Here is a 52,004-nt window from a genome sequence, read left to right on the forward strand (position 1 = left end):
TTCCCCTGGGGCGTGCGCGCTCGCTCCCAGCGCAAGAAGCGTGCTCTTACCCGCTCCGTTCGGGCCCAGAAGGACGGTATTGCCCGGCGAGAAACTCAGATCGAGTCTGTCGATGACAGGACGTGTCCTGCGGCTGTAGCGGAACGTGCAGGACTGGTAGTGCAACGGCATGGGTCAACCTCATCGACGGGACTCGCCCCCGCCCCCGCGGTATACGCGGGGCCGGGGGGCAGCGTGATTAGGCATGCCCGCCCCGACAAGAGCGCCACGCTCCTGTCACATGCCAAACGGTGAGAGCGTAAGTTGATAAACAGAATTGATCAACGGCCACTTTCGGTCATGGCTTGGAGCACAGCAACATCGGCAGGCCCTGGCTCACGTTTTACAGGCACCCTCGCGCCTTCAACGTGGCAAACGAGCCGACACTCAAGCACTCGGCCATCGTCGATAAGGGCGAACCTCAGAATCATCTCATTTAGACGACTCGGTAAAGTGTTGGCCACGGTGGGCATCGTTGAGCGGCTGGTTCCGGACGAGTTGTGGGAGCTGTTCCAGAGGGTGGTGCCGGAGGCGCCCTCAGGGGATCATGCCACCAGAGCCCGTTTCCAGGGGTGTTGGAACACCACGTGACCGAACATCAGGCGCGTGAGGATCCTGCTTCTGTCCGGTACACGTGAATCGCCATCATCGCCGTGAGTTCAAACGCCGCCAGCAACGGCTGCTCCGACCGGGTCGTGCGCCGCCGCGACCCGGTGCGTGCCGGTCGATCCCCGACCGGATCGTTCGCCGCCGCGACCTGGTGAAGCGCGACATCAACTACTCAAAGAAACAAGAGAAAGAACCCCACCCGACCCACCCCGGCGACCACCTGACGCATCCCAGGGGCTCGTCACCCACACGGGTGAGGTTTGCCAACTCGGCTCGCTTTCGGACCCGTTGTCCGGCATATGCTCACGCCAGACCACACCGGACATACGTCGGCCCCCGACCGGGAGTGCAATCCCAACCGAGGGCCTGACCACCAAGGAAGTTAGGGCTTCCCGATGGATACCCAGCAGAATACTGCGCTCACGCGCGCCCTGGCAGAGATTCCCGGGCCGCTCCCGGCCCGTGGCGTGATCCACATCGCGATCCCGCACACCGACCGCTTCACCGTCGTCGGCAACCACCTCGCCCAGCACCCCGACCTCAGCTGCACCGCGATCGGCATCGCCGTACGCATCCAGTCACTGCCCCAGGGCGTGGAGGTGAGCATCAAGGCGCTCGCCGCCCACTGCCGGGAAGGCGAGAAGCGCATCGCGACCGCCCTGCGCGAACTGGAAGCCCTCGGCTACCTGCAACGCGTCCGGGAACGGCTCCCCAGCGGCCGGGTCATCACCCGCACGGTGTTCTGCAACCAACCCACAGCGCTGTTACGCCCCCGTCCGGCGGCGAGCCCCCAACGACCCGCCGTAACAGCCACACCCCAGGCACCGGCACCGGCACCGACCGAAGCGCCCACGTGCGCACCGGCAACGGCGCCCGCGCCCTCGCCCGCCCCGGCACCGGCGCCCGCGCCCGAGCCGGACATGCCCGAGCCCCCGCCCGTACCGACGCCGCCCTCCCCCGCAACGCCCCCAGCCCCGTCCCCGCCGCCCCCACTCTTCGTACCGCTGGTCCCGCCCCCGACCGCGCCCAAGCCCCCACCCCCGCCTCTCCCCCAGCCCGACGACCTGACCCCGGAACTCGACCGCGCCGCCACCGCGCTCCTCAGCGACCTACGCCGTTACACACCGGAGTTGACCCTCTCCGAAGCCGACATCCGTCAGCTGGCCCCCGGCGTCGCAGCCTGGCTCGAACGGGCCGCCCACCCCGACGCCATCCGCCGCACCCTCACCACCGACCTGCCCCACCCCCTCAGGTGTCCCGCCCTGCTCCTCAAACACCGGCTCACCGCCCTCCTGCCCCCGCCCCTCCCCGGCGTCCGCGACCTCGCCGCCCCCATCCGCCCCCGCATCACCGTCACCCCCTTCCAGACCTGCGACGACTGCGACCGAGCCTTCCGCTCCCCCACCCCCGGCCACTGCCGCGACTGCCGCGAACACCGCACGCACCGGAGCGACGACACACGAACTGCCGTCGCCTGATCGGGCGGAGCGCACCGGCCCGGACGGCACGGACGGCACGGACGGCACTGACGCATGGCTTTCGTCACAGCGAAAGGACAGAATCCGAGAGCAACTGTGCGCTTTGGTTACGTCTGTCCGCTCCGGGTGACGCCGTCCCGCCCCCGGGCTCGGAATAATGCCCCGGCTCCCCTCACAGGATCCCCATACGATCGGCACAGGTCGCCCGCGTGATCCTTCCGCAGTGGCAGCCGCCCCTCAGCGTTTTCCGCCGTTCGGACCCGACCCAAGGGATCATGTGAAGATTCGCCGCGCTCTCGCCACCGCCGTCGCCGCCGCCGTGACCGCCCCCGTCGTCCTGCTCTCCGTCACCCCCGCGTTCGCCGACACCAAGCCGGTGACGCAGACGCAGAACAAGCAGAGCAAGCCGACCATCAAGGAACTGGAGGCGGCCGCCGCCGCGGCGCAGAAGGCGTACGAAGAGGCCGTCAAGGCTCGCGACGAGGCCCAGATCACGGTGCGGAAGGCCCTTGAGGAACTCTCCCAGGACAGCCACCCGCTCGTGGCCGCCGCCAACGCCGCCAAGCAGGCCGCGAAGGACGCCGGATCCGCGAAGGACGCCGCCGACCAGGCCGTGACCGACGCCAAGGCCGCCCTCGACGCCCTCCCCGCCGACGCCACCGAGGAGCGGAAGACCGCCGAGACCGCTCTCTCCGAGGCCGAGGCGACCGCCGCGACGGCTGCCACCGCCAAGACCACCGCCGAGACCAAGGCCGCAGAGGCCGAAAAGGCGGTCCAGGACGCACGGGTCGCGGCTGTCCGCGAGGCCGGCGTGGCCGACAAGGCCGTGGACGACGCCCTCGCCGCGAAGATCGCGGCCGACGCGGCGCTGGCCAAGGCCATCAAGGAGGCGGAGGAGGAGGTCGACGAGGGCGAGGACTGCGAGCCCGAGAGCGACCTCACCGCCAAGGTGACCGGCCTGCCGACCAAGCTCATCGCCGGGACGACCACCGCCTTTTCCCTCCGGGTGACCAACGGATCCGACCGGCACATGGACGAGATCATCACGTACGTCGGAGTCCACGCGACCGACAAGAGCGGTCTCAAGGACACGGGCAAGTTCTTCCGCCTCCAGTGGTCCTCCGAGTCGTCCCCGAAGTGGAAGAACGTCAAGGACGACTACATCGACGCCGTCGGCGCGCTGAAGCCCGGCGCCCGGACCGACCTGAAGATGCGCCTCACCCTCGACAAGGCCACCCCGGCCGGCAACGGTGTCGCCTTCATCGCGGCCGACTTCTACAACGAGGACGGCTCCTGCGGCGGGACGCCCGGCGCGGACATGTACGAGTTCGACGTCAAGGCCGCGGGCAGCAAGCCCGGCAAGACCGAGGACGCCAAGCCCAAGCCCGCCGGCACCACGAAGCCCGGTGGCAAGGGCTCCGGCCACCAGCCGCAGGGCTCGACGTCGGGCACCCCGGCGAAGACGGGCACGGACGGCAGCCTCGCCGCCACCGGTTCGTCCTCCGCCACCACCTCGATCGCTCTCGCGGGCGGTGCGGCCGTGGTGCTCGGCGCGGCGGCGGTGTTCGTCGTCCGTCGCCGGAAGGCGGGTTCCGACGCCTGACGGCGAAGCGGAAGTCGCTGAGGCCCTTCAAAGCGCTGAAGCGGTGAAGCGGTGAAACGAGGGAGAGGGCGGAGACCGGTACGGGTCTCCGCCCTCTCCCGTCGTTTCAGGGCATCCTCACACTCAACTCCGCGACAACTTCCCCCGCTTGAGTTGCAGCACCTCGTCCGCCGCGTCGGCCACCTTCGCGGAGTGGGTCACCACGACGACGCACTTGCCGTCGTCGTGGGCCAGCTTGCGCAGCACCTCGACGATGCCGGCCGCGGTGTCCTGGTCGAGGCTCCCCGTGGGTTCGTCGGCGAAGAGGACGTCCACCTCGCAGGCCAGCGCGCGGGCGATCGCCACCCGCTGCTGCTGCCCGCCGGAGAGCTGCCGGATCCTGCGGTGGCGGTCCTCCTCCTCGATGCCGAGAAGGAGGAGGAGCTCGTTCGCCCGGTCCTTGCGGCCACGCCGGGCCGCACCGGTGATCTCCATGGCCGAGGTGACGTTCTGCACGGCGGTCAGGTAGCCGAGAAGGTTGAAGGACTGGAACACCGTGGCCGCGTGCCGTCGGCGATAGGTGTCCAGCCCCAGCCGGTCCAGCTCCCGGCCCCGGAAGCGCACCGTGCCCCCGCTGGGCGCGTCGAGGCCACTGGCCAGCGAGAGGAGGGTGGTCTTGCCGCTCCCGGAGGGGCCGACGACCGCGTACATGCGGCCCTGCTCGAAGTCCTGGCTGACGCCCTTGAGGACCGTACGCTCCCGGGCGCGGTTGCCGACGGGGTAGCTCTTCTGGACGTCGACGAGCTGGAGGACCGGGCTCCGGCCGTCGTCCGTCGGTCCGGGGTGCGGCAGGGTCAGGTGCGGCATGGTCAGTCGCCCTTCGTGAGGATCTGGCGGGGCTTCAGGCGCAGGACGCGGTAGCCGGGTACGAGGGTGGCCGCGGCGGCGATGCCGAGGCCGGCCGCGCCGACCTGCCCGATGTCTCCCGCGGTGAGGCGGACGTCCAGCTCGTCCAGGGGCTCGACCGCCGGCTGTTCCTCCTCGGGTGCCGCGCCCATGGAGTTGGCGTAGTCGTTCCGTTTCCCGGCGTCGGCGTCCTTCGCCGCCTCGGACACCTCACCGGCCAGCAGAACGCTTCCCGCCGTGCCGGCCAGCGCCTGGCTGGCGGGCACGGCAAGGCCGATCGCGATCAGCGCGCAGGCGGCGATCTCCACCAGGTGCTGGCCGAGCAGCCGCGGCTTGCGCTCACCCATGGCCAGCAGGATGCCGAGCTCCTGGCGGCGCTCGCGCAGCGAACCGGCCACGACCAGCGACACGACCGCCAGCCCGGCCAGCGAGACCAGCCACACCGTGAGCGTCGCGAAACCGGCGGTCCGGGCGATGGGTCCGACGAGCTGTTGGTACTGCTTGTCGTTCACCGCGAGCGGATAGATCTCCGGATCGAGGCCGAGCGCCTTCGCCTCCGCACGCAGCTTCGGCAGATCGTCCGGACCGCGCAGGGTGAAGGTGGCCTCCTGGATGTCCGGGCCCGCGCCGGTCGGCGCGACGGCCGACAGCGAACCGGCCGCGTCCGGCGAGGCGTAGACCAGGTTGGCCGGGTCGGCGAGCGCGGGCACGTACTGGCTGCTGGAGGCGGTGGCGGAGGCGTAGACGCCGCCGACGGTGAACTCTTTCGGCGGCTGCGTGCTGCCGTCGCCGAGGAAGGGACGCACGGTGACCTTGTCGCCGACCTTCAGCTTGTTGGCCTCCGCGAGGCGTTTCTCCAGGACGAGGACGTCTCCCCGGGTCTCCGGCCCGATGCCCTGGCCGGCGAGGATCTTCGAGGTGCCGTTGCGGAAGGCGGGCGTCGCGAGGAGGTCCCGTACGCCCTCGACCTTGAAGAAGTCGCCGGACTCCGTGTCGGTGGCGGGCGGCGGCGGTACGGCGCGGTAGAGCTTCAGCCGGTCCGTGGGCTGTCCCGCCGCCTCCACCTTGTAGCTGAACCCGGTGACGACCGGTGACGCGCCGAGGCGGTCGGCCTGCCCGCTGCGCAGCCGGTCGGAATCGTCGATCCGGACGCCGCTCGCGCCGCCGTTCTCCGCCTTCCCCGACGCCATGAGCGCGTTGATGTCCAGGGACAGCGTGGCCACCGCGCCCACCGTGCGCTTCGCCTCCGTCGCGGCTCGGTCGGCCGCCGACCGGATGAGGAAGCCGGAGAGGACCAGGGCGCAGATGACGAAGAACAGGCCGGTCAGCATCAGGGCCTTGCCGGGGGTGGCGGTCAGCCGCCACCAGGCCCGTTTGAACAGGTTCATGGAATCTTTTCTCTTCGCGGTCGACGACGGGCGGACGGACGGCTCACGCTAGGAAGCGGGCGTTATCGGCGGCGTTCGGCGGCGGGCCGGGCCGGGCGGACTCTCATACGTCGTCCACATGCGGGCTCTGATAGTCATGGGGCGCGCCCACCCCGGGACGTATGCACGTATGCACGTATCCACGTATCCACGTATCCAGAGAAGTGGTGCCGTCCGCCCCGGCGGGCGGGCGACCACCCCACGCGAGGAGAGGCGACACCGGCGATGCGCGTGCTGATCGTCGAGGACGAGGAGTTCATGGCCGAGGTCATCGGCCTCGGCCTGCGCCGCGAGGGCATCTCGTCCGACGCCGTCCACGACGGCGGCGCGGCGCTGGAGAAGCTGTCGGTCAACGACTACGACATCGTGGTCCTCGACCGGGATCTGCCGGGCGTCCACGGCGACGAGGTCTGCCGCCGTACGGTCGCGGAGCACCCCGGCTGCCGGATCCTGATGCTGACCGCAGCGGGCCGCCTCGGCGACAAGGTGGCGGGCCTCGGCCTCGGGGCCGACGACTACCTCCCCAAGCCCTTCGACTTCCCCGAGCTGGTGGCTCGCCTCCGCGCCCTCTACCGCCGGGCCGCCCCCGCGCACGCCCCGACGCTGTCCCTCGGGGACCTCACGCTGGACACCCACCGGCGGCGGGCCGAGCGGGCGGGCCGGGAGATCCGGCTGACGCCGAAGGAACTGGCCGTCCTGGAGCTGCTGATGCGGGCGGAGGGCGGGGTGCTCGGCGCGGAGTACCTGCTGGAGAAGGCGTGGGACGAGGCGGCCGACCCGTTCACCAACGCGGTGCGTCTGGTCATCCACACCCTGCGGCGCAAGCTGGGCACGCCGCCGCTGCTGCACACCTCGGTCGGCGCCGGCTACTACCTGGCGGAGCAGCCGTGACCGCACAGCTCCGGGTCAGCATCCACACCCGGCTCTTCCTCGGCTTCGCGGCCGTCCTGGTGGTCTCCGGGGCCCTGATGGTGGCCGCGGTCTACCTCGGTACGCGGTTCCTGCCCTCCTACGACCTGGGCAGCACGCCCGCCCACACCGACTTCGTGCCGGGCGGCCCGGCGGACAGCCTCCCCGCACCGTTCCGCACCGTCGACCCGCCGCCCTCGTACGCCGACACGCAGGTGATCCGGTCCAAGGAAGACGTGTGGGACACCGTGCTCACCGTGTCCGTCGCGGGCGCGTCGCTCGTGGCCGCGCTGGGCCTGGCCGCCGGGTGGCTGCTCTCCCGCCGCCTCCTGGCCCCGCTGCACACGATCAACCGGGCGGCGGCCCGCGCGGGCACGGGCGATCTGTCGTACCGGATCCACGCCGACGGGCCGAACGACGAGCTCCGCCAGCTCGCCGACACCTTCGACGACACCCTGGACCGGCTGGAACGCTCCTTCGAGGCCCATCAGCGCTTCGCCGCCAACGCCTCCCACGAGCTCCTCACGCCGCTGGCCACCACCCGTACCGCGCTGCAACTCGCGCAGACGGACGCGTCGGGCCGCGAACTGAGCCGGCTCGCCCCCAAACTGGCCGCCGTCAACGAGCGCAGCATCGAGATCGTGCACGGCCTGCTGCAACTCGCCGGCGCCGAGCACGCCCGGCCCGACACGGAACCGGTCGACCTGGCGGAGGTCACCGCGGAGGTCTGCGAGGAGCTGGCCCCCCGCGCCCGGGCCGCCGGGATCACCCTGGAGACCGACCTCGGGACCGTTGCCGGGGGCCGTACGCGGACCACTACCGGGGCCGGTACGCGGACCGCTGCCGGGGCCCGTACGCGGACCGCGACCGGAGCCGGTACGGAAGCCGGCCGGACGCTGGCGGGAAACACCGCCCTGCTGCGCCGGCTGGTGCACAACCTGATCGACAACGCGCTCACGCACAACGTCCCGGGCGCGGACGGCTGGGTGCACGTGTCCGTCCGCACCGGCCACACCGGCCACACCGGCCACACCGGCCACACCGGCCACGGCGACCCCGACGGTCCGGGGCCGGGTCCGGTCCATCGGGTCTCCCTGGAAGTCTCCAACTCCGGTCCCGTGCTGGACCCCGAGCACACCGACCGTCTCTTCGAGCCGTTCCACCGCGCCGCCCCCCGCGTGCGCAGCGACCGGACCGGACACGGTCTGGGTCTCGCCATCGCCGACGCGGTGGTCCGCGCCCACCACGGCACGATCACCGCGACGGCCGGACCCGGCGGGGGCCTGACCGTACGGGCGGACTTCCCCGGGGACGCCTGAGCCGGGCGTCGCCCACCGGCCCCGGCCCCCGACACTGCCCGGCCCCGGCCCCGGCCCCGGCCTCCGACGCTCCCGACCCCGGCATCAGCCGGTGCGGGCGGTCCGGAACCTGCGCCGGTACTCCGTCGGCGTCGCGTTCAACCGCCGCCGGAAAGCGCGTACCAGGGTGTCCACCGTGCCGAACCCGCAGACGGACGCGATGCGTTCGAGGGTGGCGTCGGAGGACTCCAGTTCGTTGCGCGCCTTCTCCACCCGGACGGACTCGATGTACGCGTGCGGGGTCGTGTTCAGCTCGGTCCTGAAGATCCGGGTGAGGTGACGGTCGCTGACGTGCGCGTGGGCGGCGAGGTCCACGACGGTGAGCCGGCGGCCGAGGTTGCGCAGGATGTGGTGGCGGAGGTCCTCGATGCGCCTGGTCGGCGAGATCTGCTCCAGCGGAACGCTGAACTGGCTCTGGCCGCTCGGCCGCTTCAGATACATCACGAGCTGGCGGGCGACCCTCAGGGCGACGGCCTCGCCGAGGTCGTCGGCGACGAGGGCGAGGGACAGGTCGAGGCAGGCGCTGATCCCGGCCCCGGTCCAGACGTCGCCCTCGCGGATGAAGATCGGGTCGGCGTCGACCTCGATCTCCGGGTGCGCGGCGGCGAGCTGGGGTGCGGTCGACCAGTGGGTCGTGGCGCGCCTGCCGTCGAGCAGCCCGGCGGCGGCCAGCAGATGCGCGCCGACGCAGACGGAGGCGGTCCGCCGGCTCCGCCCGGCGAGTTCCCTCACCCGCTCCACCAGCGCGGGGTCGACGAGGGCGCGCACCCGGCGCTCGCCGTCGATCTCCACCGAGCCGGGGACGATGAGGGTGTCGATGCTCCGCCCGGCCACCTCGTCGAAGGTGAGATCGGGGAGGACGCGAACCCCGGCCCCGGTGGTGACGGGGTCCATGGACTCGGCGGCCAGGACGACCTCGTAGCCGTCCGCGTCCTCGGCTTCGCGCCGGGCGAGCGAGAACACCTCCGGCGGACCGGTGACGTCGAGCAGGTCGACGCCCTCGAAGAGGACGATGACGACGAGTCGTCCGACGGTGTCCATGCCCGATCTCCCTGTTCAGCCGTACGTCCGGTGGCGGCGGCCACCCGCCTTGAGTGGCAGCAGCCACCAGAAGCACATGTCGGCATCTGCATGTTAGACGTCATTGCGGACATCCGTGCCCGGTCCTAGCGTGGGAAGCGGCTCGAAGACCGAGCCCATCCGTCCCCGATCTCTCCCGATCCCTCTCGATCTCTCCCGATCTCTCCCGACCCCTCCCCGACGTACGACACCCCGAGGCGGTACACCCATGTCCCGAACCACCCTGCGCGAACTCAACGGCTTCGACGCGACCCCGGCCACGCTCGCCGGCTCCACCCTGATCCTCGTCGACTACCAGAACACCTACACGCGCGGCGTGATGGAACTCGACGGCTGGCAGGACTCGCTGGACGCCGCCGCACGCCTGCTGGCCCGGGCCCGCGAGGCGGGGACCAAGGTCGTCCATGTCATCAACGACGGCGGCGAGGGAACTCCGTACGACATCCGGGCCGAGATCGGGCAGATCTGCCCGGCCGTCGCCCCGGCCGACGGCGAGACCGTCGTCGTCAAGAAGGCTCCGGACTCCTTCCACGGCACCGACCTGGGCGAGCACGTCCGGGCGGGCGGGGACGTGATCATCGCGGGCTGGATGACCCATATGTGCGTGGCGTTCACGGCCCAGGGCGCGTTCCTGCGCGGCAACCGCCCCACGGTCGTCGCCGACGCCTGCGCGACCCGGTCCCTGCCGGTCGCCGGGACCGACCTCGACGCCCAGCAGGTGCACCACGCCGCGCTGGCCACCATCGGCGACCTGTACGGGGTGGTCGTCCCGACGCAGGAGTCCCTGAGGTAGCCGGGGAGCGGGCGGCCCCGGGCCGGAAAATCCACGCGCGCCCCCTCCGTACCGCGTGATACACCTCCCTGCCATGACCTCCCTGCTGACGCCGCCATGACCGACCTGGTGACCGAGCGGCTCGTCCTGCACCCGATATCCGTGGCCGAGGCCGAACAGATGGTGGCGGGCCGGCCGGCCGCCGGCACGGCCTGGGAGCCCGGATTCCCGACCGAGGACGACGTGTCCGTGGCCAAGCGCTTCCTGGAACGCTGCTCGGCCACGGGCGATCCCCGGCCGTTCGGCCCGTACGCGATCCGCCGCCGCTCGAACCACCGGGTGATCGGCGGCGTGGACTTCCACAGCCCCCCGGACGAACACGGACACGTCACGATCGGCTACGGCGTCGTACCGTCGGCCCAGGGGAAGGGCTACGCCTCCGAAGCTGTCCGCGCCCTCCTGTCGTTCGCCCGGGCCGGCGGCGTCGTCTCGGTGAAGGGGGACGCCGACCATGACAACGTCGCGTCCCAGCGCGTGATGACGGCGGCGGGAATGCTCCCGGTCGGGGAGGACGAACGCGTCGCCTACTTCGCCGTCACCTGGACCGGTGCGGCGACGTGAACCGGGACGGCCGGACGCTCCGCCGTACCGCCGTACCGCGTCAGTCGGTGGCACCGCTGTTCCGCGCCTGCCGGTGACACCGCCGTACCGCTGTTCCGCTGTTCCGCGTCAGCCGGTGGCGCCCCGTGGCGCCCCGTGGTGCCGCAGCACGGCCACGGCCCGGTCCAAGGCCGAGTCCCTCGTGACGTCAGATCACCGGGTCACCGGGTCACCGGGTCACCGGGTCACCGGGTCACCGGACCCCGCCGTGTCCGGTCACCAGCACCGAGCGCAGATGAGCCCGCAGCGTCCTGCGCACACGTTCGGTGCCGAGTGACCCGTGCGGTGTCACCGCGTCGAGGATCAGACCGCCCAGCAGCGCGACGAGCCGCTCCGCCTCTTCGGCCGGCGCGGGCACGTCGAGCACGTCCAGGGCCCGTGTGATCACCTGCCGCATGTCGGCGGCCATCCGCTCGGTCACGGGGCGGAAGACCGGATTCACCCGTGCCGCGACGATGAACTCCACCAGCACGATCGACTCGACGCGCCGTTCGTCGTCGAGCGGCAGCAACTCCTCGACGAGGGCCTGCAACGCGTCCACGGCGCTCTCGCCGTCGAGTCCGAGCAGGGTGTCGGTCGCACAGCGGGTGAGCCTCTTCCCCATACGGTCGCCGACTTCGGTCACGGCCGCGACGAGAAGATGGCGATGATCGTCGAAATAGTGTCGCACCGACCCGATGTTCAGCCCCGACTCGGCGGCTACCTTCCGCAGCGAAAGACCGGTTATTCCCTCAGCGACCAAGAGGCGGAAAGCCGCCTCGATAACATCCTTGCGACGCTGTTCGAGATCGATCCGAGCTGGCATTTCCCCAAAATATCACAGCCGTGACAACACCGAACGGCCTCGCCGTGCTCGCCCGTTCCGGGTCGGGGGAGGGCAGCGCTCAGCCGCGTCGGCGCACGACGCGCTTCTCGTCCCACACCGGATCGGGCGACTCGCGGACGGTGCCGTCGGAGCCGAAGACCAGGAACCGGTCGAAGTCGCGGGCGAACCACCGGTCGTGCGTCACCGCGAGCACCGTGCCCTCGAAGCCGCGGAGCGCGTGCTGCAACGCCTCGGCGGAGACGAGGTCGAGGTTGTCGGTGGGTTCGTCCAGCAGGAGCAGCGTCGTACCGCCGAGTTCGAGCAGGAGGATCTGGAAGCGGGCCTGTTGCCCGCCGGACAGCGAGTCGAACTCCTGCTCCGCCGCACCCGCCAGCTCGTAGCGCGCCAGTACCCGTGACGCCTCCTCGCGCGGCAGCCCCTCCCGCCGCTCGTCCCCGCGGTGCAGGATGGACACGAGCGTGCGGCCGGCGAGATCGGGCCGCCCGTGGACCTGCGCGAACCAGCCGGGACGCACCCGTGCGCCCAGCCGCGCCACGCCCTGGTGCGACACGGGCTCGACCGGAAGGTCGCCCACCGGCTCGTGCGCGGGCTCGGGGGCGCTGCCGCCGGCGGCGAGCAGGCGCAGGAAGTGCGACTTGCCCGAACCGTTGGAACCGAGCACGGCGACCCGGTCACCGAACCGGACCTCCAGGTCGAACGGCTTCATCAGCCCGGTCAGTCCCAGGCCGGCACAGATCACGGCCCGCTTTCCCGTGCGCCCTCCGCGCAGCCGCATCGCCAGATGCTGCTCGCGCGGGCGTGCGGGCGGCGGACCCGCGCTCTCGAACCGGTCGAGACGAGTCCGCGCGGAACGGTAACGCGAGGCCATGTCCGAGTTGTAGGAGGCCTTCTGCCGGTACATCTGCACGAGCGCCTTCAGCTTGGCGCGTTCCTCGTCCCAGCGGTTGCGCAGCTCGTCGAACCGCTCGAACCGGTCGGTCCGCGCCCGGTGGTAGCTGTCGAAACCGCCCGGGTGGACCCAGGCGGTGTTCCCCGCCGCGCCGAGCTCGACCGTGATGACGCTCTGCGCCGTGCGCGCCAGCAGCTCGCGGTCGTGACTGATGTACAGGACGGTCTTCGGGGTCTCCCGGAGACGGTCCTCCAGCCAGCGCTTGCCGGGAACGTCCAGGTAGTTGTCGGGCTCGTCGAGCATCAGCACCTGGTCGGGGCCGCGCAGCAGCGCCTCCAGGACGAGCCGCTTCTGCTCGCCGCCCGACAGCGAGTCCACCGCGCGCCGCCCGCACCGGTCGAAGGGGACGCCGAGAGCCTCGGTGGTGCACACGTCCCACAGCACTTCGGCCTCGTAGCCGCCGGCGTCGCCCCAGTCGGCCAGCGCGGCCGCGTAGGCCAGCTGCGCCTTGGTGTCCCCACGCGACTCCAGGGCCGCTTCCGCCGCGTCCACGGCGGCGGCGGCCCGGCGGATCCGGGGATCCGCCACCGACAGCAGCAGGTCGCGCACCCGGTCGCCGTCACGGGCGATGAACTGCCGCATGACGCCCAGGCTTCCGCCCCGGTTCACCGCACCGCTGTGCGCTGCGAGGTCCCCGGCGATGATCCGCAGCAACGTGGTCTTGCCGGACCCGTTGGCCCCGATCAGCGCGACCTTGGCTCCCTCCCCGACCCGGAACGCGATCTCGTCCAGCAACACCCTGCCGTCCGGCAGCCCGTAAGAAACAGAGTTGACATCGATATATCCCACAGCGCGACATTATCACGGGCGTGATAAATGAGGCGTTGCAATTTCGGCCGCCGTCGCGAACGCGGTGCGGCACGAAATCCCCGACGCTCTCCCCGCCGCATGGTCGACAGGACGCGAAAAGGGGCGGTGGGCCCGCGGGCCCACCGCCCCTTCGTCCACGGACGCGTTACTGAATGACCGTGATCCGGTCCGTCGCCGGCGGGGCCAGCGGGGCGGTGGCCGTGGAGTGGGCCGCCAGGTAGGCGTTGAACAGGTCCAGGTCGGAGGCGCCGACCAGCTTGTTCGTGCCCTGGCCGAGGGCCGCGAAGCCGTCGCCGCCGCCCGCGAGGAACTCGTTCATCGCGACGCGGTAGGTCCTGGCCGGGTCGATCGCCGCACCGTTCAGCTTGATGGTGCCGGCGACCACGCGGTCCGCGCCGCTCTTCGTCAGGTCGAGGGTGTAGGTGAGCCCCTCGGAGACCTGGAGGATCTTCGGGCTGGCCGCGTTGGAGCCGCTGACCTGCTGCTGGAGCGCGGTGACCAGCTGAGCGCCGGTCAGGTCGACGACGTTCATCATGTTGGTGAACGGCTGCACGGTGAACGCCTCGCCGTAGGTGACGACCCCGTCGCCCTCACCGCCCGACGCCTTGTGCACCAGGTCCGCGCGGATGCCGCCCGGGTTCATGAACGCGACCTCCGCGCCGCCCTTGTCGGCCGGGGCGAGGCCTTCGAGCTGGGCGTCGGCGATGACGTTGCCGAGCGGCTTCTCGGGGGCCGTGGAGCCGCGGCCGTTGATGTCGGCGCTGATCCAGCCCTGCGGCTTGCTCGCGATCGGGGCGGCGAGCTTGTTCCAGCGGTCGATCAGGCGCGTCATGTCGGTGGCCCTGGCCTGGTCGCGGGTCACGACGTGGTTCGCGGACTTCACCGACGTACGGACGATGTCCTTGGTGCGGCGGTCGTAGGTGAGCGTGGTGTCCGTGTACACCTTGCCGAACGACGAGGCCGAGGTGACCATGCGCGGCTGACCCGACGGGTCCGGGACGGTGCACACGTACGCCTGGTGGGTGTGGCCCGTGACCAGGGCGTCCACCTTCGGCGTGATGCCCTTCGCGATGTCGACGATCGGGCCGGAGATGCCGTCGCCCGCGCCGGGGCTGTCGCAGTCGTAGTTGTACGAGGTGGAGGCCGGGGCCCCGCCCTCGTGGATCAGCGCGACGATGGACTTGACGCCCTTGCGGTCCAGCTCACGGGCGTACTTGTTGATCGTCTCGACCTCGTCGTGGAACTCGAGGCCCTTGACGCCGTTCGCGGTGACGATGTCCGGGGTGCCCTCCAGCGTCACACCGATGAAGCCGATCCTGACGCCGTTCTTCTTCCAGACGGTGTACGGCTTCAGCAGCGGCTTGCCGGTCTTCTCCTCGGTCACGTTGGCCGCGAGGTAGGGGAAGTCGGCTCCCTCGAACTTCTTGCCCTTCTCGTAGCAGCCCTCGACCGGGTGGCAGCCGCCGTTCTGGAGGCGGGCCAGCTCGGCCGCGCCCTCGTCGAACTCGTGGTTGCCGACCGCAGTGACGTCCAGGTCCAGGCCGTTCAGCGCCTCGATCGTCGGCTCGTCGTGGAAGAGGCCCGACAGCAGCGGGCTCGCGCCGACCATGTCGCCGCCGGCCGCCGTGACGGAGTACGGGTTGCCCTTGCGCGCGGTGCGCAGCGAGGTCGCCAGGTACTCGACGCCACCGGCCGGGATCGCCTTCACCGTGCCGTCGGGCTGCGTCTCCGAGACGTTGCCCGCCGAACCGGCCGGCGGCTCCAGGTTGCCGTGCAGGTCGTTGAACGACAGCAACTGCACGTCGACGGTACGGGGCTTGTGCCCATGGCCGTGCCCGTGGCCCCGGTCGTGGGCGCCGGCCGGCATCGCGGCGACGAGGGCGCCCACGGTGGCCAGACCGGCCGTGGCGGCGAGCACCCGCCGTGTCGCACGGTTCTTCTGCGGAGTCGCTGACATCGGTCCCCTTGTGTGTCAGTGCTGTCGGTGGTGTCGGTGGTGGCAGTCGTGTCGCTGGTGTCACGTCTGGGATCCTGCGTGCCGCAGCCTAGAGTCAACGCGCGTAGCGCAACAGGTGTTCGGAGTTACGGACTGGTTGCCATCCGGCCAAATGGCTCGTCAGGAACGTCCCCACACGCGCCCGGATCACCCGTATGGCTCACATATCCGGGCAGAAACGTCACGGCACGCATCACCACCGGAAACCTGTACGCCATGGAGAACGAACTCACGACCACGGCGAAGGTGCCGGCCCAGCAGCGGCAACCGTCGGCAGAACACTCCGCCGGACTTCCCGACGGCTTCCTCGACATGGTCGACGACCTCAAGACGATCGTCCGCGGCTCCCATGTCCGTGCACAGCTCACGGTCAACACCGAGATGCTGCGGATGTACTGGGAGATCGGGCGGACCATCCTGGAGCGGCAACGTGGGGAGAAGTGGGGCACGAAGGTCATCGAGCGGATCGCCACGGAGCTGCGGACGGAGTTCCCGCAGCAGCGGGGATTCAGCCGGTCCAACCTTCACTCCATGCAGCAGATGGCCAGGATCTGGCCCGACTCAATTGTCCAACAGCCTGTTGGACAATTGCCCTGGGGCCACGTCGTCCTCATCATGGGCAAGTGCGCGACCCGCTTCGAGCGGGACTTCTACGCCCAGCACGCCGTCCACCACGGCTGGTCCCGTACGCATCTGGAGTCGGTGATCCACCGGCAGCTGCACCTCGCCGAAGGCGCCGCCGCGAACAACTTCGACGTCAGCCTGCCCGGGAAGTCCGACGCCGTACGGCAGATTCTCAAGGACCCCTACCGCCTCGACTTCACCGAACTCACGGGCCGGCCGACGGAGCGCGATCTGGAGGACGCGCTGGTCGACAACCTCGTGCGGTTCCTGACCGAACTGGGCGTCGGGTTCGCCTTCGTCGGGCGTCAGTACCCCATCGTGGTCGGCGACTCCGAGTACCGCATCGATCTTCTCTTCTACCACTGCAAGCTGCACTGCTACGTCGTGCTGGAGCTGAAGACCCGCAAGGCACGGGCCGAGCACTTCGGGCAGTTCGGGTTCTACGTCTCGGTGGTGGACGACCTGGTCAGGGACAAGGAGCGGGACGAGCCCACGCTCGGCATCCTGATCGCCGAGAGCCGGGACCGGGCCATGGTGGAGTACGCCCTGCGCGGGTACAACACGCCGCTGGCCGTCAGCACGTACGCCGGGCTTCCCGAAGGGGTGCGCGAGCTGCTGCCCAGTGCGGAGGACCTCTCCCGCATCGCGGACAACGTCCTCAACGCCACGTCTCCGTCCGAGGACGCCTGACCGCCCTCCGTCCGAGGCCGCACACCGATCCGGTTCCCCACGGTCCGCAGCACCGCCGCCCCGCCGCGCCCCCGCCGGGCGCGCCCGTCGCCGTACGCTCGGAGGCATGACGACTGACGCACCCCTCCCCGCTCCCGGACGCGAGGTCCACACCCTCGACGCACTCGACTCCGCGCAGGCCGACGCCGTCCTCGCCCTGCTCGCCGAGGCCGCCCGGTCGGACGGCCGACAGGCGGTCTCCGAGCAGGGCAGGCTACGGATCCGGGGCGGCCACCGCGACGGCGTACGGCACTTCCTCCTCACCGTCGACGGGGCGCTCGCCGGGTACGCCCAGCTGGAGGACACCGACCCGGTCGAGGCCCCGGCCGCCGAGCTGGTCGTCCACCCCGACCGGCGCGGCAGCGGGCACGGCCGGGCGCTGGGCGCGGCCCTCCTCGCCGCGACCGGCAAGCGGCTGCGGGTCTGGGCGCACGGCGGCAGCTCCGCCGCCCGCCACCTGGCCCAGGTCCTCGGCCTCTCCCTCTTCCGCGAGCTGCGCCAGCTCCGGCGGAGCCTGGTCCCGCTCGACCTCGCGGAGCCGGTGCTGCCCGAGGGCGTCACCGTACGGACCTTCGAGCCGGGCCGTGACGACGCCGCCTGGCTCGCCGTGAACCGGGCCGCGTTCGCCCACCACCCCGAGCAGGGGTCCCTGACCCAGCAGGACCTGGACGACCGCAAGGCGGAGCCCTGGTTCGACCCGAAGGGCTTCTTCCTGGCCGAGCGGGACGGGGAGATCGTCGGCTTCCACTGGACGAAGGTCCACGCCGAGGAGCAGCTCGGCGAGGTGTACGTGGTCGGCGTCCTGCCCGAGGCCCAGGGCGGCGGCCTCGGCAAGGCGCTGACCTCGATCGGGCTGCGCCACCTGGCCGCCGAGACGCTGCCCACCGCGATGCTCTACGTGGACGCGGACAACACGGCGGCCGTGACGGTGTACGAGCGCATGGGCTTCACCACGCACGAGGTGGACCTGATGTACCGCACGGAGTCCTGACACCCAGTCCTGACACCCACGTCCTGATACCACGGCAGACCGGCCAGGGGCGGCGTCACTTGACGCCGCCCCTTCTTTGCACCACCCTTTCACTACTCAATTAGTGAAAGGGTGGTGCAGCGCATGACAGCCGAATCCGCAGCGGTCGAGTTCCGCATCGACCGGCGCAGCGGCGTCGCCACCTACCTCCAGATCGTCCAGCAGACGAAGCAGGCCCTGCGCCTGGGCGTGCTCGAACCGGGCGACCGGCTGCCGACCGCCCGCGAGGTCGTGGAAGCCACCGCGATCAACCCGAACACGGTCCTCAAGGCCTACCGCGAGCTGGAGCGCGAAGGCCTCGTCGAGGCCCGCCGCGGGCTCGGCACCTTCGTCCGCAGGACGCTGGGCACGCTCGGCACGCTGGGCGGCGCGGCCGACACGACTGCCGCCGACGCACCGCTGCGCACCGAACTCGCCGACTGGGCCCGCCGGGCCCGGGCGGCCGGCCTGGAGAAGGACGACGTCGGCGCGCTCTTCACCGCCGTACTGGACAGCACGTACAAGGGGGACGAGGAACGATGACCGGCGTCGCGATCGAGGCACACGGCCTCGGAAGGACCTACGGGCGCGGCGGCGGCCGCCACCGCGCCCTGCACGACTGCTCGTTCCGGCTGCCCGCCGGCCGCGTCTGCGCCCTCGTCGGGCCCAACGGCGCGGGAAAGTCGACCCTGTTGAACCTGGCGGCCGGGCTGGACCGCCCCAGCGCCGGATCCCTCACCGTCCTCGGCTCCACCGTTCCCGGCGACGTACGCGACCGCATCGCCTTCGTCTCCCAGGACAAGCCCCTGTACCCGCAGCTCACCGTCGCCGACACCCTGTGGGCCGGGGCCGAGCTGAATCCGGGGCGCTGGGACCGTGCCACCGCCGACCGGATCGCCGGACCGCTGCCGCGCAAGGCGCGTGTCCGCACCCTTTCCGGCGGGCAGCGCACCCGCCTGGCACTGGCCCTCGCACTCGGCAAGCGGCCCGAACTGATGCTGCTGGACGAGCCGATGGCCGACCTCGACCCGCTCGCCCGGCACGAGCTGATGGGTGTCCTGATGGCGGAGACCGCCGAGCACGGCACCAGCATCGTGATGTCCTCGCACATCCTCACCGAGCTGGAGGGAGCCTGCGACTACCTCCTGTTCGTCGACGGCGGGCGCGTCCGGCTCGGCGGCGAGGCCGAGGACATCGTCTCCGCCCACGCCCTCCTCACCGGCCGGACGCGGGACCTTTCCCCGCACACCGTCGTCGAATCCCGCACGACGGGACGTCAGCTCACCGCGCTCATCAGGAAGGAGGGCCCCGTGGACACCGCCGCCTGGGCCGTCACGGAACCGTCCCTGGAGGAGCTGCTGCTCGCCCACCTCCGCTCCCCGGACGCCCCGCCGCTGCTGACGCCGAGCGCCAGCGTCGTCGCGGGTGCGGCCGATGCGGAGGTGGCAGCAGCATGAGCACGCTCACGCCCCCGAAGCCCGACGCGGCCACCGCCCCGGCGCCCGCCCGCGCCGCCCTGCGGGGGTCCGTGCGGGTGGTGCTGCGGGTGCACCGGCGAAGCCTGTGGAGCACCGGAGCGCTCCTCGCCGCCGTGGCCGCCGCCCTGGTCATCGCGGTTCTACGGGCCGACTACCTCATGGCGGACTTCGCGAACAGCGGCTGTACGACCAGCAGTTCGGTACAAGCCTGCTTCCAGCCGGCCCGCAATTACGCCGACAGCATGCTGAAGGTCAGCCGGATACCCGACTACGCGAGCCTGGTGCTGATCGTCCTGCCCTCTCTCGCCGGCGCTTTCGTGGCGGGCCCGCTGATCGCCCGTGAATGGGAGAACGGCACCCTCAGGCTGTCCTGGACACAGTGCATGTCACCCGCCCACTGGCTGATCGCCCGCCTGGCCGCACCGGCTGTGCTGATGGTCCCGGGGACCGTCGCGCTGACCGCCGTCCTCGCATGGGCCCAGCCCCGGACCGGAGCGGAATACCCGGCCGCGTGGGACGAGTGGTTCACCTTCATGGCGTCCGGTACGGTCCCGGTCGCGAGCGCCCTGCTCGCCCTGGCCCTCGGTGCCCTCATCGGCCTTCGGATGCGCCGCACGGTCCCCGCCATGGCGGTGAGCCTGTTCGTCTCCGGACTGGTGACGGTCGTCCTGGTCATGCTGCGCGACAGCTTGTGGCCGGTCGTGAAGGACATCTTCGTGCCGGGCAGCGGCTACCGCTGGCCCGACCGGGCCGCCGTGGTCGAGTGGGGCTGGGTGACGAAGGGAGGCGACGTGCTGCCCGCCGACATCTGCACCTCCTCCTCCCTCGACCTCGAAGTCTGCCTGGCGGAGCGGGGCGTGGCCCACGGCTACCTCGACCACCACCCCGCCTCCCACTACTGGCCCCTCCAGCTCGTCGAGACCGGCATCCTGCTCGCCCTCGCCGCCCTCGCCGTGTTCGCCGCCTTCCGGGTCCTGCGCCGCCTGCACGGCTGACCGCCCACCCGGCAGAAACCCGCCGTCCGGGCCCCGCGAGGGGTGGGCCCGGGCGGCGGGCGCGTACGGCCGCCCCCGAGGAGGCCCAGCGTGCCGAACACCCGCCCGCCCCGATCGGCAACCCGGCGCGCCGAACACGTACAGTGACGACGAGGCCCACCCGCAGGCACACCGCTTCCTGTACGTCATGTCGCCGTTACCGGCCATTCAGACGCCCTTGCGACGCTCACGGGATGCAGCCAGCTGTGCCCGCCCCCCGCCGCAACGGGAGAGCCCGGGGAAACTCCACTCAGGGCTCCCCCGGCCGTGACCCGGGGTTTCCCGGGCCTTCCGCGATCTTTCCGGGCTCCGACGCGCCTGAGGAGCGCTCAGCGCGGAACAATAGGTCCATGAGCCAGCAGCCCAGCTCCGAGGTCCCGGTCCAGCCCGCCGCCCAGCCGTCCGTCGGCTCACTCGCCGCACACCGGCCGCACGCCACCCCCGCCTCCAACGGGGTCGGCTTCTCCACCGCCGCCGATCTGGATCCCGATCTGGACGCCGACGCGGACGCCTACGAGCCCGACCGGGACGGCGATGAGCTGCCCCAGGGCCGCTTCCTGGACCGCGAACGCAGCTGGCTCGCGTTCAACGAACGGGTCCTGGAGCTGGCCGAGGACCCGAACACGCCCATCCTGGAGCGGGCCAACTTCCTCGCCATCTTCGCGTCGAACCTGGACGAGTTCTTCATGGTCCGGGTGGCCGGCCTCAAGCGCCGCATCGCCACCGGCGTCGCCACCCGCTCCGCCTCCGGCCTCCAGCCCCGCGAGGTCCTGGACCTCATCTGGACCCGCTCGCGCGAACTCATGGCCCGGCACGCCGCCTGCTACCAGCAGGACATCGCCCCCGACCTGTCCGACGAGGGCATCCAGCTGATCCGCTGGCCGGACCTGACCGAGAAGGAGCAGGCCCGCCTGTTCACCTTCTTCCGGCAGCGCGTCTTCCCGGTCCTGACCCCGCTGGCCGTCGACCCCGCGCACCCCTTCCCGTACATCTCCGGGCTCTCCCTCAACCTCGCCGTCGTCGTCCGCAACCCGGTCAGCGGCCACCGCCACTTCGCCCGGGTCAAGGTCCCGCCGCTGCTGACCCGCTTCCTGGAGGCCTCGCCCCAGCGGTACGTCCCCATCGAGGACATCATCGCGGCGCACCTGGAGGAGCTGTTCCCGGGCATGGAGGTGCTGGCGCACCACATGTTCCGGGTCACCAGGAACGAGGACCTGGAGGTCGAGGAGGACGACGCGGAGAACCTCCTCCAGGCCCTGGAGAAGGAGCTCATGCGCCGCCGGTTCGGCCCGCCGGTCCGCCTGGAGGTCGAGGAGTCCATCGACCCGTACGTCCTGGACCTGCTGGTCCGCGAGCTGAAGGTGTCCGACGCGGAGGTCTACCCGCTGCCCGGACCGCTCGACCTGACCGGGCTCTTCGCCATCGCCTCGCTGGACCGGCCGGAGCTGAAGTTCCCCAAGTTCATCGCGGGCACCCACCGGGACCTGGCCGAGGTGGAGTCCGCCTCCGCGCCCGACATATTCGCCGCCCTGCGCGAGCGCGACGTCCTGCTCCACCACCCGTACGACTCGTTCTCCACCTCCGTCCAGGCGTTCCTGGAGCAGGCGGCGGGCGACCCGGACGTGCTGGCCATCAAGCAGACGCTGTACCGCACCTCCGGCGACTCCCCGATAGTGGACGCCCTCATCGACGCCGCCGAGTCCGGCAAGCAGGTCCTCGTCCTCGTCGAGATCAAGGCCCGCTTCGACGAGCAGGCCAACATCAAGTGGGCCCGCAAGCTGGAGGAGTCCGGCTGCCACGTCGTGTACGGCCTCGTCGGGCTGAAGACCCACTGCAAGCTCTCCCTCGTCGTCCGCCAGGAGGGCGACACGCTGCGCCGCTACTCCCACGTCGGCACCGGCAACTACCACCCCAAGACGGCCCGGCTGTACGAGGACCTCGGCCTGCTCACGGCCGACCCGCAGGTCGGGGCGGACCTCTCCGACCTGTTCAACCGGCTCTCCGGCTACTCCCGCCGCGAGACCTACCGCCGCCTCCTGGTCGCCCCGAAGTCCCTGCGCGACGGGCTGATCGCCCGGATCAACAAGGAGATCGCCCACCACCGCGCGGGCCGCCCCGCCTACGTGCGGATCAAGGTCAACTCGATGGTCGACGAAGCGATCATCGACGCCTGCTACCGGGCCGCCCAGGCGGGCGTCCCCGTCGACATCTGGGTACGCGGGATCTGCGCGATCCGCCCCGGCGTCGCCGGGCTCTCCGAGAACATCCGGGTCCGCTCCATACTCGGCCGCTTCCTCGAACACTCCCGGGTCTTCTCCTTCGGCAACGGCGGCGAGCCCGAGGTGTGGTTCGGCAGCGCCGACATGATGCACCGCAACCTCGACCGCCGGATCGAAGCCCTGGTCCGGGTCACCGACCCCGCCCACCGCGCCGCACTCAGCCGACTCCTGGAGACCGGTATGGCCGACACCACCGCCTCCTGGCACCTGGGCCCCGACGGGAACTGGACCCGGCACGCCACGGACGCGGACGGCCAGCCGCTGCGGCACGTCCAGGAAATGCTCATCGACGCCCGGAGGCGCAGGCGTGCGACGCCCTGACCAGCAGACGACGACCCGGCCGACGCAGGACACGGCCCCCGGCACCCCACCGGACGCGCCGCCCGCCGACGCAACGGGACCGGGGGCACACCCCACGGAACCGCGGACACAGCGCCTCGCCGAGACCACGGAACCGGGGACGCAGAGCCTCGCCGACGCAACGGGACCGAGGGCACGGCGACTCTCCGACGCCGCGGGCCCGGGGGCACAGCGCCTCGCCGACGCCACGGAACCGGGGGCGCGGCAGCGCGCCGGCACCACGGGGGCAGCTCGCCCCCCGGACCCCGCCGGCTCCCGCCGTACCGGGGAGCTGACCACGGAGGCGGTCCTCGCGCCCTACCTCCGGGGGCAGGCCGCCGAGTTCCTGCGGAGCCTGCGCCTGCACCACGAGCACAGCGCCCCCGCGGACTCCGGCGGCCACGACGCCGCGGCCGCCACCCGCGCACTGCGCCGCTCGGCCCGCCGGATCAGCGGCGCTCTGCACACCTTCCGGGCCGCGCTCGACCCGCTCTGGGCCGATCAGCTCCGCGCCGAACTGGCCTGGCTCTCCGGCATCCTCGCGCGCGAACACGCCTACGCGGGCCGCCTCACCCGGCTCGTCGAGGCCCTGCACCAGCTCTCCGGCCCCGCTCTCCCCGCCGCCCGGGGCGTCCGGGCCGCCGGGGACGGCGCCGCCTCCGACCTCCAGGGCCGCGCCGCCCTCGGGGTGGGCGCCGCACGGGCGGGGGCGCTGCTGGAACGCCGCCTCACCCTCGCCCGGACCCGGTCCCACTCCGCGGCCCTCCAGGCGCTCGGCTCCTCCCGCTTCCACGCGGTCGCCGACGCCGTGGCGCTCCTGGCCTCCGACGTCCCCCTGGCCCCTGGCCCCGCGGGCCGGACCGCCGAGGCACTCCTGGAGCCCGCCGAACACGCCGAGCAACGCCTCCTCACCGCCGTGGCCGCCCTGCCGCCCGACGACTCGGAGCCGTACAACGAGGCGCAGGACGCGGCGTGGCACCAGACCCGCCTGCTGCTGCGGCTGCACCGGTACGCCCACGAGGTCGTCCTCGGCGCCACCGACCCGGCCCTGACCGGCGCGGGCCACGCCCTCGACCTGCACCGGGACGCCGTGGAGGCGGCCGGGGCGGCGGCAGCTGCGGCCCGCACCCCCCGGATCGCCCCGGCCACGGCGTACGCGCTGGGCGTGCTCCACGCGGACCAGCGCCACGAGGTGGAGGCGGCACGGGCCGTCTTCCGGGAGACCTGGCCGTACGCAGCGGCCCTGAGCACCCCATGAGCGGGGACCCGGGAGCCACCGGGCGGCCCGTGAAGAACCGCGCCGGCACCGTCCGGGCCGCGGGCTGCGTGCTCTGGCGCCGCGCCCCGGGCGGGGGCGGGGTCGAGGTCTGCCTGGTCCACCGGCCCCGCTACGACGACTGGTCCTTCCCCAAAGGGAAACTGAAGCGCGGCGAGGACCCGCTGGCCGCCGCCGTACGGGAAGTGCTGGAGGAGACCGGCCACCAGTGCGCCCCCGGGGACCGGCTGCCGACCTCCCGCTACCCGGTGGACGGCCGGCCCAAGGAGGTCGCCTACTGGGCGGCCGAGGCGACCGGCGGCTCCTTCACCGCCAACGACGAGGTGGACCGCATCCTGTGGCTGGCCCCCGACGCCGCCCGGGTCCGGCTCACCCAGCCCCGCGACGTCCGGCAGCTGACCGCCCTGCTGGACGCCCTCGGCGCGCCCTGAACCGTGCCCTGACCTGCGCTCTGACCTGCGCCCTGAACCGCGCCCTGACCTGCGCTCCGACCCGCCCCGATCCGCGTTCCGAACCGGCCCGGATCCGCGTTCCGCGCCGCGCCCGGGCCACCGTCCCGGACCGGCCCGCACCCACCTGCCCGACACGGTTCACCTGCCGTTCACTCTCCCCCGTCGGCGGCTTCACCTGTTCTGCCTAATTTCGGACGTACACGGTGCGCGGCGGCAAGCCACAGCACCGCTCCTCATCGCACGCCGTCGTAGAACGAACTGACCACGGCGGCTCCTGGAAGGAACACCCGAAAGTGAAGCTTCAGCGCAAGAACCGGCTTCGTGCCACCGCGCTCGGTGCCCTCGCCGTCTCCGGCGCCCTGGTCCTCACGGCGTGCGGTTCGGACGACAACACCGGCGGCGGTACGGCCGGAACGGGCGAGAAGACGACCGCCGCGTCGGACGTCGACTGCGGCAAGGCCAAGGGCCAGCTGCGCGCCTCCGGCTCCAGCGCTCAGAAGAACGCCATGGACCTCTGGGTCAAGAACTACATGGCCGCCTGTTCCGGCGTGGAGATCAACTACAACTCCTCCTCCTCCGGCGAGGGCATCGTCGCCTTCAACCAGGGCACCGTCGGCTTCGCCGGCTCCGACTCGGCGCTGAAGCCCGAGGAGGTCGCCGACTCCAAGAAGATGTGCAAGACCGGCCAGGGCATCAACCTGCCGATGGTCGGCGGCCCGGTCGCGATCGGCTTCAAGCTGGAGGGCGTCGACAGCCTCACGCTGGACGCCCCGACCCTCGCCAAGATCTTCGACAGCAAGATCAAGAAGTGGAACGACCCGGCGATCGCCAAGCTGAACGACGGCGTCGAGCTGCCGGACAAGGCGATCCAGGCCTTCCACCGCTCCGAGGACTCCGGCACCACGCAGAACCTCGGCAAGTACCTCGGCGCCGCGGCCCCGAACGAGTGGAAGTACGAGGCCGAGAAGAAGTGGCCGGCCCCCGGTGGCCAGGCCGCGTCCGGCTCCTCCGGCGTCGCCGCCCAGGTCAAGCAGGTCGACGGTGCGATCGGCTACTTCGAGCTCTCCTACGCCAAGTCCCAGTCCATCCCGACCGTGGACATCAACACCGGTGGCGCCGCCCCGGTGAAGGCCACCTCGGAGAACGCCTCCAAGGCCATCGCCGCCGCCAAGGTCAAGGGCACCGGCAAGGACCTGGCGCTCGACCTCGACTACACCACCAAGGCCGAGGGCGCCTACCCGCTGGTCCTGGTGACGTACGAGGTCGTCTGCGACAGCGGCAACAAGCCCGAGACGCTCGACACCGTCAAGTCCTTCCTCTCCTACGCCGCCTCCGACGACGGCCAGAAGATCCTGACCGACGCCGGCTACGCCCCGATCCCGGCCGAGATCAACGCCAAGGTCCGCGAGACCATCGGCTCCCTCTCGTAACACCCGGGCGGCCGGGCCCCGCCGGGCCCGCCCGCCCACCGGCGTAACCCGTCGACGGCGCCCCGCGCCACCGACGTGACGCGCCACCGGCAGGCCGGCCCGGCGCACCCCTCCGGACCGGCCCGCCTCCCGCCCCACTCTCCATCCGGTGCACCGCCGCCAGGGGAGCACACCGCTCCCCCACACAGACCGGAAAGACCATGGCTTCCACCACACCGATAGACACGCCACCGGCGCCGCCGGTCACGCGGCCCAGCCCCCGGTCCACCGGGCGCATGGGCGACAAGATCTTCCTGGGCCTCTCCCGCGGCTCGGGCATCCTGCTGCTCGTGATCATGGCATCGATCGCCGTGTTCCTCACCTACCGCTCGGTGCTCGCCATCTCGAAGAACGAGGGCAACTTCCTCACCACCTTCGACTGGAACCCGGCCGGGGACCCGCCGGTCTTCGGCATCGCGGTCCTGCTCTTCGGCACCGTCGTCAGCTCGATCATCGCGATGGTCATCGCGGTTCCGATCGCTGTCGGCATCGCCCTGTTCATCTCGCACTACGCGCCGCGCAAGCTGGCCGCCCCCATCGCGTACGTGGTCGACCTGCTGGCCGCCGTGCCGAGCATCGTCTACGGCATCTGGGGCGCGCTCGTCCTGGTGCCGTACCTGGAGGGCCTGAACCTCTGGCTCGACCAGTTCTTCGGCTGGACGTACATCTTCGAGAAGACCGAGGTCGGCGTCGCCCGCTCGCTCTTCACCGTCGGCATCCTGCTCGCGATCATGATCCTGCCGATCGTGACCAGCGTCAGCCGCGAGGTCTTCCTCCAGGTCCCGAAGATGAACGAGGAGGCCGCGCTCGCGCTCGGCGCCACCCGCTGGGAGGTCATCCGCCTCTCGGTGCTGCCCTTCGGCCGCTCCGGCATCATCTCCGCCTCGATGCTCGGCCTCGGCCGCGCGCTAGGCGAGACGATGGCCGTCGCCACGGTCCTCTCCCCGAGCTTCCTCATCTCGCTGCACGTGCTCAACCCGGGCGGCGGGACGTTCGCCCAGAACATCGCGGCCAAGTTCGGTGAGGCCGACGCGTTCGGGCGGGACGCCCTGATCGCCTCCGGCCTCGTCCTCTTCGTCCTCACCCTGCTGGTCAACGGCGCGGCCCGGCTCATCATCGCCCGCCGCAAGGAGTACTCGGGGGCCAACGCATGAGCCACGCACCCACCGGCGTCATCGAGCGCCCGAAGCCCGCGTCACCCGGTCCCCAGAGCAGCCTCGGCAGCCGCTCCCTTCCCCGCCTCGCGCCGCTCGGCTTCGCCGTCGTCTCGGTCGCGCTCGGCGTCGGCGTCTCGCTGGCCGCCGGGTGGGAGAGCCGCATCCAGTGGGGCCTGATCTCCGCCCTGCTCTTCGTCGCCATCTCCTACATCGCCACGACGGTCGTCGAGAACCAGCGCCAGGCCAAGGACCGCCTCGCCACCAGCGTGATGTGGGTCTGCTTCCTGATCGCCGTCGTCCCGCTGGCCTCGCTGCTGTGGACGACGATCGTCCGCGGCGCGGAGCGCCTGGACGGATACTTCCTCACCCACTCGATGGCCGGTGTGCTCGGTTCCGAGGCCAGCGGCGGCGTCTATCACGCGCTGGTCGGCACCCTGGAGCAGGTCGGCATCGCCACGGTGATCTCCGCCCCGCTCGGCCTGCTGACCGCCGTGTACCTCGTCGAGTACGGTAAGGGCTCGCTGGCCAAGGCCGTCACATTCTTCGTCGACGTGATGACGGGCATCCCGTCCATCGTGGCCGGTCTCTTCATCCTGTCGATCATGCTGATGTTCGACCTGGAGCCCTCCGGCCTGATGGGCGCGCTGGCCCTGACGATCCTGATGGTCCCCGTCGTGGTTCGCTCCACCGAGGAGATGCTCAAGCTCGTCCCCAACGAACTGCGCGAGGCCTCCCTCGCCCTCGGCATCCCGAAGTGGCGCACCATCCTGAAGGTGGTCCTGCCCACCGCGATCGGCGGCATCACCACGGGCGTCATGCTCGCCATCGCCCGTATCGCAGGTGAGACCGCGCCGATCATCCTGCTGGTCTTCGGCAGCCAGCTGATCAACACGAACCCCTTCGAAGGCGCCCAGTCCTCGCTGCCCTTCTACATCTACGAGCAGTACCGGATCGGCGAGGCCGCGTCCTACGACCGCGCCTGGGCCGCCGCCCTGGTCCTGATCGCCTTCGTCATGATCCTCAATCTGGTGGCTCGCGGCATCGCCCGCTGGAAGGCCCCGAAGACCGGTCGCTGACGCGGCCAACAGCGACCCCCGAAAGAAGCAGTGATTTCCATGGCCAAGCGCATCGACATCGGCGGCCTGACCGCCTACTACGGCAGCCACAAGGCCATCGAGGACATCTCGATGACGGTGGAGCCCCGCTCCGTGACGGCGTTCATCGGCCCGTCCGGCTGCGGCAAGTCCACCTTCCTGCGCACCCTCAACCGGATGCACGAGGTCACCCCCGGCGGCCGCGTCGAGGGCAAGGTGCTGCTGGACGACGAGGACCTGTACGGACCCGGCGTCGACCCGGTCACCGTCCGCCGCACGATCGGCATGGTCTTCCAGCGCCCCAACCCCTTCCCCACCATGTCGATCTTCGACAACGTGGCGGCCGGGCTGCGGCTGAACGGCAGCTACCGCAAGAGCGAGCTCAACGACGTCGTGGAGAGGTCCCTGCGCGGCGCGAACCTCTGGAACGAGGTCAAGGACCGCCTCAACAAGCCCGGCTCCGGACTCTCCGGCGGCCAGCAGCAGCGCCTGTGCATCGCCCGCGCCATCGCGGTCGAGCCGCAGGTCCTGCTGATGGACGAGCCGTGCTCGGCGCTGGACCCGATCTCGACGCTCGCCATCGAGGACCTGATCGGCGAGCTGAAGGAGCGCTTCACGATCGTCATCGTGACGCACAACATGCAGCAGGCGGCCCGCGTCTCGGACCGCACCGCGTTCTTCAACCTCTCGGCGGTCGGCAAGCCCGGCCGTCTCATCGAGATCGACGAGACGGAACGGATCTTCTCCAACCCGTCGGTCCAGGCCACGGAGGACTACATCTCCGGCCGCTTCGGCTGAGCCACCCCGGGACGGCCACCCCGGCCGTCCCGGCCACCCCGGGACGGCTCTCACGGCCACCCCGGCCGGCCACGCCCCTCCGTCCCACCCCACAGACGGCCTTGCGGTGCTGCATGGCGGTGCCACCACAAGGCGAAAGGGTCCGCCCCCGTTCTCGTACGAGAACGGGGGCGGACCCACACGTGTAACCAACCCGGTCGGATCACCGCGCACCGGCGGCTCAGCCGAAGAGCAGGAGAACCGCCCCGTAGCTCAGCGCCGCGACCAGCGCCGCGGCCGGCATGGTGATGAACCAGCCCAGGATGATGTTCTTCGCGACGCCCCAGCGCACCGCGTTCACCCGCTTGGTGGCCCCGACGCCCATGATCGCGGAGGTGATGACGTGCGTCGTCGAGATCGGCGCGTGGAACAGGTACGCCGAACCGAACATGATCGTGGCGCCGGTCGTCTCCGCCGCGAAGCCCTGCGGCGGGTCCAGCTCGATGATCTTGCGGCCGAGGGTTCGCATGATGCGCCAGCCACCCGCGTACGTGCCCAGCGAGAGCATCAGCGCACAGGCGACCTTGACCCAGACGGGGATCTCGTCGTTGGGGCCCTCGATGTCCGCGATGACCAGGGCCATCACGACGATGCCCATCGTCTTCTGCGCGTCCTGGAGGCCGTGGCCGAGCGCCATGCCCGCCGCCGAGACCGTCTGCGCGATCCGGAAGCCGCGCTTTGCCTTGTGCGGGTTGGCGTTCCGGAAGATCCACATGATGCCGACCATCACCAGATAGCCGACGATCAGGCCGACGAACGGGGAGATGAACATCGGGATGACGACCTTCTCCAGCACCCCGGACCAGATGACGTCCGTGCCGCCGGCCAGCGCCGCCCCGACCATGCCGCCGAACAGGGCGTGCGAGGACGAGGAGGGGAGGCCGTAGTACCAGGTGATGAGGTTCCAGATGATCGCGCCGACCAGCGCCGCGAACAGGATCCCCATCCCCTTCTGCCCCACGGGCGTCGCGATCAGGCCCTCGCTGACGGTCTTGGCGACCCCCTGGCCCAGGAAGGCGCCCGCGAGGTTCATCACCGCCGCCATCGCCAGCGCGGCACGCGGGGTCAGCGCCCGGGTGGAGACCGAGGTGGCGATGGCGTTCGCCGAGTCGTGGAAGCCGTTCGTATACGTGAAGCCGAGCGCGACACCGATGGTCACGATCAGCGCAAAGGTGTCCACGAGGTTCAGGACTCCTTGACCGCGATGGTCTCCACGGTGTTCGCGACGTGCTCGAACGCGTCAGCCGCCTCTTCCAGCACATCCACGATCTGCTTGAGCTTCAGCACCTCCATGGCGTCGTACTTGCCGTTGAAGAGCTGGGCCAGCAGCTTGCGGTGGACCTGATCGGCCTGGTTCTCCAGACGGTTGATCTCGATCCAGTACTCGGTGAGGTTGTCCATGGTCCGCAGCCCCGGCATGGCCTCGGCGGTCAGTTCCGCCGCCCGGGCCAGCACCTCGATCTGCTTCTCGACGCCCTTGGGCAGCTCCTGGACCTGGTAGAGGACGACCAGGTCGACGGCCTCCTCCATGAAGTCCATGATGTCGTCGAGCGAGGACGCCAGCTTGTAGATGTCCTCGCGGTCGAACGGCGTGATGAAGGAGGAGTTCAGCTGGTGGAAGATCGCGTGGGTGGCATCGTCCCCCGCGTGCTCCGCTGCCCGCATACGCTCCGCGATCTCGACTCGGGAGGCAGAATCCGCCCCGAGCAGTTCCATCAGGAGTTTCGAGCCCGTGACAATGTTGTCCGCGGACGCGGAGAACATGTCGTAGAAGCTCGTCTCCCTGGGGGTCAGACGAAAGCGCACGTGGGGTCCTCGGGGTGCTTTGGATTCGGTCAGGCTGATGCTAGGCGCATCATCCGGCCACGGCTAACCGGCGTTCTTCAGTGTCGCCCATCGGACACGGCGAACAGCACGGACCCCCGGTCACGGTTCGGCGGGATTCGGTACCATATACCCAGCAGGGGTATCAATACCGCACGGCGTGGCGCGGGCGGGGCAGGGCGGCGGAATCGTCCGGCACGGCCCCCGCGCACAACGGTGGGCCCGAGGGTTCCGCATTTCCCCGTTCCGGCAGGGACACTTACCGGCAGGGACACTCAGAGGACAGCAACGGGAGGACGCAGATGACCACGACCGGGACCACAGGGACGGAATCTACGGGCGTGGCGGCCCCGGACGCGGGGGCGGTCGCCCCCGTGGACATCGTCACCGACCACGACCGCGGCATTCACGGCTACCACCACCAGAAGGACGAGCACCTCAAACGGCTCCGCCGCATCGAGGGCCAGATCCGAGGCCTCCAGCGCATGGTCGACGAGGACGTCTACTGCATCGACATACTCACCCAGGTGTCGGCGTCCACCAAGGCACTCCAGTCCTTCGCCCTCCAGCTGCTGGAGGAGCACCTGCGCCACTGTGTCGCCGACGCGGCCGTCAAGGGCGGCGAGGAGGTCGACGCGAAGGTCGAGGAGGCCACGAAGGCCATCGCCCGCCTGCTCCGCACCTGAGGCGCGACCCCGTGAGCGGTGGCGGTGCGGAGGGAAGCGGGCGTCACCCCCGGCGAGCGGCCTGCCGGGGGACCGTCGCCGTCGCCCAGGACTCCGCACCGCGTACGTCGAGCACTTCGTCGATCCGGTCGCGGCTGAGGCGTTCCTCGCCCGCCGCCGACGCGGCGATCATCAGCTCGCCGCACAGCTCGATCTCGGCGAGGGCCACACAGTCCTGAGCGTTCGGAGCGCTGAGCGTCACCACCTGCGTCACCTCTCTCTGCCGTCTCCCGGCCGTCACCTGCCCCTGGCACACCGGCTTCCCAGCCTAGGGAGCGCGACAGGCACCGCGCATGGCACGGACGGACCATTTTGCGCCCCCTCCCAACCGACCCCGCCACCCGGCCCGTCCAGGCCGCCAACACCGACGCCGCCCGTCCCGGCAGCCCCAGCCGCCAACACGCGACGCCGCCCGGTCCCGTCGCCCGGCGGCCCCGCCGCCCTCACCCCTGCCGGATCTCACCGGTATAGATGGCGTCCTCGCCCGGCAGGTTCACCGTGACCGGCAGTCCGAACCCGTACAGCAGCAGCGTCGAGACCACCGACACCTCCGGGCCCTCGGCGGAGAACGTGAACCGGTGCCGCACCTTCCGCAGCCGGCCGTCCTCGTCCAGGTAGGCGTCGAACGGGACGGCGTCCTTGCTGAACCCTTTCGCCGCCGCGCTCAGGGCCCCGCGCGACTGCGGCGACGCGGCCCGGGCCGCCCGGCCCAGATCCGCGACCCCCCGGTAGTGATGCACCGGCACCCCGGCCAGCTCGGACTTCCCCGCATAGGTCACATCGGCCGCGCCGCGCAGCAGTTCGGCCGCCGCCATCGGGTCGGTGACCCCGCCGGTGAGGAGGTTGCCGTCCTTCAGCGTGGTCGTGTCGATCCTGACCCACTTGTCGTCGGGCACCCCGGCACCGCGGTTCTTCATGTACAGCGTCCCCGGGGCCAGCAGCTCGGTGATCGGACGGTGTCCGTCCGCACCCGCGGCTTCCTCGGGCAGCACCACCTTGAGCCGCCCCAGCTGCCGGCGGAAGTCGTACGCGCCCTGCCCCCGGATCGTCACCCGCGTCCCGCCGGCCGCCGTCTCCATCGACGTACGGGTCTCCGCGCCGCCCGCCTCTACGAGGACGTCCGCCGCCTGCCCGAGCAGATCGAGCGGACGATCGGCGGCCACGGAGCGCCGCCCGGAACCGTCGCTCGCGCCGCTCCCCGCGTCCCCGCCGAAACACCCGGCGCTGACCGCGATCACTCCGGCCGCGGCGAGGGCGCGAACAGCACGGGCCCTGCCTCCGTCCCTGTACTGCTGCACCACCATCGCCTGCCAACCCCCAACGACTACCGCCCGGCCGAGCCTCACCCGCCCCGCATAACGACCGCCGACGCCCCCCGTCACGCGCCCCCGGCGCGTTGCGGCGCCGGCGGGGGGAGCCTGGGTGCCGTCGCCGGGTGCGGTGCCCTGGGGGCAGAAGCCCGGGCGCGGCCCCCGTTCGCCGGCTGCGGCCAGTACCGTGGTCGGGTGCATGAGGATCTCCCCGCCCCGGCCCGCACCACCGTCCCCCGCACCCGGACCGCCCCGGCTCCCTCGGCGGCCCCCGTCGTGGTCCTGGCCCCCGCCGCCCCGGGGCCCCCGTCCGACTCCGACTCCGCTCCCCCGCCCGGCCCGCCGGCCGGGCACAGCGCCAGGACGATCGAACGCGGCTCGTTCTGCCTGGCCCGCTGCTCCTGCGGCTGGTCGGGACCGGCACGCAGGTCCCGGGACCTGGCCCGTACCGACGCCGCGAAACACCTCGTCACCCCCTGACCCACCCGCCCGCCCGCAGGACCTGGTCGAAGCACGATCCCCCGGACGCTCAGAGGCGTCCGGGGGATCGGGAGAGAAGGGCGGGGAGATAAGGGAGACGGACGGCGGCAGAACCGAGGTGCTGACCGAGGTTCTGACCGCGACCGACGGGGACTGACGGGCTGACCGGGCTGACCGGGCTGACGGAGACCGTCAGGCGGCCAGGTCCTTCTCCCCCGGGTCGCCCCGGCCGGAACCGGGCCGCGGCTCGGGGATGCCCATCGCCTCGCCGTGCTCGTCCGCGTCCGCGACGGCCGCGCTCTTCGACCTGACGAACCAGCCCACCCGCGGCGAGCGGGCGATCGCCGCCATCAGCGGGGTCAGCAGCGCCATGGCGAGCGGGGCCAGCAGCAGGGCGACCGCCGTACCGAGGGCGAACCCGCCGATCACGTCGGTCGGGTAGTGGACGCCCATGTAGACCCGGCTGAAACCGGCGAAGAGCGCGAGGCCGATCGCGACGAAGCCGAACTTCCGGTTCGCCACGAAGATGCCGACGGCGATGCCCATCGCCAGGGTGGAGTGGTCGCTGACGAACGAGAAGTCCGTCTTGCCGTGGATCAGGACCTCAAGGCCTTCGTGGTCGTAGAACGGGCGCGGCCGTTCGACGAAACCGCGGATCGGGACGTTGACGAGGATCGCGATGGCGGCGGCGAGCGGCGCCCAGACGATGGCGGCGGCAGCCGTCACCGAGTCCTCGGCCGTCCCGCGCTTGCGCAAGCTCCACCAGCACCACAGGCCCACCAGCACCAGGCCGAACATGATCCCGTACTCGCCGACGAACTCCATGACCCGGTCGAACCAGGTCGGAGCGGCCTTCGCGAGGCCGTTGATGTCGTAGAGCAGACTGACGTCCGGGTTCGACCCGTCGAGTTCGAGTCCAGCCATCTGCTGCGGCCCCTTGCCTTGTCTGCTTCTTCTGCTGCGACGCGCGTCCTTGCACGCCGCCGTGGTCGAACCCCCGTGTCCGGTGCTGTCCGCTACCGCACCGCACAGCATCGCCGTACCGCGTCACCGCGACGCGTGGTCAGTGCGCGTGCCGTTCCCGTCCCCTGTCCAGGGAACGGCCCGGCCGTCGTGTGCGTTCCGCTCTCCACCGAATGATCACCATGACGTTATCGAAGAGTGACTCGTCATCGCAGCTCAGGGCCCAGGCTTCACAGAGAGTTCCGGCCACGGCCGACTGCCCGTCAGCACCCTTGGCCGCTCCGGAAGCCCCGAAGGCCACGCCCGTACGGGAGACGCCGGAACCACCGGCAGCCACCGGGAGGTGTGCGGGAGCCATCCGGGAGACATCCGTCACCCTGTGGGCAGATCCGTCGGAAGGGCGGCGGCGCCGTCCTTGGTGACCCGTGTCGCACCGAAGTAGTCCGGCGTGTCGATCTTGTCGAACCGGATGACCGACCCGGTGAACGGCGCGTTGATCATATAGCCGCCCCCGATGTACATCCCGACGTGCCGGATCGCACGCGAGTTGGTGAGGTCGTCGGAGAAGAACACCAGATCCCCCGGGAGCAGCTCGTCCCGCGAGGGATGCGGGCCCGCGTTGTACTGGTCGTTGGCGACGCGCGGCAGCTCGATGCCGACGGTCCGGTACGCCGCCTGGGTCAGCCCCGAACAGTCGAACCGGCCCTGCTGCTCCGGCGTACCGTTGCCGCCCCACAGATACGGCGTGCCGAGCTTCTTCTGTGCGAAGTAGATGGCCCCGGCGGCCTGCCGGGAGGGCGCGACGCGGCCGACGGGCCGGGCGAAGCTCTTCTCCAGCGAGCGGATGATCCTGACGTAGTTCTGCGTCTCCTTGTACGGCGGGACGCCGCCGTACTTGATCACCGCGTAGGCGCCGGCGTTGTACGCGGCGAGCATGTTGCTCGTCGGGTCGCCCGGCACCTTCTTCACGTACCCGGCGAGCTCGCAGTCGTACGAGGCGGCCGAGGGGATCGCGTCGGCGGGATCCCACACGTCCCGCTTGCCGTCGCCGTTGCCGTCGATCCCGTGCGTGGCCCACGTACCGGGGATGAACTGGGCGATGCCCTGCGCGGCGGCGTGGCTCTGCGCCTGTGGGTTCCAGCCGCTCTCCTGGTACAACTGCGCGGCCAGCAGCGCCGGGTTGATGGCGGGGCAGAGGTTGCCCCACTTCTGCACCAGCGGCTGGAACCGCGCCGGGACCGCCCCCTTGGCCAGCGCGACGGCGCCGCCGCCCCCCGACCCGGCGAGCCCGGCGGCGGCGGAGTACGTACCGACGACGAGCAGCGCCAGGAAGCACATGACCATGCCGACGCCGATGCCACCGAACACCCAGAATTTCCGCACCCCTCAACCATCCCCCATCGGGGCGCGCTTCAGAGCCGTTTTCGACGGTGTGTACGAGTCATCCGCGGCACACCCGGCGCACCCGAAGCACACGGGGGCGCCGACGGCTCACCGGCACCAGGGGTGACGCGGCCTCAGCCGCCGTCCCCGGACCAGAAGTCGGAGCGCACGTCGGGCCGGGGCAGCGGATAGACGTCCTTGTACGCCGGACCGTTCGGCTCGGCGGTGGGAGCGGCGACCTCGGACTCCTCCACGCACGGGCTGTCGGCCTCCAGGAAGGCCTGCCCCTTCCCCCGGAAGGAGACGCTGACACCGAATCCGCTCTTCGTGACCGCGTAGACCGCCGGGAACTTCTCGTCCTTGTTGACCGCCTTGATCCGGTAGTCGTTCTTCCGCCAGAACGTCTCCGCGCGGTCCAGGAACGTCTGACGGAGTTCGGGGGAGACGACGGTCATGACGGCCCGTCGGCGGGTCACACCGCAGGCGCGGGTGGTGGTCGGACCGTGCGCCCACCGCACATCGGGGTCGATGCCCTTCAGGACGGCGTCCAGCATCGCGTCGGACTGCTCGGCAGCCTCCTGCATGTCCATCCCGCGCTCCTTTCCGGTGCTCACGCCGCCGTCGCGCGCGCTTGTGTCCTCACTCCCGCACCCGGACAGCACCACACCCAGGGCCAGGACCACCGCGCCGAGGGGCAGAGCCCGCTTCGCTCGACTCACTTCGGTTCCTCCATCTTGAGCCGGTCGGCGTTGCCCGACACGATCAGGGCGATGCTGTCCGCGGACACGGCGTCGCGTTCCGGGCTGAAGTAGTTCGAGTGCGAGTCCAGACTGACACCGCTCCCGCTGACGAGCGGCGGACCGTCGGCCACCGGGAAGCGCCGCGCCCCGAACGCCTTGCTCGCCGGATCCTTCCCGAACCACAGGTCGTCGTCGCCCGGATCGGCCAGGTCGCCGCCCAGATAGGCCCCACCGGGGCCGCCCAGCGCCAGCCCGATGCCGCCCACCACCACCTGGGTCTTCGAGGGCAGCTTGGTCACCGGGTCGTTGGCGGCGGCGCCCACGAAGACGTGCTCGCTGCCGACGCCGAGGTCCACGGCGTGGTCGACGCCGACCCCAGGACTGCCGACCAGGATGATGTCGTCGACCCCGGGAATCCCGCCGGGGCGGGCCGCCGCGGCGCCCACGGTCCGGGACCCGTAGGAGTGCCCGATGGCCGTCAGGTGCGGGTCCTTGTTCTGGTTGGTCACGGAGATCCCGCCCATGAAGTCGCGGTAGGCCGCCCCGCCCTTCTCCGCGCGCCCCGTGCCCATGACGGCGAAGTAGCCCGCCGCCCCGTCCTTGTCCGGCAGCTGCGGCGCGTCGTACCCGAGCCAGACGATGGACGCCGTGGAGTCGTCGTATCCCTGCGCCCCGATCGCGGTGTCCCGGGCCCGCCCGAGGTCGTTCTTGGCGAATTCCTCGTCGAGCGAGGTGTTGAGCCCCGGTACGTACGCCGACACGTTCCGCGAGGCGTCCGGATTGCCGAACGAGACGATGGCCCGCCCGTTGCCCTCGTCACCGATCCCGATGAGATACATGGGCGGCTTCCCGTCCTCCTCGATCTGCCGCTCGATCTCCCGCAGCCCGGCCAGCTGGTCACGGGCCTTGTCGGTGTCGACGCCCTCCAGCTTGTCGATCAGCGCGGGAAGGTTCCTGCGGTTGGCGGCGTCGCGCGCGAGGACCGGGATGCCGTCGAGATTGCCGACCCGCTCCGGGACCAGCTCGACGTACCGGTCGCGCTCCTCCGGCGAGAGCCCGTCCCACCAGGCCTTGTTCCCGGCGGGGGTGGCGTTCTGCGGGATGCGCCCGCTCAGGTGCGCGCGCTCGGCGTCCCGCACCTCGGCGTCGACCCGCGCCCCCGAGCCGGGTATCGCCAGCCCGGCGCCGGCGCCGCCGACCGCCTTGTTCCAGTCCCAGGCGGCGCCGACGTAGTCGCCCCGGTCCCACTTCTCCCCCGCGCCCCGGGTGTCGCGCCCCCACTGGTCGACGATGCGCCGACCGCTCTCGCCCGGCCGCAGGACCGCGTCGACGACCCCTTGGACATCACCGCCCAGCCCGTCCCCGAGGAACCCGTCGAGGAACCCGCCGCCGTCGGGGCCCGCAGGTCTACCCGCGTCGACCGGCACGATGGCATCGCTCGGGGGGAAGACGCCGCCGCCTTGGTCGCCCCCTTCGGGACCTGACGTGTCACCGGAGCCGACGGCGTCACCGGAGCCGCTGCCGACGCTCCCGGCGGTGCCGCCGCTGTCTCCGCCAGTGCCACCAGTGCCACGAGCGCCGTCAGTGCCGCCAGGGCCGCCCGTGCTTCCGGTGGTCGCGGTACCTCCGGTGTCACGGGTGCCACCGCCGGTACCGCCGGTAAGACCGGACTCGTCACCACTGCCACCGCCGCCGTCGGCTCCAGCACCGCCGTCCGTACCGGCCCCCGGAGCACCACCGGGACCGCTGCTGTTGCCGCCGCTCCCGCTGCCACTGCCGCTGCCGTCGGCGCTACCTCCGCCGGCCACGACGTCATGTCCCGGGGCCGGGCACGAGCCACCGGTGAGCTCGCAGATCGCGCTACGGATCTCCGCGGTGAGCTGCCTGCCGGTTCCGGTGGCCGTCAGCCCGCCGACGAGCGCGACGACCACGAGGACGAGGCCCAGATACTCCAGCGCGGTCTGCCCGGCGTCGCGGCGGAGCTTCATCATCCGGGTGAAGCTGAACAGCCGTTGTTCGGCCCGCTGCTCCAGACCGCTCCTGAACCATCGACGGCTCCCCGGCCGGCACAGCAGCACGATGGCGGCCGTCGGTATCACCAGCCGGGCGACACCCCCCGCCCCGGCGCCGCCGCTCAGCTCCGCGAGGGCGCCGAGGACGATCCACGCCTGAACGGCGAGAAGCCCGTACCAGACCCGGACGCCGCCCTTGCGGACGTACAGCGACAGCACGAAGGCGCCGATGCCGGGTAACGACGCGTAGAGCAACAGCCCGAGGAGGTACCCGTCCACCGCGTCCACCGAGGACGCCGTCGACAGGGCCCTGATCGCGCCGACCAGGGTGGCCACGAAGAGAACGTGCAGCAGGATCAGCACCGCCTGCAACGGCCGGGGCATCAACCGCCCCGCATCCGCGGCGGCAGCGCTTACATCGACGCCAACAGGGACCGCGCTTCTTCGTATGCCGGACAAGAGCAGTCCCCTACCTCGTGAGTGGGCGAAACGGGCGACAGATCAGTCACTCCGCGTATGCGACCACACGGGCAGGGGGCACGACATGGGCCCCAGGACCCAATACAGGGCTCAAAGCCCGCACACACCGGCCCAGTTGAGACGACTTGCCCCGATCCGCCGCCACGTCGGCCGCGGCACCCTCTGGCGAAGCGTCGAACAGGCAGCCGACCCGGCGCACCGACGGCTCTCGAACGGCGCATACGAACACGCCGTGCCCCGCGAACGCTGCAACCGCGTCAGGAACCCATGGCCATCGTCGTTGCTCCTGGTCACACCCCGTGATACACAGAGTAACCAGACGTGTGCGTGAAGAGCCGGACGAGCCGCAGGTCAGGGCGACCGCCCCGGTCAAACGTGCGAGATCCGGGTAAAGAGACCCGGGAAGGCGTCGTGCGAGCGCGGTTTCATCAGCGAAGATAGAAGGCGACCCGTGCCGAACGGCACGGGCAGCGAACTACCCAACAGGGGCGGTGACTTACATGATCCTGGCAGCAGAGAAGGGCGACATCACCACCATCATCGGCGGAATCGCTCCGGACTGGGGGCCGTTCGGGACGCTGGGCAACGAGGCGCGCATCATGATCGAGGTGGTGATGGCCATTGCCATTCTGCTCTGCCTCGGCATCGCGATCTGGGGCGCGGCGAAGCAGCGCATCGGGGCGACGGCACTCCGCGACACGTTCAGCGCGGAGCAGGGCAAGGGCCTGATCGTGGCAGGACTGACAGGGGTCTTCATCATCGGTTCCCTGGGCACCCTGTTCACCATCGTCTACGGAATGGCCGTCTGACCCTCCGCCGGCCGGCTCCGCCGGGCCGCCCCTGCCCGCTCCCCACCATCCGCCCGTCGTGCCCACCGGCTGAGGTCGCGTTTCCCTGATGTCGAGTCACCACACCGCGCTCAAGCGGCAACCAGCACAGCTACCGTCGTCCTGCGCGGATCCGCACACGACCGAGGGAGCGAACGCGGCATGAGTCCCGGTGACGAGCACGACTACCGCGGCAAGGACCAGGGGGGGCGCCCGGACGACCCGTACAGCACCCTCGGCGGCACCCGTCAGACCCGCACCCGTCTCCCCGACGGCGACGCCGGGCTCCCTCAGGCGCGCCGCCCGGTCCGCAACTCCCGCTCCCTCGTGACGATCACCGGTGTCGTGGTCCTCCTCATCGCTGCCATCGCCTTCGCCAACCGGGGCGGTGGCGGCGACGGGGACGCCGCCCCGGACGCCAAGAAGCCCGGGGCCGCGGGAAGCACCCCCACCGCGGCCACCGGCACCAAGCCCGTCCAGGGCAGGAACGGCACGATCGCCTCCGGCTTCGCCCGCGACGAACAGGGGGCGCAGAGCGCCGCGGCGAACTACGCGGTGGCGCTGGGGTCCGCGGAGATGTTCACGAAGGAGAGCCGCCACCAGATCCTCGACACGGTCTACTCGCCCGCGGCGGCGGAGAAACTCAGAGCACCTCAGGACCTGGCCTACTCGGCCGAGTTCCTCGCGCGCCTCGGTCTCGACCCCGACGGCAGCGCCCCGGAGGGCAGCACCTTCATCTCGAGAACGGTTCCCGTGGGCACGAAGGTGCTCGCGTTCGACGACGACACCGCAAAGGTGGCCGTCTGGTACACGGGGCTCATCGGCATGTCCGGTCAGGACTCCACCAAGCCCGTCAGCACCACCTGGAAGACGTGGACGGCCCAGTTGTCGTGGTTGGACGGTGACTGGAAAGTGACGGGATCATCCGAGAGCGACGGCCCGGCGCCGGTTCCCGGTGATGTCGCGGCTTCCCGGTCGGACGCGATCAGCAAGGCCGTCGAGGAGTACGGAGGCTTCACTTATGCCAGGTAGCCCCAAGCGCCGTGGTCCCCAGCGCCGTAGTCCCCAGCACCGCTTCCGTTCGGTGGCCACCACGCTGATCGGACTGCAAGCCGTCGCCCTGACGTTCGCCGGACGCGCGGCAGCAGAGCCGACCCCCACCCCGACGCCCACCCCGACGCCTTCACCGAGCCCCAGCAACGACTGCAGCCTGCTGTTCGGCGAGGTGAAGAAGTTCTGCGAGGAAGGCGACAGCGACAGCGCTCCCAGCAGCGTCCCGGGGTCCCCCGACCCGACAGAGTCCCTCGACCCCCTCTCCTCCCTGGCCCGAGGCTGCGCCGACGCCGCCTCCTGGATCGTCGGCAAGCTCAGCGAGGCCGTCGAGTCCACGGCCGACGTCGACTTCACCAACCCCAAGTTCCTCCAGCAGTACGCCGTCATCTTCGCGGCCTCCACCATCCTCACCCTCGTCCTCTGGCTCCTCGCCGTGGCCAAGCGGGCCATCCGCGGCGTCCCCCTCACCACCGCGATCTCCGAGGCCGTCGGCTTCCTCTGGCTCACCGTCCTCGCCTCGGCCTTCACCCCGCTGATCCTCTACACGATCGTCTCCGCCACCGACGGCGTCACCGAGGTCATCTCCTCCGCCACCGGCGGCCAGACCGACGTCTTCTTCGGCTCGTTCGCCGAAGCCCTCAAGAAGGGCGAGGACATCGGCGGCGGGCCGATCATGCTGATCGTCGTCTCGCTCGTCTCGATCCTCGCCGCCGGCATCCTGTGGCTGGAACTCGTCATCCGCGCCGCCCTGCTCTACGTCGGCGCGCTCCTCGGGATCGTCGTCTACGCCGGTCTCGTCGACAAGAACATGTGGGGCCACGTCCGCCGCTGGGCCGGCATCATGATCGCGGTGATCATGGTCAAGCCGGTCATCGTCATCGTCCTCGGCCTCGCCGGAGCACTCTCCACGGGCGACGGCCCCGACGCCTTCTCCGCCGTCGTCTCCGGCCTCTCCATCATCCTGCTGGCCATCTTCGCCTCCGCCATGATCTACCGCTTCGTCCCCGGCTTCGGCGACGAGATCCAGGGCGCCCGCACCAACCGCAAGCAGGCCACCGACGGCTCCCAGGCCGCCGCCATGATCAGCTCCCCGGCCGCCCTCGTCTCCCAGGGCATCAAGACCCACAGCGGCCGCAACGACCAGAACAGCGGCGGAGGCGGAGGCGCCCGCCCCGCCAACCCGGCCAGCGGCGGCGTCGCCGCCCACAGCTCCCGCACCACCGGCGGAGGCGGCGCCGCCCCCTCGCCCCGCAGCGGGTCCGCACCCACCTCCGGGACACCCCACAGCAGCCGCTCCTCCCGAGGCGGAGGCGGCTTCGGCACCACAGGTAACGCGAACACAGGAGGTGGAGGGCGTTGACCACCCAGTCCCACACGATGACGCCCCGCCGCACGTATCTCATCGGCCGCGCCCGGCCGAACGCGATCGTCGGCAAGAACCGCGAGACCGGCGAGATCGCCCTCATCATCGCCGGCGCGTTCCTCGGCATGATGAGCGGACTCCTCGTCCCCGTCCTCTCCCTCCGCATCGTCTGCCTCGTCGGCTTCCCGATGCTGGCCCTCGCCATCGTGTACGTCCCGTACAAGGGCCGCACCTTCTACAAATGGTTCGAGATCAACCGCAGCTTCAAACGCTCCCTGCGCCGCGGCACCGCCTACCGCTCCACCGCCATGGAGGCGGGCGTCAGCTCCGACGGCCGTGAGGTCGAGATCGGACCGCCCCCCGGCATCGGCCGGATCAGCTGGCTCGCCGCCCCCTTCGGCCCCGACGAGATCGCCGTGCTCCTCCACGCCGACCGCCGCACCGTGACCGCCGCCATCGAGATCGAGGGCCCCGGCGTCGGCCTCCGTGACAGCGAGGACCAGGAAGCCCTCGTCGACCGCTTCGGCACCCTCCTCAAGCACGTGGCCAACGGCGACGGCTTCGTCACCCGCCTCCAGATGCTCGCCCGCACCCTCCCCGCCGACCCCGACGCCCACGCCAAGGACGTCGCCCAGCGCGGCGACAAGGCGTCCCCGGGCTGGCTCCAGGAGTCCTACGACCAGCTCCAGTCCATGGTCTCCACCTCCAGCGAGCAGCACCGCGCCTACCTCGTCGCCTGTATGCACTACAGCCGCGAACTGGCCGCCGAGGCCAACGCCATGGCCCGCGCCGCCCGCCCCCACGGCGGCCGCAAGCTCGACCGCGACGCCGGCCTCGCCGTCGTCATGGCCCGCGAGCTCACCGACATCTGCGCCCGCCTCGCCGAGGCCGACATCCGGGTACGCCAGCCGCTCGGCCAGAGCCGCCTGGCCTCCCTCGTCCACTCCATGTACGACCCCGACCACCCCATCGACCACATCCAGGCCATGACCAAGCGCAACGCCTGGCCCGCCGAACTGGACGCGGTCGAGCCGACGTTCCTCCAGGCCAAGACCCGCGAGTCCACCACCCGCGCCCCCTGGTGCCACGCCACGGCCTGGGTGAAGGAATGGCCGATGACCCCCGTCGGCGTCAACTTCCTCGCCCCGCTCCTCGTCCACACCCCCGACGTCATCCGTACGGTCGCCGTCTGCATGGACCTCGAACCCACCGAGGTGGCCATCGAACGCATGCTGACCGAGAAGACCAACGACGACGCCGAGGCCAGCCGCCAGGCCAAGATGAACCGCACCGTCGACCCCCGCGACATCGCCGCCCACGGCCGGCTCGACCAGCGGGGTGAAGATCTCGCCAGCGGTGCGGCCGGAGTGAACCTGGTGGGGTACATCACGGTGTCGTCCCGCTCACCCGAGGCCCTCGCCCGCGACAAGCGCACCATCCGCGCCTCGGCGGGCAAGTCGTATCTCAAGCTGGAGTGGTGCGACCGCGAGCACCACCGGGCCTTCGTGAACACCCTCCCGTTCGCCACCGGCATCCGCCGCTGACGCGGCCACCCCCAGAGCACACCGAACCGAACCGCGACAAGAGAGGGCACTCCCACCATGCGAGACCCCCTGTCCGCATTGTCGGATGCCTTCACCTCCTTCCTCTTCGGCAAGGTGGAGACGACCCGCCTCCCCGTCCGTACGTCGACGGGCCAGGCCCAGGCCGTCTACCTCCCCACCGCAGCCCCGGGCCTCGGCGACTCCGGCGTGATCATCGGCCGCGAGGTCTACAGCGGCAAGGGCTACATCTACGACCCCTTCCAGCTGTACGGGCAACAGCTCCCCGCCCCCCACTGGCTCGTCCTCGGCGAGTCCGGCAACGGCAAGTCGGCGCTGGAGAAGACCTACGTCCTACGCCAGCTCCGCTTCCGTGACCGCCAGGTCGTCGTCCTCGACGCCCAGGGCGAGGACGGCGTCGGCGAATGGAACCTCATCGCCCAGGAGCTGGGCATAACCCCCATCCGCCTGGACCCGACCGCAGCCCTCAACGGCGGCATCCGGCTCAACCCCCTCGACCCCTCCATCACCACCACCGGCCAGCTCGCCCTGCTCCGTACGATCATCGAAGTAGCGATGGGCCACGGCCTCGACGAGCGTTCCGGCTTCGCCCTGAAGGTCGCCCACGCCTACGTCACCGCGACCAACACCGACCGCCAGCCGGTCCTGATGGACATCGTGGAGCAGCTGCGCCACCCGGAGCCCGAGTCCGCCGAGGCGATGAACGTCGACATAGACGACGTACGGGCCTGGGGCCTGGACGTCGCCCTCGTCCTGGACCGCCTGGTCGACGGTGACCTGCGCGGCATGTTCGACGGCCCCACCACCGTCGGCATCGACCTCGACGCGCCCCTCATCGTCTTCGACCTCTCGCACATCGACCGCAACTCGATCGCGATGCCGATCCTGATGGCGATCGTCGGCGTCTGGCTGGAGCACACCTGGATCAGGCCCGACCGCAAGAAGCGCATCTTCCTGGTCGAGGAGGCGTGGCACATCATCAACTCCCCCTTCGTCGCGCAGCTCTTCCAGCGCCTCCTGAAGTTCGGACGCCGCCTCGGCCTCTCCTTCGTCGCCGTCGTCCACCACCTCAGCGACGTGGTGGACGGAGCCGCGGCGAAGGAAGCGGCGGCCATCCTCAAGATGGCCTCCACCCGCACGATCTACGCCCAGAAATCGGATGAGGCCCGAGCGACCGGCCGGGTCATCGGCCTGCCCCGCTGGGCCGTCGAGATCATTCCGACGCTCACCCCCGGCATCGCCGTCTGGGACGTCAACGGCAACGTCCAGGTCGTCAAACACCTGATCACCGAGGCCGAACGCCCCCTGGTGTTCACCGACCGCGCCATGACCGAGGGATCGACGGACGACCTGCTTCCCGAGGACATCCGCGCCGCCGAGCTGGAGGCGGAACAACGGGCGGCCCGCATCGAGCACCAAGCACGGATGAACGAGTCGTCAGAGTCAACGGTGGCATGACATGGCACGCCAGCCGGCACGCGGCCGTGGCCCGGCCCATCACGACGGACACGACCGGCCCCAGGGCGGCGGCGTCCCGGACGGCCTGCTGATCGGCCTCCTGGGCCTCCTCTTCGCCGCCACCCTGGTCGGCTGGACGGCCACCGGCCTCGCCGGGCTCTTCGCCCACGGGGCCTGGCCGGACGGCGTGACGTTCACCGGGTCCCCGCTCGCCCTGCGCGAACTGGCCACCGCCCCCCAGGACCTCGCCGCGGCCTGGCCGGGGACACCCCCGGCCCAGCTCTCCGGGTACGGCCTGTTCTGGGGCCTGTTCATCGGCGAACTGATGGTGCTGGTGGTCCTCGTGGTGTTCACGCTCGGAGTCGTGGCCCGTGGCCGTGCCGTACGGGAACGGCGCCGCGAGGAACGGGCCCTCGGCACGCAGGAGAAGCGGCCCCCCGCACAGAACCCACCGCCGGCCCAGCTCCAAGCACCGGCAGCAGCGGTGACGCACACTCACCCCGGCGCCGCCACCGCAAGCACACCCGCGGCCACAGAGACCCCCGCTCCCCCCGAGGCCGCCCACGAAACCCTGAACACCCCCGGGCCCCCCGAAGCCCCCGGGACCTCCGAGGAGCCCCCCGGAACCGCCCCCTCCGACGCCCCTCCCACCCACGACCACCCCCACCCCCTCTCCCTCCCGTCCCCCCGCACCCCCCTCCTCGTCTACGCTCCCGCCCCCGCCCGTCGCCCCACCGTCGTCCGGGCCGTACACGACGCCGAGGGCCCCGCCCTCGTCGTCACCTCGGACCCCACCGTCTGGGCCGAGACGAAAGACGCCCGCGCCAAGCTCGGCCCGGTCCTCGTCTACGACCCGGGCCACCTCTGCGACACCCCCGCCCGCCTCCACTGGTCGCCCACCGCGGGCTGCGAGCTCCGCGACGTCGCCGCCGCACGCGCCGCCGCCCTGCTCGCCCCGGTACGCCCGCAGGCCCGGATCGACGCGGCGGTGGCCGACACCGCGCAGACGCTCCTCCAGTGCTGGCTGCACGCCGCCGCGGTGGACGGCCGCCCCTTCCGCCAGGTCCTCCGCTGGGCCTCCGGCTCCGGCGCCCACGAACCGGTACGCCTCCTCCGTACGCACCCCAAGGCCGCGTCCGGACTCGCCGGGCTGCTGGAGTCCGCCCTCACCGCCTATCCCGAACGCCGCGAAGTGGCCCAGGAACTGACGGTACGGGCGTTCGCCGCACTGTCCACGGTGCACATCCGCGAGGCCTGCACGGCGAACCGAGCGGATTCCCTCGCGCTGGAATCTTTTGCGGACGAAGGGGGAACGCTCTATCTGGTGGGCGAATCCATCGAGGATCCCCGCTCCCGCCCCGGCGCGATGCCCCTCCTCACCGCGCTGGCCGCAGACGTGGTCGAGCACGGCCGCCGCATGGCCGCACGGTCAACCGACGGTCGGCTCGACCCACCAATGACGCTCGTCCTCGACGACATCGCGGCCGTGGCGCCCCTTCCCCAGCTCCCGGAACTGCTCGCGACCGGCCAGAACCGGGGCATGCCCGCCCTCGTGCTGCTCCGCTCCCGCGAACAGGGACGGGCCCGCTGGCAGGACCGCCTGCACGCCCCCGCCCCGGGCACCGTCTAGACGAAAGCCAGACGGGCTAGACGAGAAAGCCGGACGGAAGACAGCGGAGCGCCGGCCGGACGAAAGGCCCGGGAGCGCCGCTACCCCTCGCGCCCGAGGACGTACTCCAGCTCCAGCTCGCCCCGGTCGCCCGGGGCCGGGATCCGCTGCCCGGAGGGGACGAATCCGAACCGCCGGTAGAACGCGGCGGCCCGCAGATTCCTCTCGTGCACATAGAGGCGCACCCGCTCCAGCCGGGGCGAGGACAGCGACCACGCCCACGCGACGGCCTCCCGGAACAGCGCGTCCGTCACCCCGGTCCCCCGGACCTCGGGACGGACGAACACACCGACCAGGTGCGCCTGGTCCACCTCAGCGGCCTCTCCGAAGCGCGCATCGTCCTCCGGACGCTCGACGAGCACGGTGACCGTACCCACCCACACCCCTTCGGGCGACTCCGCGACGAACTGCCGGACACGATCGCCCCCGCCCTCGGCAGCGGCCGCGGCGCGCTCCTGCCAGAAGGCGTCCGGTTTCGCCGCGGCCTCCTCGTACGACTCCAGGAACGCCACCGGCGCCGCCGGGTCTTTCAGAGCATCCAGCCGCAACCGCCTGACCTGCGGCCATTCCTCGGCCCGCACCGCACGCATCACATGATCCATCCCCCGATCCTCACCCCCGCCCGCCCTACGTTCAACCGACTAACCCCACCGTCACCACCGGGAACGCGACCGCTCCCGCCTCGCCCCCCACACCCGTCGTACCCCGGTACTACGCCACACGCCCACGTCCAACCCCCGGTCGGACGACCGTGCCGCGCCGTCTCCGTAGCGTCGACCGCATGATCAAGGCACACGGACTCACCAAGCGGTACGGCGACAGAACCGTCGTCCAGGACCTCGACTTCACCGTCCGCCCCGGCACGGTCACCGGCTTCCTCGGCCCCAACGGCGCCGGGAAATCCACGACGATGCGCATGCTCCTGGGCCTCGACGCCCCGACGCACGGCCACTCCACCGTCAACGGGCGCTCCTACGCCACCCACCCCGCGCCCCTCACCCAGGTCGGCGCCCTGCTGGAGGCCCGGTCCGTCCACCCGGGCCGGTCCGCCCTCGACCACCTGATGGCCCTCGCCCACACCCACGGCATCCCGCGCCGCCGGGTCGAGGAGGTCATCGACCTCGCCGGGCTGACCGGCGCCGCCCACCGGAGAGTCAAGGGCTTCTCCCTCGGCATGGGCCAGCGGCTCGGCATCGCCGCCGCACTCCTCGGCGACCCCTCCACCGTCATCCTGGACGAACCGGTCAACGGACTGGACCCCGAAGGCGTCCTGTGGGTCCGCACCCTCCTCACCTCCCTCGCCGCCGAAGGCCGTACGGTCCTCGTCTCCTCCCACCTGATGAGTGAGATGGCCCTCACCGCCGACCACCTGATCGTCATCGGCCGTGGCAGGCTCCTCGCCGACACCACGGTGGCCGATCTGATCCGCTCGGCGGGCGGGACGTCCGTCAAGGTCGTCACCCCGCAGCCGGACGACCTGAGCGCCCACCTGACGGGCCCGGGCGTGACCATCACCGCCACCCGTGCCGCCACCGCCGACGCCCCGGGCCACGAACTCCGGATCCGAGGAGCGGACGCCGCGCACATCGGAGGCGTGGCCGCCGCACACGCGATCACGCTCTACGAACTCACGCCGCAGACCGTGTCGCTGGAGCAGGCGTTCATGGACCTCACCCAGGAATCGGTGGACCACCGGCCGCAGCAGCGGACACCGGCGACTCCCGCCTCCTCCCCTCTCACCGGAGCAGCAGCATGACCACGGCCCAGCCCACCCTGCAATCCCCGAGCCCGACCCCACCGCCATCACCCCCGTCACCGTCACCGTCACCGCAGTACCGGATCACCGCGCCCCGGATCCTGCGCTCGGAATGGCACAAACTCCACTCCCTGCGCTCCACCTGGATCACCGTCGTCTCCGCGGTCGTCATGGTCCTGGGGGTCGGCCTGATCATGGGCGGGACCTACACCTCCGGCGGCGGGGACTCCGACGTCGACACGATCGTCCTGACCCTGTACGGCAGCATGCTCGGCCAGTTGTGCCTGGTCGTCCTGGGCATCCTGATGACCGCCGGCGAGTACGCGACCGGGATGATCCGCTCCTCGCTCACCGCCGTACCCGCCCGGCTCCCCGTCCTGTGGGCCAAGGCCGCGGTGTTCGCCGCCACCGTCTTCACGGTCATGTTCGCGACGGCCCTGGTCACGTTCGCGGCGGTCCAGGCCTTCCTCCACGACACTGACCAGGCCGCCTCGCTCACCGACCCGGGCATCGTGCGCGCCCTGGCGGGGAACGCGGCGGCGCTCACCCTGCTGGGCCTGCTCGCCCTGGGCCTCGGCGCGCTGCTGCGCTCGGTACCGGGCGCGATCGGCGCGTTCATCGGCGGTGTCATGATCCTGCCGGAGATCCTCGGGATGCTCCCGTACGACGCCGTGGAGCGCGCCATCATGTACTTTCCCACCCAGGCCGCCGGCGCCCTGGGCTCCGCCACTCCCATCCCGGGCACCATCTCCCCCGGCCCCGCCCTGCTCGCCCTGTCCCTGTGGGCGGGCACGACACTGGCCGCGGCAGCGCTGGCGCTCGACCGCCGCGACGTCTGACCCCACGAGGAGCGACCAGGTGACGGACCACCCCCCGACCACCGGCACACCTCCGGCCCCCGACGTGGCCCCAGCACCACCCCCGCTCACCGGATCCACCACCACCGGCACCGGCACCGGCACCGGCGGCACGGCCCCCCTCACCCGCATCATCCGCAACGCCCTGGACCGCCTCCGCGCCTTCGACCGACGCCGGCCACGGGTGTGGGACGCCGCGGTGACCGGATTCTGGGTCGTGGCGGCGGTGCTCGACTACACCTCCGGCGGCTGGCGGACCGTCGCAGACGACGACGCGACGGCAGCCGAACCGCTGGTGCTCCTGATGAGCCTCTGCTTCTCGCTGCCGCTGCTGTGGCGCCGGACGCACCCCATGGCCGTACTGCTGCTGATGGCACCGGCGTCCCTGCTGAACGTCTGGACGGGCGCCGTGGTCCAGGCCGCACTCCTCCAGCTGATCCCAGTGTTCCAGATCGTCCTGCGCTCCTCTTTCCGTACGGTCGGGGCCGCGGCTGCCCTGTTCGTCACCCCGGTCCTGGCCATCGGCGTCCGCATCGCCTCCACCTGGGGCCAGCAAGTGGTCTCGTACGTCTGGGGCCTGGCCTTCGTCGTCCTGCTGGGGATCGCGGTACGCACGCGCCGCGAGTACACGGAGGCCCTGGTCGAGCGGGCCCACCGGCTGGAGCACGAACGCGACCAGCAGGCCCGGCTCGCCGCCGCCGCCGAACGCACCCGCATCGCACGGGAGATGCACGACATCATCGGCCACAACCTGTCCGTCATCACGGGCCTGGCGGACGGCGGCGCGTACGCGGCCCGGAAGAGCCCGGAACGGGCGGGCCAGGCGCTGGAAGCCATCGGTGCCACCAGCAGGCAGGCCCTGTCCGAGTTGCGCCGTCTCCTGGGCATCCTGCGCGACGACCACCCCGAGGCCGTACGCGCCCCGCAGCCGACGCTCGACGAACTGGCCCCCCTCATCGAACGCGTACGCCGGGCGGGGCTCCCCGTCCACCTGGCACTCCACGGCGAACCCCCCGCCCGGTCGCTCACCCCGGGCCGCCAACTCACCGTGTACCGAGTGGTCCAAGAGGCACTGACCAACACCCTCAAGCACGCCACCCGGCCCACGTCCGCGACGGTCACGCTCACCTACTCACGCACCCACCTCGACGCCCGCATCACCGATACGGGCACCGGAACCGGCACGACCGCGGACGCGGAGGAAGCCGCACTGCCGGCCCAGGGCATCATGGGCATGCGGGAACGCGCCGCGCTCTACGACGGCACCGTCGAGGCCGGCCCGCTGCCGAACCACGGCGGATGGCAGATAACGCTCCGCCTTCCCCTGGAGGACACGCACCCGTGACGACCGTACTCATCGCGGACGACCAGCCGATGCAGCGCTTCGGGTTCCGCATGCTGTTGGAGAGCCAGGACGACATGACGGTCGTCGGCGAGGCGGGCAACGGCGCCGAGGCCGTCGGCCTGGTCACCCGCCACCACCCGGACGTCGTGCTGATGGACATCCGTATGCCGGGCCTGGACGGCATCGAGGCGACCCGGCGCATCATCGCTTCGGGCGCCAGGACCCGCATCCTCATCGTCACGACGTTCGACCTCGACGAGTACGCCTACGACGGGCTGCGCGCCGGAGCCAGTGGCTTCCTGGTCAAGGACGCCCTGCCCGAGGAACTCCTCGCCGGCGTCCGCGCGGTGGCCGCGGGCGACGCGGTGGTCGCCCCGACCCTGACCCGCCGCCTCCTCGACGCCTACGTCCACCACCTCCCGGTAACACCCGGTGCACCGGGTGCGGCGGACCCGCGCATCACCGCGCTGACGGAACGGGAACGGGAGATCCTCACCGTGATCGGCCAGGGCTGGTCCAACACGGAGATCGCCGCCCGCCTCCACCTCGCCGAGTCCACGGTGAAGACGCACGTGACCCGCATCCTCGCCAAAACCGGCGCGAGGGACCGCGTCCAGGCGGTCATCCTGGCCTACGACACCCGCCTCGTCACCCCGATGTAGGGGATGCGTGGGGAGGGGTACGGAAACGTCTCCTCAAAGACCCTGGAACGCAGAAAAGCCCCGTGCCACAAGGCACGGGGCTTTCCCGGAAAAATTGTTCGGCGGCGTCCTACTCTCCCACAGGGTCCCCCCTGCAGTACCATCGGCGCTGAAAGGCTTAGCTTCCGGGTTCGGAATGTAACCGGGCGTTTCCCTAACGCAATGACCACCGAAACACTATGAAATTAACCAACACCGGATGAAAACACGGCCGTTCGTTATTTCAGAACTAACACAGTGGACGCGAGCAACTGAGGACAAGCCCTCGGCCTATTAGTACCAGTCAGCTCCACCCGTTGCCGGGCTTCCACATCTGGC

The 52,004-nt window shown here is 71.1% G+C and carries 46 protein-coding genes and 1 rRNA gene (1 of these 47 cut by a window edge); 30 read left to right on the forward strand and 17 right to left on the reverse strand.

Annotated features, from left to right (window positions below; translation table 11 throughout):
* On the reverse strand, positions 1–171 hold the start of the coding sequence (locus D581_RS1000000140030; RefSeq protein WP_078625917.1) for an ATP-binding cassette domain-containing protein. 579 nt of this gene lie to the left of the window's left edge; 171 of the gene's 750 nt are visible here — the first part of the coding sequence; its start codon is at positions 169–171; the stop codon falls past the left edge of the window.
* Positions 172–1,043: 872 nt separating this feature from the next.
* Here D581_RS1000000140030 and D581_RS0124760 point away from each other — a divergent pair.
* Positions 1,044–2,126: a hypothetical protein gene (locus D581_RS0124760; RefSeq protein ID WP_018959880.1), complete on the forward strand. Its 1,083-nt coding sequence runs from the start codon at positions 1,044–1,046 to the stop codon at positions 2,124–2,126.
* A gap of 277 nt (positions 2,127–2,403) precedes the next feature.
* Positions 2,404–3,729 carry an LPXTG cell wall anchor domain-containing protein gene (locus D581_RS0124765; protein ID WP_018959881.1) on the forward strand — a complete coding sequence of 442 codons (1,326 nt, stop codon included), beginning with the start codon at positions 2,404–2,406 and terminating at the stop codon, positions 3,727–3,729.
* 123 nt (positions 3,730–3,852) lie between these two features.
* Here the strand turns inward: D581_RS0124765 and D581_RS0124770 are convergent, their stop codons facing one another.
* Both D581_RS0124770 and D581_RS0124775 read right to left on the reverse strand, forming a co-directional pair.
* Complete coding sequence (locus D581_RS0124770) at positions 3,853–4,575, reverse strand: ABC transporter ATP-binding protein (RefSeq protein WP_018959882.1); 723 nt, start codon at positions 4,573–4,575, stop codon at positions 3,853–3,855.
* A gap of 2 nt (positions 4,576–4,577) precedes the next feature.
* On the reverse strand, positions 4,578–6,002 hold the full coding sequence (locus D581_RS0124775) for an ABC transporter permease (protein ID WP_018959883.1): 1,425 nt from the start codon (positions 6,000–6,002) through the stop codon (positions 4,578–4,580).
* Positions 6,003–6,266: 264 nt separating this feature from the next.
* Here D581_RS0124775 and D581_RS0124780 point away from each other — a divergent pair, with 264 nt between their 5' ends.
* A complete protein-coding gene (locus D581_RS0124780) occupies positions 6,267–6,932 on the forward strand; it encodes a response regulator transcription factor (RefSeq protein WP_018959884.1) in 666 nt (221 codons plus the stop codon).
* Positions 6,929–8,269 (forward strand): sensor histidine kinase, encoded by a 1,341-nt coding sequence (locus D581_RS0124785; RefSeq protein WP_018959885.1) that lies wholly within the window; start codon positions 6,929–6,931, stop codon positions 8,267–8,269. The genes D581_RS0124780 and D581_RS0124785 overlap by 4 nt, the downstream gene beginning before the upstream one ends.
* A gap of 84 nt (positions 8,270–8,353) precedes the next feature.
* On the opposite strand, the gene D581_RS0124790 is transcribed toward D581_RS0124785, so the two are convergent.
* A complete protein-coding gene (locus D581_RS0124790; RefSeq protein ID WP_018959886.1) occupies positions 8,354–9,349 on the reverse strand; it encodes a GlxA family transcriptional regulator in 996 nt (331 codons plus the stop codon).
* A 247-nt stretch (positions 9,350–9,596) separates the two neighbouring features.
* Here D581_RS0124790 and D581_RS0124795 point away from each other — a divergent pair, with 247 nt between their 5' ends.
* Together D581_RS0124795 and D581_RS0124800 are read left to right on the forward strand one after the other, a co-directional pair.
* Positions 9,597–10,181, forward strand: a complete 585-nt coding sequence (locus tag D581_RS0124795) for an isochorismatase family protein (RefSeq protein ID WP_018959887.1) — start codon at positions 9,597–9,599, stop codon at positions 10,179–10,181.
* Positions 10,182–10,277: 96 nt separating this feature from the next.
* Positions 10,278–10,781 carry a GNAT family N-acetyltransferase gene (locus D581_RS0124800; protein ID WP_018959888.1) on the forward strand — a complete coding sequence of 168 codons (504 nt, stop codon included), beginning with the start codon at positions 10,278–10,280 and terminating at the stop codon, positions 10,779–10,781.
* Positions 10,782–11,013: 232 nt separating this feature from the next.
* Here D581_RS0124800 and D581_RS0124805 read toward each other — a convergent pair whose 3' ends face one another.
* The 3 genes from D581_RS0124805 to D581_RS0124815 all read right to left on the reverse strand — a co-directional run bounded on the left by D581_RS0124805 (position 11,014) and on the right by D581_RS0124815 (position 15,362).
* Positions 11,014–11,625 (reverse strand): TetR/AcrR family transcriptional regulator, encoded by a 612-nt coding sequence (locus D581_RS0124805; RefSeq protein ID WP_026290876.1) that lies wholly within the window; start codon positions 11,623–11,625, stop codon positions 11,014–11,016.
* 79 nt (positions 11,626–11,704) lie between these two features.
* A complete protein-coding gene (locus D581_RS0124810) occupies positions 11,705–13,384 on the reverse strand; it encodes an ATP-binding cassette domain-containing protein (RefSeq protein ID WP_026290877.1) in 1,680 nt (559 codons plus the stop codon).
* A 166-nt stretch (positions 13,385–13,550) separates the two neighbouring features.
* The gene (locus D581_RS0124815; protein WP_026290878.1) at positions 13,551–15,362 is read right to left on the reverse strand and encodes a bifunctional metallophosphatase/5'-nucleotidase; all 1,812 of its coding nucleotides are present in this window, start codon (positions 15,360–15,362) and stop codon (positions 13,551–13,553) included.
* Between the two features lie 255 nt (positions 15,363–15,617).
* Between D581_RS0124815 and D581_RS0124820 the strand changes: the two genes are divergently transcribed.
* From D581_RS0124820 to pstB, 12 genes are all read left to right on the forward strand, one after another.
* Complete coding sequence (locus D581_RS0124820; protein ID WP_018959892.1) at positions 15,618–16,715, forward strand: PDDEXK nuclease domain-containing protein; 1,098 nt, start codon at positions 15,618–15,620, stop codon at positions 16,713–16,715.
* Between the two features lie 106 nt (positions 16,716–16,821).
* Positions 16,822–17,745 (forward strand): mycothiol synthase, encoded by a 924-nt coding sequence (gene mshD / locus D581_RS0124825; protein ID WP_018959893.1) that lies wholly within the window; start codon positions 16,822–16,824, stop codon positions 17,743–17,745.
* 123 nt (positions 17,746–17,868) lie between these two features.
* Positions 17,869–18,306 carry a GntR family transcriptional regulator gene (locus tag D581_RS0124830; RefSeq protein ID WP_032752984.1) on the forward strand — a complete coding sequence of 146 codons (438 nt, stop codon included), beginning with the start codon at positions 17,869–17,871 and terminating at the stop codon, positions 18,304–18,306.
* Positions 18,303–19,220: an ABC transporter ATP-binding protein gene (locus tag D581_RS0124835; protein ID WP_018959895.1), complete on the forward strand. Its 918-nt coding sequence runs from the start codon at positions 18,303–18,305 to the stop codon at positions 19,218–19,220. The genes D581_RS0124830 and D581_RS0124835 overlap by 4 nt, the downstream gene beginning before the upstream one ends.
* Positions 19,217–20,236 carry an ABC transporter permease subunit gene (locus D581_RS0124840; protein ID WP_018959896.1) on the forward strand — a complete coding sequence of 340 codons (1,020 nt, stop codon included), beginning with the start codon at positions 19,217–19,219 and terminating at the stop codon, positions 20,234–20,236. The genes D581_RS0124835 and D581_RS0124840 overlap by 4 nt, the downstream gene beginning before the upstream one ends.
* A 389-nt stretch (positions 20,237–20,625) precedes the next feature.
* Positions 20,626–22,875, forward strand: coding sequence for an RNA degradosome polyphosphate kinase (locus tag D581_RS0124845; protein ID WP_018959897.1), 2,250 nt, complete (start codon positions 20,626–20,628; stop codon positions 22,873–22,875).
* The gene (locus D581_RS0124850) at positions 22,862–24,151 is read left to right on the forward strand and encodes a CHAD domain-containing protein (protein ID WP_018959898.1); all 1,290 of its coding nucleotides are present in this window, start codon (positions 22,862–22,864) and stop codon (positions 24,149–24,151) included. The genes D581_RS0124845 and D581_RS0124850 overlap by 14 nt, the downstream gene beginning before the upstream one ends.
* Complete coding sequence (locus D581_RS0124855; protein ID WP_018959899.1) at positions 24,148–24,600, forward strand: NUDIX hydrolase; 453 nt, start codon at positions 24,148–24,150, stop codon at positions 24,598–24,600. The genes D581_RS0124850 and D581_RS0124855 overlap by 4 nt, the downstream gene beginning before the upstream one ends.
* A 314-nt stretch (positions 24,601–24,914) precedes the next feature.
* Complete coding sequence (pstS, locus tag D581_RS0124860; RefSeq protein WP_018959900.1) at positions 24,915–26,051, forward strand: phosphate ABC transporter substrate-binding protein PstS; 1,137 nt, start codon at positions 24,915–24,917, stop codon at positions 26,049–26,051.
* Between the two features lie 200 nt (positions 26,052–26,251).
* Positions 26,252–27,244 (forward strand): phosphate ABC transporter permease subunit PstC, encoded by a 993-nt coding sequence (pstC, locus tag D581_RS0124865; protein WP_026290880.1) that lies wholly within the window; start codon positions 26,252–26,254, stop codon positions 27,242–27,244.
* A complete protein-coding gene (pstA, locus tag D581_RS0124870; RefSeq protein ID WP_018959902.1) occupies positions 27,241–28,323 on the forward strand; it encodes a phosphate ABC transporter permease PstA in 1,083 nt (360 codons plus the stop codon). Before pstC ends, pstA begins: the two co-directional genes overlap by 4 nt.
* A 39-nt stretch (positions 28,324–28,362) precedes the next feature.
* On the forward strand, positions 28,363–29,139 hold the full coding sequence (gene pstB / locus D581_RS0124875; RefSeq protein ID WP_018959903.1) for a phosphate ABC transporter ATP-binding protein PstB: 777 nt from the start codon (positions 28,363–28,365) through the stop codon (positions 29,137–29,139).
* Between the two features lie 220 nt (positions 29,140–29,359).
* On the opposite strand, the gene D581_RS0124880 is transcribed toward pstB, so the two are convergent.
* Both D581_RS0124880 and D581_RS0124885 read right to left on the reverse strand, forming a co-directional pair.
* Positions 29,360–30,358 carry an inorganic phosphate transporter gene (locus D581_RS0124880; protein ID WP_018959904.1) on the reverse strand — a complete coding sequence of 333 codons (999 nt, stop codon included), beginning with the start codon at positions 30,356–30,358 and terminating at the stop codon, positions 29,360–29,362.
* A gap of 5 nt (positions 30,359–30,363) precedes the next feature.
* Complete coding sequence (locus tag D581_RS0124885) at positions 30,364–30,984, reverse strand: DUF47 domain-containing protein (protein WP_026290881.1); 621 nt, start codon at positions 30,982–30,984, stop codon at positions 30,364–30,366.
* Between the two features lie 320 nt (positions 30,985–31,304).
* Between D581_RS0124885 and D581_RS0124890 the strand changes: the two genes are divergently transcribed.
* Positions 31,305–31,688, forward strand: coding sequence for a metal-sensitive transcriptional regulator (locus tag D581_RS0124890; protein ID WP_026290882.1), 384 nt, complete (start codon positions 31,305–31,307; stop codon positions 31,686–31,688).
* 43 nt (positions 31,689–31,731) lie between these two features.
* Here the strand turns inward: D581_RS0124890 and D581_RS0124895 are convergent, their stop codons facing one another.
* Together D581_RS0124895 and D581_RS0124900 are read right to left on the reverse strand one after the other, a co-directional pair.
* Positions 31,732–31,941 carry a hypothetical protein gene (locus D581_RS0124895; protein ID WP_018959907.1) on the reverse strand — a complete coding sequence of 70 codons (210 nt, stop codon included), beginning with the start codon at positions 31,939–31,941 and terminating at the stop codon, positions 31,732–31,734.
* Between the two features lie 229 nt (positions 31,942–32,170).
* Complete coding sequence (locus D581_RS0124900; protein WP_018959908.1) at positions 32,171–33,031, reverse strand: SCO4651 family lipoprotein; 861 nt, start codon at positions 33,029–33,031, stop codon at positions 32,171–32,173.
* Positions 33,032–33,232: 201 nt separating this feature from the next.
* Here D581_RS0124900 and D581_RS0124905 point away from each other — a divergent pair, with 201 nt between their 5' ends.
* Positions 33,233–33,517, forward strand: a complete 285-nt coding sequence (locus tag D581_RS0124905) for a hypothetical protein (protein ID WP_018959909.1) — start codon at positions 33,233–33,235, stop codon at positions 33,515–33,517.
* A 192-nt stretch (positions 33,518–33,709) separates the two neighbouring features.
* Here the strand turns inward: D581_RS0124905 and D581_RS0124910 are convergent, their stop codons facing one another.
* From D581_RS0124910 to D581_RS0124925, 4 genes are all read right to left on the reverse strand, one after another.
* Entirely contained in the window at positions 33,710–34,441 is a 732-nt protein-coding gene (locus D581_RS0124910; protein ID WP_018959910.1) for a phosphatase PAP2 family protein, read from the reverse strand.
* Between the two features lie 411 nt (positions 34,442–34,852).
* Positions 34,853–35,848: a C40 family peptidase gene (locus D581_RS0124915; protein ID WP_018959911.1), complete on the reverse strand. Its 996-nt coding sequence runs from the start codon at positions 35,846–35,848 to the stop codon at positions 34,853–34,855.
* Positions 35,849–35,997: 149 nt separating this feature from the next.
* Complete coding sequence (locus D581_RS0124920; RefSeq protein WP_018959912.1) at positions 35,998–36,582, reverse strand: hypothetical protein; 585 nt, start codon at positions 36,580–36,582, stop codon at positions 35,998–36,000.
* Positions 36,579–38,999 (reverse strand): alpha/beta hydrolase, encoded by a 2,421-nt coding sequence (locus tag D581_RS0124925; protein WP_018959913.1) that lies wholly within the window; start codon positions 38,997–38,999, stop codon positions 36,579–36,581. The genes D581_RS0124920 and D581_RS0124925 overlap by 4 nt, the downstream gene beginning before the upstream one ends.
* A gap of 596 nt (positions 39,000–39,595) precedes the next feature.
* Here D581_RS0124925 and D581_RS0124930 point away from each other — a divergent pair.
* From D581_RS0124930 to D581_RS0124955, 6 genes are all read left to right on the forward strand, one after another.
* Positions 39,596–39,904, forward strand: a complete 309-nt coding sequence (locus tag D581_RS0124930) for a hypothetical protein (protein WP_003968086.1) — start codon at positions 39,596–39,598, stop codon at positions 39,902–39,904.
* A gap of 180 nt (positions 39,905–40,084) precedes the next feature.
* Positions 40,085–40,954: a DUF8175 domain-containg protein gene (locus tag D581_RS0124935; protein WP_018959914.1), complete on the forward strand. Its 870-nt coding sequence runs from the start codon at positions 40,085–40,087 to the stop codon at positions 40,952–40,954.
* Positions 40,944–42,335, forward strand: coding sequence for a hypothetical protein (locus D581_RS0124940; protein WP_486585877.1), 1,392 nt, complete (start codon positions 40,944–40,946; stop codon positions 42,333–42,335). Before D581_RS0124935 ends, D581_RS0124940 begins: the two co-directional genes overlap by 11 nt.
* On the forward strand, positions 42,332–43,882 hold the full coding sequence (locus D581_RS0124945; protein WP_018959916.1) for an SCO6880 family protein: 1,551 nt from the start codon (positions 42,332–42,334) through the stop codon (positions 43,880–43,882). Before D581_RS0124940 ends, D581_RS0124945 begins: the two co-directional genes overlap by 4 nt.
* A 57-nt stretch (positions 43,883–43,939) precedes the next feature.
* Positions 43,940–45,358, forward strand: coding sequence for an ATP-binding protein (locus D581_RS0124950; protein ID WP_032752959.1), 1,419 nt, complete (start codon positions 43,940–43,942; stop codon positions 45,356–45,358).
* A gap of 1 nt (position 45,359) precedes the next feature.
* On the forward strand, positions 45,360–46,988 hold the full coding sequence (locus tag D581_RS0124955) for a TraM recognition domain-containing protein (protein WP_018959918.1): 1,629 nt from the start codon (positions 45,360–45,362) through the stop codon (positions 46,986–46,988).
* An 80-nt stretch (positions 46,989–47,068) separates the two neighbouring features.
* On the opposite strand, the gene D581_RS0124960 is transcribed toward D581_RS0124955, so the two are convergent.
* Positions 47,069–47,629 (reverse strand): GNAT family N-acetyltransferase, encoded by a 561-nt coding sequence (locus D581_RS0124960; RefSeq protein ID WP_018959919.1) that lies wholly within the window; start codon positions 47,627–47,629, stop codon positions 47,069–47,071.
* Between the two features lie 179 nt (positions 47,630–47,808).
* Between D581_RS0124960 and D581_RS0124965 the strand changes: the two genes are divergently transcribed.
* Genes D581_RS0124965 through D581_RS0124980 form a run of 4 tightly spaced genes read left to right on the forward strand, consistent with a single transcriptional unit; the run spans position 47,809 to position 51,647 of the window.
* Positions 47,809–48,783 carry an ABC transporter ATP-binding protein gene (locus tag D581_RS0124965; protein ID WP_018959920.1) on the forward strand — a complete coding sequence of 325 codons (975 nt, stop codon included), beginning with the start codon at positions 47,809–47,811 and terminating at the stop codon, positions 48,781–48,783.
* Positions 48,780–49,622 carry an ABC transporter permease gene (locus tag D581_RS0124970; protein ID WP_026290884.1) on the forward strand — a complete coding sequence of 281 codons (843 nt, stop codon included), beginning with the start codon at positions 48,780–48,782 and terminating at the stop codon, positions 49,620–49,622. The genes D581_RS0124965 and D581_RS0124970 overlap by 4 nt, the downstream gene beginning before the upstream one ends.
* Positions 49,623–49,641: 19 nt before the next feature.
* A complete protein-coding gene (locus D581_RS0124975) occupies positions 49,642–50,985 on the forward strand; it encodes a histidine kinase (RefSeq protein ID WP_018959923.1) in 1,344 nt (447 codons plus the stop codon).
* Positions 50,982–51,647 (forward strand): response regulator, encoded by a 666-nt coding sequence (locus D581_RS0124980; protein ID WP_018959924.1) that lies wholly within the window; start codon positions 50,982–50,984, stop codon positions 51,645–51,647. Before D581_RS0124975 ends, D581_RS0124980 begins: the two co-directional genes overlap by 4 nt.
* Before the next feature lie 96 nt (positions 51,648–51,743).
* On the opposite strand, the gene rrf is transcribed toward D581_RS0124980, so the two are convergent.
* Positions 51,744–51,860: ribosomal RNA gene (gene rrf, locus D581_RS0124985) — 5S ribosomal RNA — on the reverse strand.
* Positions 51,861–52,004 lie beyond the last annotated feature (144 nt).

This window comes from Streptomyces sp. CNB091 (assembly GCF_000377965.1).

Bases quoted from the DNA above. Each gene is read 5' to 3' on its own strand.
- D581_RS0124820 (WP_018959892.1), top strand. From the start codon at position 15,618: ATGGAGAACGAACTCACGACCACGGCGAAGGTGCCGGCCCAGCAGCGG.
- D581_RS0124950 (WP_032752959.1), top strand. From the start codon at position 43,940: ATGCGAGACCCCCTGTCCGCATTGTCGGATGCCTTCACCTCCTTCCTC.
- pstA (WP_018959902.1), top strand. From the start codon at position 27,241: ATGAGCCACGCACCCACCGGCGTCATCGAGCGCCCGAAGCCCGCGTCA.
- D581_RS0124795 (WP_018959887.1), top strand. From the start codon at position 9,597: ATGTCCCGAACCACCCTGCGCGAACTCAACGGCTTCGACGCGACCCCG.
- D581_RS0124835 (WP_018959895.1), top strand. From the start codon at position 18,303: ATGACCGGCGTCGCGATCGAGGCACACGGCCTCGGAAGGACCTACGGG.
- D581_RS0124940 (WP_486585877.1), top strand. From the start codon at position 40,944: ATGCCAGGTAGCCCCAAGCGCCGTGGTCCCCAGCGCCGTAGTCCCCAG.
- D581_RS0124780 (WP_018959884.1), top strand. From the start codon at position 6,267: ATGCGCGTGCTGATCGTCGAGGACGAGGAGTTCATGGCCGAGGTCATC.
- D581_RS0124925 (WP_018959913.1), bottom strand. From the start codon at position 38,999: ATGCCCCGGCCGTTGCAGGCGGTGCTGATCCTGCTGCACGTTCTCTTC.
- pstB (WP_018959903.1), top strand. From the start codon at position 28,363: ATGGCCAAGCGCATCGACATCGGCGGCCTGACCGCCTACTACGGCAGC.
- D581_RS0124790 (WP_018959886.1), bottom strand. From the start codon at position 9,349: ATGGACACCGTCGGACGACTCGTCGTCATCGTCCTCTTCGAGGGCGTC.
- D581_RS0124815 (WP_026290878.1), bottom strand. From the start codon at position 15,362: ATGTCAGCGACTCCGCAGAAGAACCGTGCGACACGGCGGGTGCTCGCC.
- D581_RS0124830 (WP_032752984.1), top strand. From the start codon at position 17,869: ATGACAGCCGAATCCGCAGCGGTCGAGTTCCGCATCGACCGGCGCAGC.
- D581_RS0124775 (WP_018959883.1), bottom strand. From the start codon at position 6,002: ATGAACCTGTTCAAACGGGCCTGGTGGCGGCTGACCGCCACCCCCGGC.
- D581_RS0124800 (WP_018959888.1), top strand. From the start codon at position 10,278: ATGACCGACCTGGTGACCGAGCGGCTCGTCCTGCACCCGATATCCGTG.
- D581_RS0124965 (WP_018959920.1), top strand. From the start codon at position 47,809: ATGATCAAGGCACACGGACTCACCAAGCGGTACGGCGACAGAACCGTC.
- D581_RS0124845 (WP_018959897.1), top strand. From the start codon at position 20,626: ATGAGCCAGCAGCCCAGCTCCGAGGTCCCGGTCCAGCCCGCCGCCCAG.
- D581_RS0124955 (WP_018959918.1), top strand. From the start codon at position 45,360: ATGGCACGCCAGCCGGCACGCGGCCGTGGCCCGGCCCATCACGACGGA.
- D581_RS0124900 (WP_018959908.1), bottom strand. From the start codon at position 33,031: ATGGTGGTGCAGCAGTACAGGGACGGAGGCAGGGCCCGTGCTGTTCGC.
- mshD (WP_018959893.1), top strand. From the start codon at position 16,822: ATGACGACTGACGCACCCCTCCCCGCTCCCGGACGCGAGGTCCACACC.
- D581_RS0124855 (WP_018959899.1), top strand. From the start codon at position 24,148: ATGAGCGGGGACCCGGGAGCCACCGGGCGGCCCGTGAAGAACCGCGCC.
- pstC (WP_026290880.1), top strand. From the start codon at position 26,252: ATGGCTTCCACCACACCGATAGACACGCCACCGGCGCCGCCGGTCACG.
- D581_RS0124970 (WP_026290884.1), top strand. From the start codon at position 48,780: ATGACCACGGCCCAGCCCACCCTGCAATCCCCGAGCCCGACCCCACCG.
- D581_RS0124890 (WP_026290882.1), top strand. From the start codon at position 31,305: ATGACCACGACCGGGACCACAGGGACGGAATCTACGGGCGTGGCGGCC.
- D581_RS0124770 (WP_018959882.1), bottom strand. From the start codon at position 4,575: ATGCCGCACCTGACCCTGCCGCACCCCGGACCGACGGACGACGGCCGG.
- D581_RS0124840 (WP_018959896.1), top strand. From the start codon at position 19,217: ATGAGCACGCTCACGCCCCCGAAGCCCGACGCGGCCACCGCCCCGGCG.
- D581_RS0124805 (WP_026290876.1), bottom strand. From the start codon at position 11,625: ATGCCAGCTCGGATCGATCTCGAACAGCGTCGCAAGGATGTTATCGAG.
- D581_RS0124910 (WP_018959910.1), bottom strand. From the start codon at position 34,441: ATGGCTGGACTCGAACTCGACGGGTCGAACCCGGACGTCAGTCTGCTC.
- D581_RS0124960 (WP_018959919.1), bottom strand. From the start codon at position 47,629: ATGGATCATGTGATGCGTGCGGTGCGGGCCGAGGAATGGCCGCAGGTC.
- D581_RS0124760 (WP_018959880.1), top strand. From the start codon at position 1,044: ATGGATACCCAGCAGAATACTGCGCTCACGCGCGCCCTGGCAGAGATT.
- D581_RS0124935 (WP_018959914.1), top strand. From the start codon at position 40,085: ATGAGTCCCGGTGACGAGCACGACTACCGCGGCAAGGACCAGGGGGGG.
- D581_RS0124930 (WP_003968086.1), top strand. From the start codon at position 39,596: ATGATCCTGGCAGCAGAGAAGGGCGACATCACCACCATCATCGGCGGA.